The sequence below is a fragment of the Limnobacter litoralis genome (genome assembly GCF_030160455.1).
Lineage (GTDB): Bacteria > Pseudomonadota > Gammaproteobacteria > Burkholderiales > Burkholderiaceae_B > Limnobacter > Limnobacter litoralis.
This window is the reverse complement of record NZ_BSOJ01000001.1, coordinates 56,976-107,661: the sequence shown is the minus strand read 5'-3', so window position 1 is coordinate 107,661 and position 50,686 is coordinate 56,976. Positions and strand designations below refer to the sequence as shown.

General features: G+C 54.8%; 52 protein-coding genes (1 of these 52 running past the window's edge). 24 read left to right on the top strand and 28 right to left on the bottom strand.

Annotated elements, in window-relative coordinates; translation table 11 throughout:
• Window positions 1-180, top strand: a 180-nt coding sequence (locus QQJ87_RS00525; RefSeq protein ID WP_284279304.1) for a hypothetical protein, incomplete at its 5' end; no start/stop codon positions are given.
• Window positions 181-234: 54 nt separating this feature from the next.
• Here the strand turns inward: QQJ87_RS00525 and QQJ87_RS00520 are convergent.
• On the bottom strand, window positions 235-912 hold the full coding sequence (locus QQJ87_RS00520; RefSeq protein WP_284279303.1) for a response regulator transcription factor: 678 nt from the start codon (window positions 910-912) through the stop codon (window positions 235-237).
• A 175-nt stretch (window positions 913-1,087) separates the two neighbouring features.
• Between QQJ87_RS00520 and QQJ87_RS00515 the strand changes: the two genes are divergently transcribed.
• The 8 genes from QQJ87_RS00515 to QQJ87_RS00480 all read left to right on the top strand — a co-directional run bounded on the left by QQJ87_RS00515 (window position 1,088) and on the right by QQJ87_RS00480 (window position 10,574).
• On the top strand, window positions 1,088-1,759 hold the full coding sequence (locus tag QQJ87_RS00515) for a TetR/AcrR family transcriptional regulator (RefSeq protein WP_284279302.1): 672 nt from the start codon (window positions 1,088-1,090) through the stop codon (window positions 1,757-1,759).
• A complete protein-coding gene (locus tag QQJ87_RS00510; protein WP_284279301.1) occupies window positions 1,749-3,260 on the top strand; it encodes a TolC family protein in 1,512 nt (503 codons plus the stop codon). The genes QQJ87_RS00515 and QQJ87_RS00510 overlap by 11 nt, the downstream gene beginning before the upstream one ends.
• Window positions 3,257-4,342: an efflux RND transporter periplasmic adaptor subunit gene (locus QQJ87_RS00505; RefSeq protein WP_284279300.1), complete on the top strand. Its 1,086-nt coding sequence runs from the start codon at window positions 3,257-3,259 to the stop codon at window positions 4,340-4,342. The genes QQJ87_RS00510 and QQJ87_RS00505 overlap by 4 nt, the downstream gene beginning before the upstream one ends.
• Window positions 4,339-7,431 carry an efflux RND transporter permease subunit gene (locus QQJ87_RS00500; RefSeq protein WP_284279299.1) on the top strand — a complete coding sequence of 1,031 codons (3,093 nt, stop codon included), beginning with the start codon at window positions 4,339-4,341 and terminating at the stop codon, window positions 7,429-7,431. The genes QQJ87_RS00505 and QQJ87_RS00500 overlap by 4 nt, the downstream gene beginning before the upstream one ends.
• Window positions 7,432-7,463: 32 nt before the next feature.
• The gene (locus QQJ87_RS00495) at window positions 7,464-8,084 is read left to right on the top strand and encodes an LON peptidase substrate-binding domain-containing protein (protein WP_284279298.1); all 621 of its coding nucleotides are present in this window, start codon (window positions 7,464-7,466) and stop codon (window positions 8,082-8,084) included.
• Window positions 8,085-8,136: 52 nt separating this feature from the next.
• Window positions 8,137-8,775, top strand: coding sequence for a PAQR family membrane homeostasis protein TrhA (gene trhA / locus QQJ87_RS00490; RefSeq protein ID WP_284279296.1), 639 nt, complete (start codon window positions 8,137-8,139; stop codon window positions 8,773-8,775).
• A gap of 55 nt (window positions 8,776-8,830) precedes the next feature.
• A complete protein-coding gene (locus QQJ87_RS00485; protein WP_284279295.1) occupies window positions 8,831-9,259 on the top strand; it encodes a MarR family winged helix-turn-helix transcriptional regulator in 429 nt (142 codons plus the stop codon).
• 82 nt (window positions 9,260-9,341) lie between these two features.
• On the top strand, window positions 9,342-10,574 hold the full coding sequence (locus QQJ87_RS00480) for an SMP-30/gluconolactonase/LRE family protein (protein WP_284279293.1): 1,233 nt from the start codon (window positions 9,342-9,344) through the stop codon (window positions 10,572-10,574).
• A gap of 69 nt (window positions 10,575-10,643) precedes the next feature.
• Here the strand turns inward: QQJ87_RS00480 and QQJ87_RS00475 are convergent, their stop codons facing one another.
• A complete protein-coding gene (locus QQJ87_RS00475; RefSeq protein ID WP_284279292.1) occupies window positions 10,644-11,834 on the bottom strand; it encodes a hypothetical protein in 1,191 nt (396 codons plus the stop codon).
• Window positions 11,835-11,942: 108 nt separating this feature from the next.
• Here QQJ87_RS00475 and QQJ87_RS00470 point away from each other — a divergent pair, with 108 nt between their 5' ends.
• Window positions 11,943-12,305: a c-type cytochrome gene (locus QQJ87_RS00470; RefSeq protein WP_284279291.1), complete on the top strand. Its 363-nt coding sequence runs from the start codon at window positions 11,943-11,945 to the stop codon at window positions 12,303-12,305.
• A gap of 11 nt (window positions 12,306-12,316) precedes the next feature.
• On the top strand, window positions 12,317-12,961 hold the full coding sequence (locus QQJ87_RS00465) for an FMN-binding negative transcriptional regulator (protein ID WP_284279290.1): 645 nt from the start codon (window positions 12,317-12,319) through the stop codon (window positions 12,959-12,961).
• Window positions 12,962-12,964: 3 nt separating this feature from the next.
• Here QQJ87_RS00465 and QQJ87_RS00460 read toward each other — a convergent pair whose 3' ends face one another.
• From QQJ87_RS00460 to dctP, 3 genes are read right to left on the bottom strand one after another with little or no spacing between them, the layout of a single operon-like run.
• Window positions 12,965-14,323 (bottom strand): TRAP transporter large permease, encoded by a 1,359-nt coding sequence (locus QQJ87_RS00460; RefSeq protein WP_284279289.1) that lies wholly within the window; start codon window positions 14,321-14,323, stop codon window positions 12,965-12,967.
• Window positions 14,320-14,886: a TRAP transporter small permease gene (locus QQJ87_RS00455; RefSeq protein ID WP_284279288.1), complete on the bottom strand. Its 567-nt coding sequence runs from the start codon at window positions 14,884-14,886 to the stop codon at window positions 14,320-14,322. Before QQJ87_RS00455 ends, QQJ87_RS00460 begins: the two co-directional genes overlap by 4 nt.
• Window positions 14,883-15,908 (bottom strand): TRAP transporter substrate-binding protein DctP, encoded by a 1,026-nt coding sequence (dctP, locus tag QQJ87_RS00450; RefSeq protein ID WP_431310061.1) that lies wholly within the window; start codon window positions 15,906-15,908, stop codon window positions 14,883-14,885. The genes QQJ87_RS00455 and dctP overlap by 4 nt, the downstream gene beginning before the upstream one ends.
• A gap of 150 nt (window positions 15,909-16,058) precedes the next feature.
• Here dctP and QQJ87_RS00445 point away from each other — a divergent pair, with 150 nt between their 5' ends.
• The gene (locus QQJ87_RS00445) at window positions 16,059-16,727 is read left to right on the top strand and encodes a GntR family transcriptional regulator (RefSeq protein ID WP_284279287.1); all 669 of its coding nucleotides are present in this window, start codon (window positions 16,059-16,061) and stop codon (window positions 16,725-16,727) included.
• Here the strand turns inward: QQJ87_RS00445 and QQJ87_RS00440 are convergent.
• From QQJ87_RS00440 to urtA, 13 genes are read right to left on the bottom strand one after another with little or no spacing between them, the layout of a single operon-like run.
• Complete coding sequence (locus QQJ87_RS00440; RefSeq protein WP_284279285.1) at window positions 16,692-17,246, bottom strand: HupE/UreJ family protein; 555 nt, start codon at window positions 17,244-17,246, stop codon at window positions 16,692-16,694. The genes QQJ87_RS00445 and QQJ87_RS00440 overlap by 36 nt on opposite strands.
• 20 nt (window positions 17,247-17,266) lie before the next feature.
• Window positions 17,267-17,914 (bottom strand): urease accessory protein UreG, encoded by a 648-nt coding sequence (ureG, locus tag QQJ87_RS00435; RefSeq protein ID WP_284279284.1) that lies wholly within the window; start codon window positions 17,912-17,914, stop codon window positions 17,267-17,269.
• A gap of 28 nt (window positions 17,915-17,942) precedes the next feature.
• Complete coding sequence (locus tag QQJ87_RS00430; protein ID WP_284279283.1) at window positions 17,943-18,683, bottom strand: urease accessory protein UreF; 741 nt, start codon at window positions 18,681-18,683, stop codon at window positions 17,943-17,945.
• Window positions 18,680-19,162, bottom strand: coding sequence for an urease accessory protein UreE (gene ureE / locus QQJ87_RS00425; RefSeq protein ID WP_284279282.1), 483 nt, complete (start codon window positions 19,160-19,162; stop codon window positions 18,680-18,682). Before ureE ends, QQJ87_RS00430 begins: the two co-directional genes overlap by 4 nt.
• A gap of 10 nt (window positions 19,163-19,172) precedes the next feature.
• Window positions 19,173-20,882, bottom strand: a complete 1,710-nt coding sequence (ureC, locus tag QQJ87_RS00420) for an urease subunit alpha (RefSeq protein ID WP_284279281.1) — start codon at window positions 20,880-20,882, stop codon at window positions 19,173-19,175.
• The gene (locus QQJ87_RS00415; RefSeq protein ID WP_284279280.1) at window positions 20,879-21,211 is read right to left on the bottom strand and encodes an urease subunit beta; all 333 of its coding nucleotides are present in this window, start codon (window positions 21,209-21,211) and stop codon (window positions 20,879-20,881) included. Before QQJ87_RS00415 ends, ureC begins: the two co-directional genes overlap by 4 nt.
• Before the next feature lie 13 nt (window positions 21,212-21,224).
• Window positions 21,225-21,527 (bottom strand): urease subunit gamma, encoded by a 303-nt coding sequence (gene ureA / locus QQJ87_RS00410; protein WP_284279279.1) that lies wholly within the window; start codon window positions 21,525-21,527, stop codon window positions 21,225-21,227.
• Between the two features lie 31 nt (window positions 21,528-21,558).
• Window positions 21,559-22,449, bottom strand: a complete 891-nt coding sequence (locus tag QQJ87_RS00405; protein ID WP_284279278.1) for an urease accessory protein UreD — start codon at window positions 22,447-22,449, stop codon at window positions 21,559-21,561.
• A gap of 11 nt (window positions 22,450-22,460) precedes the next feature.
• Window positions 22,461-23,156 carry an urea ABC transporter ATP-binding subunit UrtE gene (gene urtE / locus QQJ87_RS00400; protein ID WP_284279277.1) on the bottom strand — a complete coding sequence of 232 codons (696 nt, stop codon included), beginning with the start codon at window positions 23,154-23,156 and terminating at the stop codon, window positions 22,461-22,463.
• The gene (gene urtD / locus QQJ87_RS00395) at window positions 23,153-23,953 is read right to left on the bottom strand and encodes an urea ABC transporter ATP-binding protein UrtD (RefSeq protein WP_284279276.1); all 801 of its coding nucleotides are present in this window, start codon (window positions 23,951-23,953) and stop codon (window positions 23,153-23,155) included. Before urtD ends, urtE begins: the two co-directional genes overlap by 4 nt.
• Complete coding sequence (gene urtC / locus QQJ87_RS00390; RefSeq protein ID WP_284279311.1) at window positions 23,950-25,032, bottom strand: urea ABC transporter permease subunit UrtC; 1,083 nt, start codon at window positions 25,030-25,032, stop codon at window positions 23,950-23,952. The genes urtD and urtC overlap by 4 nt, the downstream gene beginning before the upstream one ends.
• A gap of 50 nt (window positions 25,033-25,082) precedes the next feature.
• Window positions 25,083-26,693, bottom strand: coding sequence for an urea ABC transporter permease subunit UrtB (gene urtB / locus QQJ87_RS00385; protein ID WP_284279275.1), 1,611 nt, complete (start codon window positions 26,691-26,693; stop codon window positions 25,083-25,085).
• A gap of 11 nt (window positions 26,694-26,704) precedes the next feature.
• The gene (gene urtA, locus QQJ87_RS00380; protein ID WP_431310060.1) at window positions 26,705-27,991 is read right to left on the bottom strand and encodes an urea ABC transporter substrate-binding protein; all 1,287 of its coding nucleotides are present in this window, start codon (window positions 27,989-27,991) and stop codon (window positions 26,705-26,707) included.
• Window positions 27,992-28,188: 197 nt separating this feature from the next.
• On the opposite strand from urtA, the gene QQJ87_RS00375 reads away from it, so the two are divergent.
• Window positions 28,189-29,157, top strand: a complete 969-nt coding sequence (locus tag QQJ87_RS00375) for a hypothetical protein (protein WP_284279274.1) — start codon at window positions 28,189-28,191, stop codon at window positions 29,155-29,157.
• Window positions 29,158-29,177: 20 nt separating this feature from the next.
• Here the strand turns inward: QQJ87_RS00375 and QQJ87_RS00370 are convergent, their stop codons facing one another.
• The gene (locus tag QQJ87_RS00370) at window positions 29,178-30,098 is read right to left on the bottom strand and encodes a response regulator transcription factor (RefSeq protein ID WP_284279273.1); all 921 of its coding nucleotides are present in this window, start codon (window positions 30,096-30,098) and stop codon (window positions 29,178-29,180) included.
• A complete protein-coding gene (locus QQJ87_RS00365) occupies window positions 30,095-33,520 on the bottom strand; it encodes a hybrid sensor histidine kinase/response regulator (protein WP_284279272.1) in 3,426 nt (1,141 codons plus the stop codon). The genes QQJ87_RS00370 and QQJ87_RS00365 overlap by 4 nt, the downstream gene beginning before the upstream one ends.
• 352 nt (window positions 33,521-33,872) lie before the next feature.
• On the opposite strand from QQJ87_RS00365, the gene QQJ87_RS00360 reads away from it, so the two are divergent.
• The 4 genes from QQJ87_RS00360 to fnr all read left to right on the top strand — a co-directional run bounded on the left by QQJ87_RS00360 (window position 33,873) and on the right by fnr (window position 39,155).
• Window positions 33,873-34,610, top strand: coding sequence for a pseudouridine synthase (locus tag QQJ87_RS00360; protein ID WP_284279309.1), 738 nt, complete (start codon window positions 33,873-33,875; stop codon window positions 34,608-34,610).
• A gap of 94 nt (window positions 34,611-34,704) precedes the next feature.
• Window positions 34,705-36,003, top strand: a complete 1,299-nt coding sequence (locus QQJ87_RS00355; RefSeq protein WP_284279271.1) for an MFS transporter — start codon at window positions 34,705-34,707, stop codon at window positions 36,001-36,003.
• Window positions 36,000-38,381, top strand: coding sequence for a putative bifunctional diguanylate cyclase/phosphodiesterase (locus QQJ87_RS00350; protein WP_284279270.1), 2,382 nt, complete (start codon window positions 36,000-36,002; stop codon window positions 38,379-38,381). The genes QQJ87_RS00355 and QQJ87_RS00350 overlap by 4 nt, the downstream gene beginning before the upstream one ends.
• Before the next feature lie 24 nt (window positions 38,382-38,405).
• Window positions 38,406-39,155 carry a fumarate/nitrate reduction transcriptional regulator Fnr gene (gene fnr / locus QQJ87_RS00345; RefSeq protein WP_284279269.1) on the top strand — a complete coding sequence of 250 codons (750 nt, stop codon included), beginning with the start codon at window positions 38,406-38,408 and terminating at the stop codon, window positions 39,153-39,155.
• Window positions 39,156-39,167: 12 nt separating this feature from the next.
• Here the strand turns inward: fnr and QQJ87_RS00340 are convergent, their stop codons facing one another.
• Window positions 39,168-40,238 carry an NAD(P)-dependent alcohol dehydrogenase gene (locus QQJ87_RS00340; protein ID WP_284279268.1) on the bottom strand — a complete coding sequence of 357 codons (1,071 nt, stop codon included), beginning with the start codon at window positions 40,236-40,238 and terminating at the stop codon, window positions 39,168-39,170.
• Window positions 40,239-40,387: 149 nt separating this feature from the next.
• Between QQJ87_RS00340 and QQJ87_RS00335 the strand changes: the two genes are divergently transcribed.
• Window positions 40,388-40,741 (top strand): RidA family protein, encoded by a 354-nt coding sequence (locus QQJ87_RS00335; protein WP_284279267.1) that lies wholly within the window; start codon window positions 40,388-40,390, stop codon window positions 40,739-40,741.
• On the opposite strand, the gene QQJ87_RS00330 is transcribed toward QQJ87_RS00335, so the two are convergent.
• Together QQJ87_RS00330 and queE are read right to left on the bottom strand one after the other, a co-directional pair.
• Window positions 40,738-41,088 (bottom strand): 6-carboxytetrahydropterin synthase, encoded by a 351-nt coding sequence (locus QQJ87_RS00330; RefSeq protein WP_284279266.1) that lies wholly within the window; start codon window positions 41,086-41,088, stop codon window positions 40,738-40,740. The two genes, QQJ87_RS00335 and QQJ87_RS00330, sit on opposite strands and share 4 nt — an antisense overlap.
• On the bottom strand, window positions 41,085-41,729 hold the full coding sequence (gene queE, locus QQJ87_RS00325; RefSeq protein WP_284279308.1) for a 7-carboxy-7-deazaguanine synthase: 645 nt from the start codon (window positions 41,727-41,729) through the stop codon (window positions 41,085-41,087). Before queE ends, QQJ87_RS00330 begins: the two co-directional genes overlap by 4 nt.
• Before the next feature lie 389 nt (window positions 41,730-42,118).
• On the opposite strand from queE, the gene QQJ87_RS00320 reads away from it, so the two are divergent.
• Window positions 42,119-42,802, top strand: coding sequence for a hypothetical protein (locus tag QQJ87_RS00320; protein ID WP_284279264.1), 684 nt, complete (start codon window positions 42,119-42,121; stop codon window positions 42,800-42,802).
• A gap of 2 nt (window positions 42,803-42,804) precedes the next feature.
• Here the strand turns inward: QQJ87_RS00320 and QQJ87_RS00315 are convergent, their stop codons facing one another.
• From QQJ87_RS00315 to QQJ87_RS00305, 3 genes are all read right to left on the bottom strand, one after another.
• The gene (locus tag QQJ87_RS00315; RefSeq protein WP_284279262.1) at window positions 42,805-43,353 is read right to left on the bottom strand and encodes an HPP family protein; all 549 of its coding nucleotides are present in this window, start codon (window positions 43,351-43,353) and stop codon (window positions 42,805-42,807) included.
• Between the two features lie 127 nt (window positions 43,354-43,480).
• Window positions 43,481-44,257, bottom strand: coding sequence for a 4,5-DOPA-extradiol-dioxygenase (gene ygiD, locus QQJ87_RS00310; protein ID WP_284279261.1), 777 nt, complete (start codon window positions 44,255-44,257; stop codon window positions 43,481-43,483).
• Between the two features lie 12 nt (window positions 44,258-44,269).
• On the bottom strand, window positions 44,270-45,661 hold the full coding sequence (locus QQJ87_RS00305; protein WP_284279260.1) for a phosphomannomutase/phosphoglucomutase: 1,392 nt from the start codon (window positions 45,659-45,661) through the stop codon (window positions 44,270-44,272).
• A 77-nt stretch (window positions 45,662-45,738) separates the two neighbouring features.
• Between QQJ87_RS00305 and QQJ87_RS00300 the strand changes: the two genes are divergently transcribed.
• A complete protein-coding gene (locus QQJ87_RS00300) occupies window positions 45,739-46,554 on the top strand; it encodes a symmetrical bis(5'-nucleosyl)-tetraphosphatase (protein WP_284279258.1) in 816 nt (271 codons plus the stop codon).
• The gene (locus QQJ87_RS00295; RefSeq protein ID WP_284279256.1) at window positions 46,551-47,438 is read left to right on the top strand and encodes a class I SAM-dependent methyltransferase; all 888 of its coding nucleotides are present in this window, start codon (window positions 46,551-46,553) and stop codon (window positions 47,436-47,438) included. The genes QQJ87_RS00300 and QQJ87_RS00295 overlap by 4 nt, the downstream gene beginning before the upstream one ends.
• Window positions 47,439-47,452: 14 nt before the next feature.
• On the opposite strand, the gene QQJ87_RS00290 is transcribed toward QQJ87_RS00295, so the two are convergent.
• Window positions 47,453-47,974 (bottom strand): PAAR domain-containing protein, encoded by a 522-nt coding sequence (locus QQJ87_RS00290; RefSeq protein ID WP_284279254.1) that lies wholly within the window; start codon window positions 47,972-47,974, stop codon window positions 47,453-47,455.
• A gap of 140 nt (window positions 47,975-48,114) precedes the next feature.
• On the opposite strand from QQJ87_RS00290, the gene QQJ87_RS00285 reads away from it, so the two are divergent.
• From QQJ87_RS00285 to QQJ87_RS00275, 3 genes are all read left to right on the top strand, one after another.
• On the top strand, window positions 48,115-49,206 hold the full coding sequence (locus QQJ87_RS00285) for a DUF2515 family protein (protein WP_284279252.1): 1,092 nt from the start codon (window positions 48,115-48,117) through the stop codon (window positions 49,204-49,206).
• A gap of 110 nt (window positions 49,207-49,316) precedes the next feature.
• Window positions 49,317-49,913, top strand: coding sequence for a hypothetical protein (locus QQJ87_RS00280; protein WP_284279250.1), 597 nt, complete (start codon window positions 49,317-49,319; stop codon window positions 49,911-49,913).
• Window positions 49,910-50,623 (top strand): hypothetical protein, encoded by a 714-nt coding sequence (locus QQJ87_RS00275; RefSeq protein WP_284279248.1) that lies wholly within the window; start codon window positions 49,910-49,912, stop codon window positions 50,621-50,623. Before QQJ87_RS00280 ends, QQJ87_RS00275 begins: the two co-directional genes overlap by 4 nt.
• Before the next feature lie 41 nt (window positions 50,624-50,664).
• Here the strand turns inward: QQJ87_RS00275 and QQJ87_RS00270 are convergent, their stop codons facing one another.
• Window positions 50,665-50,686, bottom strand: partial view of a lysophospholipid acyltransferase family protein gene (locus QQJ87_RS00270; protein ID WP_284279247.1) — the 3' portion only. 746 nt of this gene lie beyond the right edge of the window; 22 of the gene's 768 nt are visible here — the last part of the coding sequence; the start codon falls outside the window, past its right edge; the stop codon is at window positions 50,665-50,667.

Genomic DNA, 50,686 nt, shown 5'->3' with positions numbered 1-50,686 from the left:
ATTCTCCTTGAACCAAAGTATAAAAACACTCCAGTTAACGAGTCCATCTTTCAGGGGCAAGGTCATACGCCTGCTGTTAAAAAAGAACAGTTTGAACTCGGGGGTGCTGAAAAGATGTCCCCATCTGCTGGGTATAAACCATCTGAAACCCTGTGGATAACTTATCCAAGTGGTTTATAAATAAACGTTTTTTAGGGGCTGATTAGAAATTGGGCAGCATCGCCTGCTTGCGGCTCAGTGCTCCGCGTGCTCATATTGCTGCATGCGCAACGCCTGTCGGTAAAAAACGGATGCTTCGATCCTGTTTTTCACACCCAATCGATCCAGAATGTCTCTGACATGGCCTTTGACTGTTTCAACACTGATCTGCAAACGGTCTGAAATTTCTTTGTTCGACAGGCCAAGCGCGATCTGTTCCAGCACTTCCACTTGCTTGTGGGTCAGGGGCTTGCTTTCACCACCCAGTCCAATCGTGGATTGACCGGAATGCTTTCGCACCACTGTGCCGGGCATGCGGGTGGGCGTTGCCGGTTCAATGCCTGCGCTAACAAGCCCTGCACGCAAATACTCCATCAGTTTTGGATAGGGGCTCAATTTCGAAAATGCGGTGAATCTGGGCTTGTTGTGATGCCTCAATTCAGCCATTACGCGGTCATCAAGTGCTGAAATCAGCACCGGAATACCCGGCATGAGGGTTTCCATCAAACCGATGAAATTCGATGAGTTGACGTCTTTCAGGTAAAAGTCTGTGATCAGCAGATCGGGCGATTCCGTGACTGCATAACCAGCCGCTTCACGCAGGGTGGCAAACTGCCTGACGTTTACCAAAGGCGCAATGTCCTTGATCATTTCAACCAATCCAAAGCTGATGATGGGGTGCGGATCAATCACAAAGACTAAGTGTCTGGACATGTCGAATCTTCCTGAACGGTTCAACGCCCCTGTGTAGGGGGTAACCTTTATCATAGAGCCCCCCCAAACAAGGTAACCTCTGAAAAAAGGCAAGAAAGCGCTTCAAATTGCAAATACCGTTTGATTCCACCAAATTCTATTGACACAATGTCAACGAAAAAACTATCATCCAGCCATGAACTATTTGGCTGAACGACGAGAAGAAGAAAAAGAGCGCCGGCGAGAAACCATTCTCGATGCGGCAGAGCATGTTTTCGCCTTGAAAGGCTTTGACGCAGCAACCATGGACCAGGTGGCCCGCAAGGCCAGGGTGTCGCGCGCATTGGTGTACGTGTACTTCAAGGACAAAACGGCGCTGCAGCTGGGTGTGTGCATTCGGGGCCTTAAAATTTTGCGGCAGGCCTTTGAATCTGCGCGGCAGGCCCACGCCACCGGGTATGAGCAGGTGAAGGCCATCGGCCGGGCCTACATGCAATTCTCGGAGGACCGACCCACGCACTTTGCAGCCATGTCACGATTCGAGGCCACGCCGGCTGACTTTGCCTGCGCCCAGGAAGATGGCATGACGCAAGACATGATGTTGGCTGGCCAGCAAGTGCATGAACAAACCGTATTGGCCATCCTGAAAGGCATGGCCGACAAAACACTGCGTGGTGACATCGACGACCCCATGCGGGTGTCCATCACACTGTGGGCGTTTTCTCACGGCACGATACAGTTGGCCCAGACCAAAGGGCCTTTCATCGAGGGCATGGGCATCAGCAAGGCCAACTTCATGGAAGAAGCGCTGAATCTGGCCATGCAGTCATTGATCAACCGCAACACAGGGGTTTCCCATGAATCCTGATGTCCAAGCCACTGGCAAGTGGCCTTTTTTTTACACTGTATTTGACAAGTGTCTAATCAGTAAATTTCTGTATAGCCGATCAGTTGTGCTTGCGCTGCTGGGGGGTTTGCACACGCTGACATTCGCAGCACCTGCAAACACGGTGCCCAGCTATGCGCCCATGCTGAGCCAGTATTTCGATGAGGCAGACGCCAACAACCCTGAACTGAAGCAAGCCAATTTCAACCTGGAGGCCGAGCAGGCCAAGCTTCAAAGCCTTCGCAGCCGCTACTATCCGAGCCTGGCCTTGTCGGCCCGCTATTCGGTCTCGGAGGGCGGCCGCACCATCGACTTTCCAGCCGGCGACTTGTTGAACCCGGTGTACCAAACCCTGAATGCGCAGGCTGCCGCCATGGGCCAGCCTGCGCGCTTTCCCACGGTGCAGAACCAGTCTATTCCGCTGTTGCGCCCCACCGAACAAGACACCCGCTTGACCCTGAAGGGACCGATTTATTCTGCGGAACTGAATGCCCAGGTGGATTCGCAGCAGGCCTTTGTGCAGGCGCAAGAAGCGGCCCGCCAAAATTACCGGGAAGAGCTGCACCGGGATCTCGAGACCGCATTTTGGCAAACTGCGCAAGCCAAGGCGCAGGTGGAGGTTTTACAGGTCAGCTTGAAAACGCTGCAAGAGAACGAACGCGTAAACCAGGTGCTGTACAAAACAGGTGCCGTCACACTGGATGCACCCAAGCGGGCGCAGGCTGAACGGCTGGATTTGCAAGTTCAATTGCAGCAGGCCCAAACACGCCTGGCACTGGCCAGAGAATATTTCAACCTGCTGCGCAACGCCCCTGCACAGGCACCCATTGAAACCCCCGACACGGCCCGCATGCGCAGCCTGCTGCCCGATATTGTTCAAGAATTGACCCCCAAGGGCACAGCCACAACACCCTCGCCTGCCTTGCAGCAAGTGCTGAGCAGCAAAGATGCCCTGGATGCACAAACCCGCGCTGCACAGGCCGCCTACACTCCAACCCTGGGTTATGCCATCGAGGGCGGCTATCAGGGCACCGACTACAGCACTGGCCCACACACGGGTTTTGCCACAGCGTCGGTGGTGCTGAACTGGCCTCTGTTTGATGGTGGAACCCGAGCCAGTGACGTGGCACAGGCCAAATCACGGGCACAGGCGGTGCAAGCCCAGGCCGAACTGCTGACGCGCCGCCTGCAACTGGCCAGAACCCAAGCCAGAGACCGCCTGCAAGTGGCACTGGACAGCATCAGCGCGCGGCAGGCCCAACAGGACGCCGCCGAAGAAAGCCTGAGGATCAACACCCGCAAACGCGACGCTGGCGCATCCACACAAATTGAATTTCTCAGCGCCGAACAAGCGACAACCCGCGCGCGACTCGGTCTGATTGATGCCCTTTATCAAGCCCACATTGAACATGCACAGTGGCAGTACGCCAACCGCGACCTGCCCGATTTGACGCCCCCCATGCCCAACGGAGATGCCCAATGACCAAGCACCCCCTGACTCTAAGACTCACGCTGTTGCTGCTGGCAACACTGATCCCTGTGCTGACGGCCTGCGGCCCATCCAAACCGGAAGCGGCCGAAAAGCAAGCGCTGCGCAAAGTGGAAGTCAGCCTTGTGTCAAAAGGGCCGGACAGACCCGCGCTGGAGGCCACTGGCGTGGGCGCTTACCGCGACGAGGCCAAGCTGGGGTTCAAGGTGCCCGGCGTGATCGAACAAATCGCCGTGCGCGAAGGCGAAACCGTGCGCAAGGGACAACGACTGGCCTGGCTCAACAAGGAAGATGTGGCCGCTGCCACTGCACAGGCCAGCGCTGGCCTGAACAAGGCCCGCCGCGACCTCAAACGGGGTGAAGCCCTGCGGGCGCAGGAAGTGATTTCGCAGGTGCAACTGGACGATCTGCACACTGCCGAGCGCGTGGCCATGGCAGCTTACAGCCAAGCCAGCTACGCCAGTCAGACGGCGGAGATCAAAGCCAGCGGCGACGCCATTGTCATGCGTCGCTTCGCCCAACCTGGCGAGGTGGTGGGCGCTGGCCAACCCGTGCTGATGCTGGGCAGCAAATCCAGCGGGTTTGTGGTCAAGGCCAGCCTGAGTGACAGGCAAGCGGTGCAGGTGCATCTCAACGACCGCGCCACCGTGGTGTTCGATGCGCAAGCCAATGTGAAGTGGACCGGCAAAGTGATCGAACTGAGTCAAAGCGCAGACCCGGTGACTGGCACTTACGGTGTACAGGTGCTCATCAATCCGTCTGAACACCCTGAAAGTCAGGTCCTTTCGGGCATGCAAGCCAAATTGACCATTCAAGCTGCTGAATCGCGAATCGAAGAGCGCAGTTACGTGCCGCTGTCAGCCGTGGTGGAAGGTGACAGCCACACCGCCTGGCTGTTTGTCATGAAGCCCGACCACAAGGTGGTCAAAACGCCGGTGCAGGTTGCTTTTGTGGATGGCAACCGCCTTGGACTGAACACACCGCTTGCAGCCGGCACCCCAGTGGTCAGCCTGGGTGCGGCCTATCTGACCGATGGCGAGGCTGTTGAAGTGTTGGACAAAGGGACCAAGCCATGAAACTGACTGACTTTTCCATCAAGAATTACCAGTTCACGATTGTGGTGTTTTTTATGCTGTCGGCCATCGGGCTGATGGCCTTCAAGAACATTCCGAGAACCGAAGACCCTTACTTTGACATCAGCGCATTCCGCGTCAACGTCATTTATCCGGGTGCAGACCCGTCTGAAATGGAACAGCAGGTGATCAAGCCCATTGAAGATGCGCTGTATGGGCTGGATGACCTGAAAGAGCTGTATTCGACCGCCCGGGACAGCGGTTCGGCCACCTTCATCCGCTTCAATGCGGAGGTGGATGTCGACAAAAAATACGATGAGGTCAATCGTGAAATCAGCCGGATACGCCCCACCCTGCCCAGTGGTGTGCTGTCAGTCGACATCAAGCGATTCAACCCTGGCTTTACGAACATCATCCAGTACGCGCTGGTTTCAGACACGGCGAGTTACGCTGAAATGGCCGACTACGCCAAAGACCTTGCCGATGACCTGAAAGACATCAAGGACGTGCGGGACAGTGAAACCTGGGCCTACCCCAAAAAAGAAGTGCGCGTGATCCCCGATTTCCAGAAGCTGGCGGATCTGGGTATTCGAACCAGCGACCTGGTGCGCGTCATCGGCGGGGAGTCTCGTAACATTCCGGGCGGTGCGGTGGAACAGGGCGATCGCCGTCTCACTGTACTGACTTCGGGCAACTACAAGAATCTGGAAGAAATTCGCAACACCCCCTTGATCGGAACCGGAGCCGGGGGCACGCTTGGAGGCCGGCTGATCCGCGTGGGTGATGTGGCAGAGGTGTCATGGAGCTATGCAGAGCAAGACGTCTTGGGTCGTTACGATGGCCACCGCGCAGTGTTCATCACAGCCAACCAGAAAGACAAACGCAACATCTTCAACACCCAGGCCCAAATTGACGAGGTGGTGGCCCGGTTTGAGAAAACACTGCCCTCCAACATCACACTGAAACGCGGCTTTCAGCAATACAAAAACGTGGAAAAGCGCTTGAACCGCCTCGGTTTTGACTTCTCGCTGGCGGTGTTTTTGGTGCTGCTCACGCTGCTTCCTTTGGGCTTCAGGGCGGCAGGCATTGTGATGATTTCTGTGCCACTGTCGCTGTTGACCGGGCTGGCCTGCCTGTATTTTGCGGGCTTTTCATTGAACCAGCTTTCGATCGCGGGTTTGGTGGTGGCCTTGGGCCTGCTGGTGGACGATTCCATTGTGGTGATCGAAAACATTGCCCGCTTTTTGCGCATGGGCCACAGCAGAACCGAAGCGGCACGCCTGGCCACAAAACAGATTTCACTGGCTGTACTGGGCTGCACGGCCACGCTGCTGTTTGCGTTTTTACCCTTGTTGATGTTGCCCGACAATGCAGGCAAATTCATTCGCTCATTGCCGGTGTCCGTGGTGTTCACGGTGCTGGCTTCCCTCTTTGTGGCGCTGACCATTATTCCGTTTCTGGCCAGCCGAATGCTCAAACGCGAAGAGGATGAAGAAGGCAACGTCTTTCTGAAAAAGCTCAGCCACGGCATCAACACCATTTACACGCCGCTGCTGCACAAGGCCTTGCAGCGCCCCAAAACCATGGTGGCAGGTTCCTTGTTGCTGTTTGTCCTAAGCCTTGGCTTGGTGCCCATCATGGGCATGTCGCTGTTTCCCAAAGCCAATACGCCGCAATTTCTGGTGCAGGTCAGTTTGCCCGCAGGCGCAAGCCTGACGCTCACCAACTCGGTGGTTCAACAAATCGAAAAGGATCTGAAAGCGTTTCCGGAAGTGACCAGCGTGATAAGCACGGTGGGTGAAGGAAACCCTCAGATTTACTACAACATTTTTCAAAACGACAAGCAAAGCAACTTTGGCGAATTGTTTGTTCAACTCAAGCAATACGACGCCCACACACCGGCGCTGCTGGATGCACTGCGCAAGAAAGTGGCGGACATCGCCGGTGCAAACATTGTCGTCAAGGAATTTGAAAACGGCCCACCCATTGACGCACCCATCGGTTTTCGCTTGATGGGGCCAGACCTGGACGGACTGCGCAAATACGCCGCCGGGTTCGAAAAAATCATCAGTGCCCACCCAGGCACACAGAACGTGGACAACCCGCAGCGCACCGGTCGAAGTGACTTTCGACTGGTGGTTGACCGCAGCAAGGCAGGTTTGCTCGGTGTCAACACCACTGAGCTGGACCAAGCCATCCGACTGGCCATTGCGGGCACCAAGGCAGGCGACTTTCGGGACCGAAAAGGCGACGCCTACGACATCACAGTGCGCGGGCCACTGGACAAACGCAGCACCTTGCAGGCGCTGGATGGCTTTCAGGTCATGAATCGGGACGGCAAAGCCATACCCCTGGCGCAATTGGCCACATTGACGCTGACCGACAACGTCAACAGCATTTACCACTATGACAAACAACGCGCCGTGCTGCTGACTGCCTACACACGCAGCGGCTACAACACCGAGAAGGTGACGCAGGACATTGACAGCGCCCTTCAAAAGGTGGACATGCCCCCGGGTTATCGTTACGTGGTGTCCGGTGAAGTGAAAAGCCGCAAAGAGAGCTTTGCTGGCTTCGGCACAGCCATTTTGGTCACTGTGTTCGGCATCTTGGCCATTCTGGTGCTTGAGTTCGGCAGTTTCAAAAGCACTCTAATTGTGTTGTTTGTGATCCCTCTGGGGGTCTCGGGCGGCATGATTGCCCTCTTCCTGGCGGGATATTCTCTCTCTTTCACCGCCACGGTGGGCTTTATTGCCCTGATCGGGATCGAGATCAAGAACTCCATTTTGCTGGTGGACTTCACCAACCAGCTGCGTGAACAAGGCAAGGGGCTGGATGAATCCATCGAAGAGGCAGGCCGAATCCGCTTTTTGCCCATTTTGCTGACCAGTGCGACAGCCATCGGTGGCTTGATGCCACTGGCGCTGCAAGGTGGCGGCCTTTATTCGCCCATGGCCTGGGTCATCATTGGTGGACTTGTTTCATCCACCCTGATTGGCCGATTGGTGACACCGGTGCTTTACAAGCTGCTGCCGCCGCAGTTGCAGGCTGAAAGCAGCAGCGTTAAAGTGCCAGTTCCCGGTGCACATTGATGCATCTTGTGTGACATTTTCAGGAGCAGCACTTGTCAGACACCCTTTCCATGCCCTTGTTTCCGCTGGGTACCGTGTTGTACCCTGGCGGCGCTTTGCCCTTGCAGATTTTCGAGGTCCGCTACCTGGACCTGATCAAACGATGCCTGCGCGAAGACACCGAATTTGGTGTAGTCAGCCTGTTCGAGGGGGGCGAAATTCGCCGCCCCGGCGAGCAACTCAGCCTTGCACAATATGGCACCTTGGCGCGCATTGAAAATTGCGAGGCACCCGCGCCTGCGCTCTTGCGCATTCAGACCGTTGGCACCCGGCGCTTCAAGCTGCACCAGGTGACCCAGCAAAAAGGCGGTCTGTGGGTGGGCGACATCGAACTGCTGGAGGTAGACCCCCCAGTGACCATTCCGGATGACTTGCTGCACTGCGCAGACAAGTTGAAAGAAATACTGGAGTCCCTGGAAGAACAGGACATCCCCGAGGACCAGTGGCCATTTCACCGCCCCTACCGCTTTGACGATTGCAGTTGGGTGGCCAATCGTTGGTGTGAATTGTTGCCCATCGAAAAACCCGTGAAGCTTCAATTGCTGTCTTTGAGCAACCCCTTGCTTCGACTCGAGTTGATCAATGACCAGTTGCAGGAAGAGGGACTACTCTAGGTGCATGTGCAATACTTGCAATCCTCAATTCCGGTTTAGGTGAAGGGTCAAGATGTCGTCTTCCAGCTATTCGGTGCCTGAAGAAATTGCAAACGCCGTCAGCCATGGCATTGGCACTGTGGCCGCCATCGTGGGCACAGTGCTGCTTCTGGTCAAGGCTGTACCGGTGTTGAACGGCCCGCAAATTGCGGGGGTTGCGGTGTACGGTGCCAGCCTGATCCTGCTGTTTTTGTGTTCAACCCTGTACCACGCCATTACCCACACTGAAACCAAGGCCGTGTTCAAACGTTTGGACCACTGTGCCATTTACCTGTTGATCGCGGGCAGCTACACACCCATGCTGATGCTGACCCTGCACAGCACCGCCGCCACCGTCATGCTGTGGCTAGTCTGGGTGCTGGCGATTGCGGGCATCGCTTTCAAGATTTACTTCATACACCGCTTCAAAAAACTGTCGTTGGTTACTTATTTGCTGATGGGTTGGCTGTCGCTGTTCGTCATTCACGACTTGTGGGCGGCACTGCCGCGTGCGGGCTTCTGGCTGCTGCTTGCAGGTGGTTTGTGCTTCACGGTGGGCGCCGCCTTTTACGCCCTCAAGAAGGTGCACTTCACGCATGCCATTTGGCATTTGTTTGTGGCTGCTGGCGCGGCCTGCCACTGCGTGGTGATCGGGCTGTATGTCATTCCATGAGGTCACCGGTCATTTTTGGGTTGACACCTGAGCATTTAAGTAGCAAGCTAACTATATGTCACATCCCACGCTTGAACTAAAACGTGCTTACCTTGCCCTGCGCCGTGCGCTAGAGCAGACCATTCGCCCGTTCAACTTCTCGGTGGGGCAATTCGATGTGCTTCAGTTCCTGCTTCACGAAGACGGCATGGAACACCGAGAATTGCAAAAGCGTTTGGCAGTGACCTCACCTACCCTGACCAACATCCTCAACGGGATGGAAAGGGACGGTCACCTCCTTCGCGAACTGGACGATCAAGACGCAAGGGTTCGCAGACTGCACCTGAGCGACGCGGCCCGCAAGTTGTGCGCATCGCCTGAATTTTGTGACGCAGGTGACGCGCTGGTTGAAAAGATGTTCAAGGGTTTTACGGACGAAGAGCGCCGGGCCTTTTTGGTCGCACTTCGAAAAGTGGAGTCCAATCTGGACACCGGGAACCACTAACAATCGGTGGTTTTTTTTGGATATTTAGGTAGCTTCCTATCTTTAAAAAGATAGCTTCCTAATAAATAAAATGAGGTTTTTAATGAATACGATTGCTCTGTGGATTGCCGGGCTACTTGGCATTGTCTTTGGTGTGCGTGCTGTCTCAAAATTGCTGAAAGCGAAACAAACACGGCGCTGGGGTCTGGGTCTTCTGGAGATGCTCGGCTCGATCGCCGCTTTTTTGAGCGTTACCCAGCCCTTCTTCGTGTTTTTCGTGGCGGTGCTGTTAAGCCTTCTGTCATTCGCCACCACGCTAACGCAGCGACTGCGCGCGCTCAGTGGCGGAACTGCCATGGCCGTGCTTACTCTGCTGGGCAGTCTTGCCCTGGGTGCACTGCAACCTTTCGGCCTGAAAGTGCTGCTGTTGCCCAAGGCCGAGGCACTGGCTGCTGACCCGGTCGTTTCAAGCCGCATAGTCAAAACTTTTGCGCCAGGTGAGTGGCTTGAGAGTGTTCAAATCGACCCGAATGGACATCTGTTTGTCAGCGTGAATGAGGGTGAAAACTACATGACAGGCGACAAGAGCAAGGTGCGTGCGCGCGTGCTGGAAATTGGCCCGGCAGGTCAAGAGCGCACGGTGTTAACGATGCCACCTGGTACCACCGTCGGCATGATCACATTCGATCAACAGGGCCATCTGTTTGTCAACAGCCAAGGTCGGGTGCGTGGCGTATGGCAAATTTCAGAAGACTCCAAAGGTCGTCTGCTCGCTGAACTTCCAAATGGGTCCTGGCCGAACGGGCTTACCACGGGGCCTGACGGCAAGCTGTACGTTGCCGATTCTTCACTGGGCACTGTGTGGAGAATCAACCCCGAGAACGGAAAAGTGTCTGCTGCCATTGAAGACAAGCAACTGAAAAGCCGCCCCTACATTGCCCTGGCACCCGGTGCCAATGGCTTGCAGTTCTACGGCAACACACTGTATGTGACCGTCAGCGACAGCGCCACTGTTCAGTCGTTTAACCTGCAGGGCGATGGCACTTTCAGCTCAGCCAAGGTGTTTGCGAAAGGCATTCCGGGTGACGACTTTGCAATTGACCATGCGGGTAGCCTGTATGTAACCACTCATCCCTTCAACACCATTGTCAGGATCAATCAACAAGGCCAGCGTCGAGTGATCGCCACTGCCAGGGAGCACATCATCGGCGCCACCTCGGCTGCATTTGGCAAGGGTGCGATGGCGGATGGCACACTGTATGTGGCCACTGACGGCGGTGCATTTTCGGGCGACCAGGCTGCACGTGGCACGCTGGTGGCCTTGCAACTGCGATAAGGTGCAAGTAGAAATGAAATGAAATGAAATGAAATGAAATGGCCGCACCGTCTCTACAATGTGCTGCGGTCAATCCATTTTGTCCAACGGAGTTCTCGAATGCCCCTGCTCAGAAATAATCACAGCACTGTCTGACACTTCAGGGGCGAGTGAAGACTCAGCCTCAGACTCTGTCCTCTCAAGGGTGTTCATCGAGGCGTCGTCAGGTTCAAAGGCGACCACGGTGTTCTCTGACACATCGTCCAAAAGTTCTGTTGGATGGGCAGCACCTTCATCGTGATGAACAAACGGAGGCAACTCGCAAAACAGGTTCAATTGTGTGGTTTGAAATCCGGAACCGGGAGACTCAATCGCAACCAAATCGTTGTTTCTTACAGACGACAACATGCCGCTGGCCAGAAACGAAGTGATGCTGTCGCAAGGTGTTGCCCCAAGTGCATAGCGAACCACTTCTTGCCCCACTATTCCGAGTTGGGGAAGCACCTCAATCTTGTTGTCCTCGCGAAGGAAATGTGTCCATGCGTCCACAATAACTGCATCAGCGGGAAGGCTATCCGCTGAGACCACGTCACCAGGAGAACAAGCGATCGGGGTCGAGGTCACAATGACGATGTGATGATCCGCATCCTTGATACCCGCTTGATACACATGAATATTTTCCCCCGCCGGTGAAGAGCGGATTTTTTCACCGATCAAGGCAGCGGCATTCAAACATTTGATGGAATGAAGGGGAATACCCTCTATCGATTGAACCATGGCGCGCCAAAAACCCGGCTGGTGCAAGGCAAACTGGGCAGAAATGCCTTGCTGGCGCAAGGCCGCCAGCCCTGCATGACTGGGTTTGTCGGTGAATCTCGTCGACTCCCGAAACAGGTATCGAGAGACAGGCACCGTCGCCTGCGGATCAAAATCGGGATTGGGCATGTCTGCCACTCGGTATGCGGTTTTCACAAAGTCAACGAGTACAGGCAAGATTGTCTGCATGACCTGAACTGCTTCCGCTGAAATGACAGTGGTTTGCTGGACAGAACGACTGCTTGTAACCAGCGATTCGGGGCTGGCAGTGTAAACCGCCGAAACAGCTGCCCTTGAGGCAGATTGCAAAGGCTGGTGATCAACTGCCTGAATCAAATCGTGAGCCGCATGACCAAGCAGGTCAGGCAAGCGCTGAGCTTCAGTGCCGACCGGGTTTGATCGCGCAGCCTGTCCGCGGTCTACCCCTTGATCCGATAAACCTTCTGTGGAATTGTTACCCTGCATGCTTGACAGCCGACTTGTACAAACGACTTCGATTGTAGTTTTTAAATAATCATTTGAAACTCGCTCAAAATAGGCAAAAATGAAAGTCATCCAATGAAGCACACCCTCATGAAACGACGTTTGATAGTCCTATTGCCCCTTCTTGCAGCGGTTGTGGTGGTCGTAACCTGGACCACCCGCTCAGGCAAAAGCACGATGATCAGCGCTGCCGACCCGGAAGGAAAGCTGTCGCTGGTGGATTACATTCACCAGCAAAAATTGCCCTGCCTGCAATGCCATCAACTCACAACGGGTTCATATGGCCCGGGCTTCAAGGTGGTTGCCCGAAATTACAAATCCAATCCACAAGCGTTGGCAACCCTGGCGACTCACATTGAGAAAGGCTACGGCTTCATGCCGGGCGGTTTGGCCAGCAAAGAGCAAGCCGAAGTTCTGGCCGACAAAATCATGAAACTGAATCTGAACCAGTAAGGCAGTCATCCATGTTGTACAACCCCAGTGCGTTCCAGGAACAGGATCCAGAAATCATCCATGCGTTCATCCAGGCGCAGGGCAAGGGTCTTTTCATCACCAGTGAAGCCAATGGCCTGCAAAGCACCTTTCTTCCCTTTGTGCTGTATCCACACGAGGGTAAAAATGGGGTCTTAAGGGCGCACTTTGCCCGTGGCAACGCACACTGGAAAGAACTGCGCGAAAACACACAATGCCTGGTGGTGTTTGCGGGTGAAAACGGTTACATCACCCCCAGCTGGTACGCCACCAAAGCGCAAAGCGGCAAAGTGGTGCCCACGTGGAACTATGAAATGGTGGAGGTGCGCGGCGTGGCCACCGCTGTGGAAGACACTGGCTGGTTGAGACGCCTGTTGACCGATTTGACCAAGCAGCACGAGAGAACTCGGCCCGAGCCCTGGCACCTGGATGACGCACCGCCTGATTTTCTGGCGGTGCAGCTAAAGGGTATCGTAGGCCTCGAGATTGTTATTCATGAAATCGAGGGCAAATGGAAGATGAGTCAAAACAAAACAGCTGAAGACCGATCGGGCGTTGTGGTTGGGCTCAGCGACGAGGCTGACCCACACCACAATCCCGAACTGGCCGCACTTGTGAACACACGAATGAAGCGTTAACCCTCATCCAGCATTAACGGCACCCATGACAGCATCCGGCAAAGCCGTCGCGATTTGCGGGAATATGCAAATCAAGACCACGGACAGCAACATGAGCACAACGAACGGCAGTACACCCCATATGATTTCGTTTAAAGGAATGTCCGGCGCAATATTTTTGATCACGAAAATATTCAAGCCGACCGGCGGATGAATCAAGCCAGTCTCCATCACGATCGTCATCAAAATTCCAAACCAAACCAGATCAAACCCTGCTGCTTTCAAGGGCGGCAGTACGATCGGCGACAGCATTAAAATAATGCTGACAGGCGGCAGGAAAAAGCCCAGCACAATGACGAGAAACAGAATGGTGGCCAGCAACACCCATTTCGACAAATGCATGCTGACAATCCATTCAGCGGCTGACTGGCTGATGTGAAGATAGCTCATCACGTACGAGAAAAGCAGCGACATGCCAATAATGAACATCAACATGGTCGATTCTTTCAAGGTGCTCTGCAGTATGGGGGTGACGTCCTTGATTCTCCATACACCATAAACCACCGCAATCAGTGCAAGTGCCAGCAATGCGCCCAATCCAGCCGTCTCGGATGGTGTTGCATAGCCTCCATATAATGCAACCATCACACCAATCAACAGAATTACAAAAGGCCCCACCCTCGGCATCATTTCAAATTTTTGACGGAGGGTGAAATGTTCTTCAATCAACATGGCGGAGTCTTGGCCAGTGCTCTGAAACACCGCTTTGGCCCTTGTGTATTCTCTGGAATACTGAAACACCGCAAAGCCTGCAAAAAGGCTGACCAGCAATACACCTGGCCCGATGCCAGCCAGAAACAATCGACCCAAAGACTGTTCAGCTGCAACGGCGTACAGAATCATCGTGATTGAAGGCGGCAGCAAAATACCCAAGGTACCGCCCGCTGCGATGATGCCTGCAGCAAAGCCGGGTGAATAGCCACGCTTGCGCATTTCAGGAATTCCTGCACTTCCAATGGCTGAACACGTTGCCGGGCTTGAACCAGCCATCGCAGCAAACAGTGCGCACGCAAACACATTGGCAATACCCAGACCGCCAGGAATTTTGGCCATCCACACATGCATGGCTGCGTAGAGGTCTTGACCTGCCCTGCTTTTGCCGATTGCGGCCCCTTTTAAAATAAAAAGGGGAATCGACAATAGCGTGATACTGGCCATTTCCTCATAGACATTTTGCGTCACTGTATCCAGTGCGCTTTCCGGCATGAAAAAATACATAAAAATTACGGCAACACCGCCCAACGCAAATGAAATGGGCGCTCCGGAGAACATGACAAAAAAAGTGACCGCTGTGAATAGCAGTCCTAGCGTAACCATGCTCATTGATCAGATCCTATGAAGAGCAGACGAAGGCGAGCCACCGCCTGAAGCGTCAATTGAATAGTCAGCAAAGTCATCCCCATGGCCATCAAACCATAAGGAATGGACAGAGGTGGTGCCCAGGTTGACGAGGTGGTCTGACCATCCACAAAAGCCTCATGGAAAAGGGTCCAGGACTTCCAGGTGAAAAAAGCACAGAATCCCAGCGAAAACACATCGACCAGCGCAAAGCGCAACTTGTTCAAGCTTTTGGGCAAGACGCCCGCCACGGCTTCAATGCCAATGTGTCCACGCAGGGACTGTACGAATGCACCACTCAAGAAAGTGGCACCGACCAAACAAAACACAGAGGCTTCGTCTTGCCAATCAGTCGACAGGTTAAACAGAAAACGCCCCACAACACCGTATGTCAGAATCAATGAGGCGGCCAGTAAACCGAGCATGCCCACAATCACCATGACCTTGTTAACCCACAACATCAAGCGGGCCAAGGGCATCAAAAATGCGGGCATGCCAGGTTCGATTTCGGCGGCTTGCGCCGGCTTCATCTCGAACCCGTGACTCATATCAGCTTCATCGCTGCGTTCATCAACGCTTTGCAGGACTCATTGCGATTGGCAAAATCTTTCCAGGCTGTTTCGCGCGCGATGTCCTGCCATTTCTTCAGAATGGCATCGTCCATGTCATACACTTTGGCACCCGCTTTGGCATACAAATTAGCACATGCAACGTCGTCAGCCTTTGCAGCGTCGGTGCCAAACTTTTCCATGGCCAACCCCACTTCCATGATGGCGTCTTGCTGCGCTTTGGGCAGACGACTAAACACGTCCTTGGAAATCATCAGAGGTTCCAGCATGAACCAGTAAGTGCGGTTGCGACCGGAGGTCAAATGTTTGGCAAGCTCCTCCAGTTTGAAAGACATAAAACTGGTCGATGAGGTCATGGCTGCGTCCATGGCACCGGTCTGCATGCCAGCGTAAATTTCATTGGATGGCAGAGAGATAACCGACGCACCCGCTGTCTTTAACACCATGTCCATTTCCCGGCTGCCGCCGCGTACTTTCAGCCCCTTTGCATCATCAGGAGAAACAAGAGGACGCTCGCGACTGGCCACACCACCGGCCTGCCATATCCAGCTAACAATCATCACGCCTTTGGCATCCAGAGTTTTGGCAAGCAACTTGCCAGCCTCTGACGTTTTCCAGGCAGTCCCAACTTCGTAGCTAGGTACCAAGGCCGGCATAAGACCAATATTGGTCTCAGGCACCTCTCCACCAGCGTAAGAAAGCGGCACCAATGACATGTCCAGCGCACCTTTGCGCATAGAGGAGAACTGCGCGTTGGTTTTCATCAGTGAAGAACCCGGATAAACCGCGCACTTCAGAGCACCAGCTGTCTTTTTTTCGACAGCCTGTGCGAACTGACGACACAAGCGATCGCGGAAATCACCTTCTGTTAGCGTCCCACCCGGAAACTGGTGCGAAATCTTCAAACTGGCTTGTTGTGCCCAAGCCCAAGACGGTAAGCCACCAATGCCCGCGCTTAAAGCGGCCCCGGTGCCGATTTTCATAAAATCTCGACGATCCATGCTTATTTCACACTCCTCTCTTTTGGTTGGAAATTTGCTTGTTATTCAAGCAATTTAATTTTGTATAATTAGAAGCGTTTTATGTATACAAAAAACACTCTCGTTTACCCTAAGCAGTTACACTCTGCCTAACAAACAATTCATCACGCCATGAGCAAGCTGTCAGACAGATTAAGAGACGAAATAGAACAGGACATTGCAACTGGTACCCTAAGCCCAGGGACGCACCTCGACGAAACAGAATTGGCTGAACGATTTCAGGTGTCACGTACGCCAATTCGCGAGGCAATCTCCATGTTGGCGGGAGAAGGATTGGTGGAATACCGTCCAAGACGAGGCGCTGTTGTTGTTCAAATCACGCCTGAGCGACTGACTGAAATGTTTGAGGTCATGGCTGAACTTGAGGCTATGTGCGCCAGGCTCGCAGCGCGACGCATCGGTCCTCAAGAACTTAAACTGCTTGGGCAGGCCCACGAAAAATGCAGACAGGCAGCCGACGTCTCCGACAGCGATGCCTATTTCTATGCCAATGAACATTTCCATCACCTGATTTACACTTTCAGCCGCAATGCATTTTTAACCGAGCAGGCCAGTGGTCTGCAACGTAAACTTCGCACCTACAGACGCTTGCAATTAAGAGTCAAATACCGGCTGCGCAAATCGTTTGATGAACATCAGCAAGTGTTGGATGCCATAGCCGCGCACCAGGAACAGCGGGCGGCCTCGTTATTAAAAGCCCATGTGGTGGTTCAGGGTGAACGCTTCACAGACCTGGTGAACACGCTAGCCAAGATAGAATCGCTCGACGGAATAGGCTAGCGCAACGCACTTGGCCAAAGTAAAGCCAACAATCTGCAAGGCAACACTACCCAAGAGCATGCCCGCCAGGAAAAGTTCACTGGTGGCTGCGGTCGGCATTTCCATGCCATGAGCCACGCCATGAAACAGCCCAAACCCACCCACAACGAATGCCAGCAGCCGACCATTCAGTTGGTGGCCGACCGCCAGCGCAACAGCCACAACCAGCAATGACACTGCAATTCCGCCTTCCACAAACGGCATACCAAACCCCATCAGACCCAGCAAACCACCCAGTACAAGCAGGCTGTTGAATACCAACGGCGCAATGCGGGCACTGCGCTGACGCACTGCCAGTGCGCCAACGCCCAACATGGCGAGAAGATGATCAAGCCCGGTGAACGGATGCACAAAACCGGCAACTGCGCTTTGCAGCCAGCCCATTTGTGCAAGGTGTTCAACATGGCCAGGGTGTGCGCCAGCAGTCACTGGGCCAAGCAGAATGAGGGCCGCCAAGGCGATTAATTTTGATCTTTTCATGGTTCATTGCTCCTTCTGGTTCAAACCACAGCCACGGCGGGTGGCAACACTTTTTCTGGCAACATGCCCTCTTTGACGATGAATGCAATGATGTCGTCCAGGCCCTGGGCTTTTTTCAGATTGGAAAACACGAAAGGCCTGCTGCCCCGCATCCGCCGCGCATCGGTGTCCATCACCTCAAGAGAAGCGCCCACGATGGGTGCCAGGTCTGTTTTGTTGATGATCAGCAAATCCGACTTGGTAATGCCTGGCCCACCTTTGCGTGGAATTTTTTCACCCGCGGACACGTCAATGACATACAAGGTGAGATCGCTCAATTCAGGGCTGAACGTGGCGCTCAGATTGTCACCCCCGCTTTCCACGAACACCAAATCGAGCGGTCCATGGCGGGCAATCAGCTCGTCCACAGCAGCCAGGTTCATGGACGCGTCTTCCCGGATGGCGGTGTGGGGGCAGCCCCCAGTCTCAACCCCGATGATCCGATCGGCTGGCAAAGCTTTGTGTGTGGTCAGAAAATTCGCATCTTCCTTGGTGTAAATGTCGTTGGTGACCACGGCCAGGTTGTAATGGTCTCGCATGGCAAAACACAGTGACTTCAACAGCGATGTTTTTCCGGACCCCACCGGGCCGCCTACGCCTACGCGCAGGGTTTGTGCAGGTTTGTTCATGGTGTGTTCTCCTTCTTGACAAAACAGTTCAGGACCGGAATAGCCGGGTGTATTGGGTTTCGTGGCGGGCACTGGCCGCAGCCAATGCCGGCAGGCTTGCGCCTATGTCGTCTTCACCCAGCGTGGCGGCCAAGGCCACCGCCTGGGGTACGGAATACTGGCAACTGGCCAGCAAGGCCTGCGCCTGCGTTTGCCCCAAGGGCAGCAGCTTGGTGGCGGCAGTCACCTGGTTTTCCAGCCAGCTCCAGGCGTAACCGCAGGCTGCATGGTGGGGTTCGATGGCCCAGGCCTGGCTGGCCCACGCAAACAACACCGGAAAGCTCCAGTCAAACCCGGGCTGAGCGGGCAAACAAGGCAGACCCAACGCGGGTAAGAGCTTGGCCAGGGCATTGCCCATGGCGGCATCCGTCATTCGAAGTTCGCGACTCTCGCGACAGGCCAGCGCCAAATCATTCCAGGGTTGAAGCAGGTGCAGAGGACCGGCCTGGTTCATGAGATTGCGGGCTTTGTCGGTTTGCACATTCGGTGAGTTGTCCAGCACGCGCATCACATTCAGCAGAACGGGCAAGTCCACTCGGGCAAGTCCGTGAAGCAATTGCACGGTGATCCACTGCTCAATCTGGTCAGCGTTGTTCAGCCAACGGGCGTCCAGCGCGAACTCGAGTCCATGGGAGAACGAATACCCGCCCACGGGTAGCCCCACGCTGGACAGATGCATCAAACGCATCAATGTGAGGCCATCGCTAGGGCCTTTTGTCCCTTTCATCATGCGTGGCTGTGCGAATGGGATTCGCCATGGCTGTGATGGTGTCCGCCGCCCAGCCCTGCGTAGGCGCCACTTTCGGGCACAAAAACCGCATGCCCCTGCTGCAAGGAGAGGCCCAGCAAGACGAGCATGTCTTCAAGCACGTGATCAGGCTGCATGCGCAACCAAAGGTGACCAATCTGGACTTTCACATGGCGATTGCCGAGGTGGTAACAGGCTTTGGAAAAGGATTCCCAATCGGGCGCGATGGCCGTCACCACCGGTTCAATGGCCCCTTGAACCAACACTGTTTTTCCACAAGTGCTTCGCAGGTATTCGCCCACCAGCAGGGGCTTGCCCCGCTCCAGAAAAAGGCGCACTTCATCGCCGCTTTGACCGGTTAAACGCAATCGCCCGCGTTCACGTTGCTCATGGGTCAAACACACCACGTCGTCAATGTCGCTCTGGCAATCGGTGCCCAGCCTTTGTGTAATTTCAAGCATGCTCAGGTCCTCAAAACAGGTTGTACAGTTGCGCCAGCGGCAATACGGTGGCGGGCTCACAGGTCAGCAGTTCGCCGTCGGCACGCACTTCATAGGTTTGCGGGTCCACGGTGATGTTGGGCAAGCAATGGTTGTGCACCATGTCGGCTTTGCCAATCGTGCGCGTGTTTTTACAGGGCACCAGCCTGCGCTTTAAACCCAGCTTTGCTGCAACACCCCCGTCGATGGCGGCCTGACAGGCAAAGGTGACACTGATGGCGGCAGGTGCCTGACCAAATGAACCAAACATGGACCTGTAATGCACGGGCTGAGGGGTCGGAATAGAGGCATTGGGATCGCCCATGGGGGCGGCAGCGATCATCCCGCCCTTGATGATCATGGCCGGCTTTGCCCCGAAAAAGGCTGGCTTCCACAGCACCAGATCGGCCAGCTTGCCGGGTTCAATGGAACCCACTTCATGGGCGATACCGTGGGCAATGGCCGGGTTGATGGTGTATTTGGCAATAAACCGCTTGGCTCTGAAGTTGTCTGCGCCGAGGGCCTCGTCTTCAGGCAACAACCCGAACTGCACCTTCATCTTGTGCGCGGTTTGCCAGGTTCTGGTGATGACCTCGCCCACCCTGCCCATGGCCTGGCTGTCCGAGGAAATCATGGAAAACGCGCCACGGTCGTGGAGAATGTCCTCGGCGGCAATCGTCTCTTTGCGAATTCTTGAATCGGCAAATGCCACATCTTCCGGAATGCTGGTGTCCAGGTGATGGCACACCATCAGCATGTCCAGGTGCTCATCCACCGTGTTGACGGTGTAAGGGCGGGTCGGGTTGGTCGACGAGGGCAGCACATTGGGGTAAGCGCAAGCCTTGATGATGTCTGGCGCATGACCGCCGCCTGCACCCTCGGTGTGATAGGTGTGAATCACCCGGCCTTTGAAGGCCGCGATGGTGTCATCGACGAAGCCCGATTCATTCAGCGTGTCAGTGTGTATGGCAATCTGTACGTCGTACCTTTCCGCCACACTCAGGCAATTGTCGATGGAAGCTGGCGTTGTGCCCCAGTCCTCATGCAGCTTCAAGCCACAGGCACCTGCCTCCAGTTGTTCTTCCAGTGCCTTGGGCAGACTCGCGTTGCCCTTGCCGAGGAATCCGAAATTCATGGGCAACCCGTCGGTGGCCTGAAGCATTTTGCCGATGTACCATGGCCCTGGCGAGCAGGTGGTGGCGTTGGTGCCGGTGGCAGGCCCGGTTCCACCGCCTACCATGGTGGTGATGCCGCTCATCAGGGCCTCATCAATTTGCTGGGGGCAAATGAAATGAATGTGGGCGTCAATGCCACCGGCCGTCAACACATGGCCTTCACCTGCGATCACCTCGGTGCCGGGGCCGATGATGAGCCCCACACCGTCTTGCACGTCCGGGTTGCCCGCTTTGCCAACACCAACAATACGCCCGTCCTTGACGCCCACATCGCCTTTGACGATGCCCCAGTGATCCAGTACCAGTGCATTGGTGATCACCAGATCAAGTGACTCTGAACAAGACACCTGGCTTTGGCCCATGCCGTCTCGAATGACCTTGCCCCCTCCGAATTTGACTTCATCGCCATACACGGTGAAGTCTTTTTCGACCTGTATGACCAGCTCGGTGTCGCCCAGTCGGACTCGGTCTCCGGTGGTGGGGCCGAACATCTGGGCATAACTGGTGCGGTCTACTTTCAGGCTCATGGCTTGGCTCCCTTGGCTGGCGCTGTCAGCGGGCCCATTACCTCACCGCGAAAGCCATACACCTCGCGCTTGCCGGCGTACTCAACCAGTTCCACCTGTCTTCCCTGGCCTGGCTCAAACCGCACGGCCGTGCCGGAAATGATGTTCAAATGGCAGCCATAGGCCAGTGCACGGTCGAATTGCAAAGCCGGGTTCACCTCGTAAAAGTGATAATGCGAACCCACCTGCACTGGCCGGTCCCCCGTGTTTTCAACGCGCACGCTGACGCAACGTCGTCCTTCATTCATGGTCAGGTCGCCTTCAGCGACCAAGATTTCACCTGGCTTCATGCAAGGGCTCCTTCTACCAAATGGGGTTGTGAATAGTCACCAGCTTGGTGCCGTCCGGAAAAGTGGCCTCAACCTGCACCTCGGCAATCAAATCCGCCACACCGTCCATCACCTGATCGGCACTCAACAGGGTTCGACCGTAATTCATCAACTCAGCCACGGTTTTGCCATCGCGCGCGCCCTCCATGATCTCCATGCTGAGGTAAGCCACAGCCTCGGGATAATTCAGGCGCAAACCGCGGCCAAGGCGGCGCTCGGCCAGCAAGGCGGCAGTAAACAGCAACAATTTGTCTTTCTCACGGGGCAACAGGTCCATGGTTTGATCCCTTCATCGTCTGCAATGTGTTTCAAGTGCGCCAAATGCGCGGAGGACAGGCCGCCCTACCCAACAAACCTGGGCGTAACAGAGTCCACAACCGGGCAAACAGGTTTCGCGCCTGTTCACTGCAGGGGCCCAGGTATCGGGCAAGCACAAAGCCTTCAATTTCAGTGACCGTGGCCAAATGACTGGAAGGCAAAGCCTCGCAATGCGCGCGCAAGGTGTCCATCGCCTGTTCGCTCAGCGGCTCAGGCCATGGGCCGCCCAGAAAAAGTCCCACCACCGGCTGGCTCTGCCAGGCAACCGTTGCCTCCATCAGCTCACGGCTGTTGTTGTCGATCAAAATTCGCTCTTTCAGACGCAAGCGACCCTCGCAATGCACGCTGAAAGTTTGATCCACCTCTCCCTCGTCGAATTGCGCATGGCTGGCGGGCAAGCCAAGACAGCACACTTCCCAGGCGAACAGGCTTGCACCCGCTTCCAGTTCAAACGCGGTTCGGCCATGAACGCGTGCCTTTGGATAGACAATCGTCTCCAGAGGCAGCCATTCCAGGCTTGCCCCTTTGGCCACGCGCAAGTGATTGCGCTGGGTTTGCACCAACCCGTCAGGTCGCATGCGATACATTCGACCCGCCCCCGGCGTGGTCAACAGCGCGCCTGCGTCCTGCGCCAGCGTCATCTCCAGCTCCAGGGTGTCGCCAGAGACCATGCCGCCAGGCGGATGCAGCAACAGCACATGCGCCAGGTCGGCTCCCTCCGGGTAGAACGGCTTTTGAACGTACAAGGGCCCCTGCCGCCTGTTTCGGCTTAACACCGTGCCCCGCGCTGTGCGCTGAAAATCCAGTTCCAGCCGAGCATTCCAAGTACTCATGGCTGGGTGATCAAGGGTGTGTCGCCAAGGTTCTGCCGGGCTGTTCATGGGTATCGCCCTTACACCGCCAGATGTTGCTTGATGAGCTGATCGCTGAGTTTGTCCATGGTGTCGCTGGCCACCACGCGCCCTTTCTCCATCAGGCGAAACTCCTTGCCAACCCGCCGCGCAAAACCCAGCTTCTGCTCGACCAGAATCACAGTCAGACCCTCGGTCTCATTCAGTTTCAGAATGACGTCGCCAATTTGCCGAACAATATTGGGCTGAATGCCTTCATTCGGCTCGTCCAATATCAGCACGGTGGGTTCCATCACCAGGGCGCGACCAATGGCCAATTGCTGCTGCTGGCCACCCGACAGGTCGCCGCCACGGCGTTTCAGCATGTCGCCCAACACTGGGAACAATTCAAAAATCTTGTCAGGAATTTGACGCGCCTTGTCCTGCCGCACGGGCAGCCCCAGCCTCAGGTTTTCTTCAACCGTCAACATGGGGAAGATCTCCCGACCCTGGGGCACATAGCCAATGCCCAGATAAGGCCGTTGCTCGGCAGACACTTTGTTCAGCACGGTGTCACCCAAACAAATTTCACCCGCCGCCACAGGCAGCAAACCCATCAGACATTTCAATAGCGTGGTTTTGCCCACACCGTTTCTGCCCATGATGCAGGTGCACGAGCCCTTGCGGATCTCCAGGTCCAGATTCCACAAAATCTGGGTGCCGCCATACAGCTGATTAACCTGCTGGAAGGTGATCATGCCTCTTCTCCCAGATACACTTCGATCACATAGCGATTGCTTTGCACCTGATCCATCGTGCCCTGTGCAAGCACACTGCCCTGATGCAACACAGTCACGGTTCGCGCAATGCTGCGCACAAATTCCATGTCGTGTTCCACAACGATCACGGTGCGCTCGCCCGCAAGCCCGGTTAGCAATTCGGCGGTGCGCTCTGTTTCCTGTCCAGTCATGCCGGCCACCGGCTCGTCAATGAGCAACAACAGCGGGTCAGACACCAGCAGCATCCCGATTTCAAGCCATTGCTTTTGACCATGCGACAAGGCACCCGCCAGCATGTGGCGTTGTTGCTGCAAGCCGATGATCGACAGTACCTCGTCAATTTTGTCGCGCTGCACGGCACTCAGTTTGGCAAACAGGTTGTACCAAATGCCCTTGTTTGCCTTCAGCGACATCTCGAGGTTGTCCAGCACAGAATGGGCCTCGAACACCGTGGGCTTTTGGAACTTTCGACCAATGCCCAGTTGCGCAATGTCTGCTTCACTGCGCGCCAGCAGGTTGATGTTCTGGCCGAAAAACACATTGCCCCCATCTGGCTGCGTCTTTCCGGTAATCACGTCCATCAGGGTGGTTTTACCGGCACCATTGGCACCAATCAGGCAACGCAACTCGCCCGCCTTCACGTACAGATTCAAATCGTTCAAGGCCTTGAAGCCATCAAAGCTGACACTCACCCCCTCCACATACAAAATGTACTCATGTGAAAGATCGAGTTCGTCGGCAGAGGCCACCTCAGTGGGCCAGCGCATTGCGTTCATGCCTGCACCTCATTCAAAGGGGTTTTACCCGGTCTGCGGTTCACCCGTTCCTGCAGCAAACCGGCCAACCCCTTGGGCAAAAACAGGGTCACGAGCACAAACAGGGCGCCCAGTGCAAACAGCCAGCCGTCGGGCAAGATCGCGGTAAACCGTGTTTTGGCGTAATTCACGAGCAATGCGCCCACCACGGCGCCATACAGCGTGCCGCGGCCACCCACAGCCACCCAGATCACAATTTCAATCGAGTTAACTGGTGAAAACTCGCCTGGGTTGATAATGCCCACCTGCGGCACGTACATGGCCCCCGCCACAGCCGCCAGCAATGCTGAATACACGAACAACCACACCTTGTACAAATCGGTGCGATAGCCCAAAAACCGCACTCGGGGCTCGCCGTCGCGAATGGCCACGATCACTTTGCCAAAGCGCGACTTCATGATGAAATGGCTGCACAGGTATGCCAGTGCAAGCAACAGGGCGGTCACCACCATCAATGACACCCGCATGCCGTCGGTTTGCAGATCGAACCCCAGCAAGTCCTTAAAGTCAGTCAAGCCATTGTTGCCACCAAACCCCATCTCGTTGCGGAAGAAGGCCAGCATCATGGCGTAGGTCAGCGCCTGGGTCATGATCGACAAGTACACCCCGGTTACCCTGGATCGAAAGGCCAGCCAGCCAAATACAAACGCCAGCAAGCCGGGCACCAGCAGCGCCATCAGCATGGCAAACGGAAAGTGATTCATGCCCAGCCAATACCAGGGCAACTCTTTCCAGTCCAGAAACACCATGAAGTCAGGCAACACCGGATTGCCGTAAACCCCCCGCGTGCCAATCTGGCGCATCAGGTACATGCCCATGCCATAGCCGCCAAGCGCAAAAAAGGCGCCGTGGCCCAGGCTCAATATGCCGCAATAGCCCCACACCACGTCCACCGCCAAAGCCAACAGGGCGTAACTCAGATATTTGCCCAGCAAGGTGATGGTGTAGGTGCTGACGTGGAAAACCGACCCTGCGGGCACCAGCAAATTACACAGGGCAAAGAACGTGGTGGCCAATGTAAGCACCACAACAAACGGCATCACGGTCGAGTCGGGCTGCCTTGGCTTCGTAAAAAAGTTCAGCACGGAATTCATTCGGCGGCCCTGCCTTTTTGTGGAAACAACCCTTTGGGGCGCTTCTGGATAAACAAGATGATGAACACCAGCACCAGAATGCTGGCCAGCACCGCACCGGTGACCGGCTCAAGAAACTTGTTGGCCACACCCAAGGTGAATGCAGCCACCAGGGTGCCCAGCAAATTACCCACACCGCCAAACACCACCACCATGAACGAATCGATGATGTAGCTTTGGCCCAGATTTGGCCCCACATTGGTCAACTGGCTCAACGCCACGCCGGCAATGCCCGCAATGCCGGAGCCCAGGCCAAATGTCATGGCGTCGACACGGTCAGTCTTGATGCCCATGGACTTGGCCATGTTGCGGTTCTGGCTGACCGCGCGCACATTCAAACCCAACGATGTCTTTTTCAACACCAGTTGCAACAGAAAAAACACGATGAGCGCAAAGGCAAGAATGCAAAGCCGGTTCAGGGTGATCGACAGATCGGGATTGATTTCCACCGAGCCGCTCATCCAGCTTGGTGCCTGCACTTGCCTGTTCAGCGGCGAGAACACCGTACGCACCGCCTGCTGCAGCCCCAGGCTGATGCCGAAGGTTGCCAGCAAAGTTTCAAGGGGTCTGCCGTGCAAGAACCGGATCACGCACCGTTCGATCAACACACCGGTTGCGCCAGCCACTACGAAGGCCGCCGGAATGGCCACCCACAGAGACTCATCAATGTGATTGGGCATGGCCAACTGAACCACGTAGGTGGTGTAAGCGCCCAACATCATCATCTCGCCATGCGCCATGTTGATCACGCCCATCACACCGAAGGTGATGGCCAAACCAATGGCCGCTAACAACAGCACCGAGCCCAGGCTTAGTCCAAAAAACAGTGTGTCGACCATGCCATACAGATCACTTTTGAACTTGATTTTCTTCAAGGCCTCCACAGCAGCGGCCTGAACCTGCGGCTGTGAGGGGTCTGCCTTCAGGCGATTCAAGAGATTTCGAACCTCACCACGCTGGCTGCCTGCCAGCTTCTCAATGGCATTCACACGTTCTACGGGTTTGGCAGAATGAACCGCCGTGTTCATGGCAAGCGCCAGGTCCATGGCGTCTTTGACACCGCTGCTTTTTTCATGGATGCGGGCCTCCTCCAGGGTCTGAATCAGGGTCGGATTCAAGTCAGCCAACAGTGAAAACACAGCCTCTTGGCGCACCTTGGGGTTGGGCGAATGAATTTGAATTTTCGAGATCAGCAGCGAAAGCTGGCCTCTTAACAGGTTGTTGACCGGTACAGCCGACACATCATCGCTTGTCACGTCTTGGACAGGCTTGCCAGTCAGTGCGTCAACAAAAAGGGATTGATTGCCCTGATCCTGCTCAATCACGAGGTCGTGGGTGGTGTCCACAGAATACAGGCTGCCATCGCGCATGGCCTGAAACAGAGGCAACATGGCGTCACCCCCTTTTTCATCCAATTGCGCCACCAGCGCGGGGGAATCACCCAGACTGGCCGTGGCCAGCTGGTGCATCAGTTCTGCCAGCGGGGGCTGAGGCGCGGCACTTTGTCCATGGGCTGCGCCACACACCAGCCACAAGCTGAACAGGGTTGTCAGGGCGAATCGTTTCACTGGGTTCCTCGTCAGAACTTCTGGCCAATGCACTTCTTGGTTTTGACGTTGTAATTGCCGCACATGATGGGTGGAGTCCAGTCGGCAATCAGGTCTTTGGAACCAGGCAGGTAATCAGACCAGGCGTCACCGGGCACGGTGCCTTTGGTTTCAGACACCACCTGAAACTGACCATTGCCCTGAATTTCGCCGATCAGCACTGGCTTGCTCAGGTGGTGGTTCTTGTTCATTTCAGCCATGCCACCAGTCAGGTTTTTCACCTTCTGACCAATCATGGCCTGCTCAACCTTGTCCACATCGGTGGTGCCGGCTTTCTGAACGGCTTGCACCCACATCTTGAAACCGATGTAAGTGGCTTCCATGGGGTCATTGGTCGTGCGCTTGGGGTTCTTGGTGAAGGCGTGCCATTCCTTGATGAAGGCCTTGTTCTCGGGCGTCTTCACGCTCTCGAAGTAATTCCATGCGGCCAGGTGGCCCACCAGCGGTTTGGTGTCGATGCCAGACAGCTCTTCTTCACCCACCGAGAACGCCATCACAGGAATGTCCTGAGATGAAATACCCTGGTTGCCCAACTCCTTGTAAAACGGCACGTTGGCGTCGCCATTGATGGTTGAAACCACGGCCGTCTTTTTGCCAGCGCTGCCAAACTTCTTGATGTCAGAAACAATCGACTGCCAGTCTGAATACCCAAACGGCGTGTAATTGATCATGATGTCGCTGTCCTTCACGCCTTTGGATTTCAAATAGGCTTCCAGAATCTTGTTGGTCGTGCGCGGGTACACATAGTCGGTTCCGGCCAGTACCCAGCGCTTCACGCCCAGATCCTTCATCAGATAATCCACCGCCGGAATGGCCTGTTGATTGGGTGCTGCACCGGTGTAAAACACGTTTTTGGAAGACTCTTCACCCTCGTATTGCACGGGGTAGAACAAAAGACCGTTCAATTCTTGCAACACGGGCAAAACGGATTTGCGCGACACTGATGTCCAGCATCCGAAGATCACAGACACGTGGTCTTTGCTGATCAGCTCGCGGGTTTTTTCAGCAAACAAGGGCCAGTTTGAAGCCGGGTCTACCACCACAGGCTCCAGCTTCTTGCCCAGCAAGCCCCCCTTTTTGTTCTGCTCATCAATCATCATCAGCACCGTGTCTTTCAAGGTGCTTTCAGAAATTGCCATCGTGCCAGACAAGGAATGGAGTACGCCCACCTTGATGGTGTCTGCCGCATGGGCCGCCAATGACGCCGTGGCAGCGCCTGCCGCAATCGCCAGGCTCAACGCCAGTTTTTTCATGTTCATCGTATTCGCCTCAAATCAGGTTGATCAAAACTTCGACCCCCCATTGTTGGTCAGCGCCCCTGATTTGAACCATGCGCGAATTGACGCAAGGCACTACGTCAAATGACGTACCTCATTTAAAAAATGCTTTGGATTCAATGGAATTTTCAGAATTGGATTGCCACTCAGAAGCATTCCGAACGAAACGGGACTCTGCCGTGGCCACCCCTGAATTCAAAAACGCCCTACTTGGGCTGCGCAAGCTGTTCAACAGCAAATCCACTCACAACAAACCAGCCTCTGCGGTCGATGCACCGGCACCGGCACGGGCACAAATACCGGGGTTGGTGCAACAGGCCCTTCTGTCACTGGGACCAAAACGCACTGAAAACATGCAGCGTGAACTGCTTGTGATGCATGCCTGTCTGGCAACGGTTTTGAACGAACACCCCCTGGCGCTTCAAGAAACCTTGACCACTGGAAATATCTCACTGGCAGTGCTGGAGCAACTTTTCAGTCACCCCGAGTTCGGCTTCGAGCAACACGAATTCCTCAGGGTGTTTCGGCTGAGCCAACACTTCAGGCTTGTGTCGGGCAATCATCCCGCTGACAATCTGCCAACCTATGAACTTGCCCAGCACTGGCTCTCTCATCAGGCGCCCTGGGCTGTTCAGAAACTGTTGAATAGCCTGCCCGACAAGGGCGATGACACGGCGGCCGAACATGCCTACATGCGTGCCCTCATTGCCTGCTCACCGCTTCCTGCCAATTTTCAGGTGCCTCTCAAATTGTCCATCGAAATTGCCCTGCTCGCCAGTGAAATTGACAATCAGGGTCAGCCCCTGCATGACCTTGAAAATTTGCTTCGCGCACGCCTGTATGGCGTCACACCCGTCAAAACACCACGCGACCCGGCCTCACTGATGCTGACCGAATACCGAAACAGGCGACTGGCTCTCCTGAACCATGGATTGGTGAGTCACCAGGGGGCACTTGAAGTGTTTCAACAAATTCAAGCGGGCGAAATTGATCCGCTGCTTGGCTGCAACGTGCTCAGCAGCTTCATTCGCATGGGGCTGTCTTACTGTGATGATCTGCTGTACCAAATGGCCGAGCAGTTAAACCATCACCGACGGCAGCTCCACCCAAACCGGATTCGCAAAACAGCGAATTTGCCTACACACTGACATTCCCGGAAATCCACCCCTCAAGCAATCGCCTTCGCAAGGGTTGCCAAGGCGATGCCTGCCGCAGCTGTCCGATTTTCAACACCCAGTTTTGAAAATACCTGCTCCAGGTGCTTGTTCACCGTGCGGGGGCTCATCCCCAGAATTTCCGCCACCTCCCGGTTGGTTTTTCCGTTGGCCACCCAATTCAAAACTTCAGACTCGCGTTCGGTCAAACCGAGTCGCTGTTTTAGCAAGCCTGCTTCGTCGGGGCGATTGCCCTCACAAAGCCTGAACAACGCCTGTCCACTTTCTGACAAGCCTTGAAAACGCATCAACAACCCCTTGACAGGCCCATCGATTCGCAGTTCGCTGTGGAGGGCGGGCCCCGGCGCAAGCCAAGCGCGCAACTTGGGGGCCAATGTCTGCATTTGCCACGCACTGGAGGCGCCAGCCTCTTCCAGCAGGGCATAAGCCAGGGGCGTGGCCCATTGCAAATGCCCCAGCGCGTTAAACATGGAGAGATGTTGCCCTGCGTGGTCCAGTGCAGACTGGGCACTGTGAGTCAACCTTGCATTGCTCAAGTGCACCTTCATTCTTGCCAACAGCTCTCCGGGGCGCACGGGCTTCACCAGATAATCCACACCACCAGACTCAAGCCCCTTGACCACATCGCCGATCTCATTCAGACCGGTCATGAAAATGACTGGCACAGCGGCCAACTTGCTGTCCGCCTTGATGGCTTTGCAGGTCTCAAAGCCATCCATATTGGGCATGACCGCATCCATCAACACAAGATCCGGACGAATTCGACGCATGATGGTCAGTGCTTGCCTGCCCTCAAGGGCAACCAGCACATCCATGCCTGCCGCTTCCAGAGTGTCGTTGATCAAACTCAGGGCGTCCGGTGAATCATCCACCACCAGCACCACATCGCGTCGCTGCTCAATCGTATTGTTCATGTCGTCAAGGTTTCCAGGCATTCAGCCAACACTTTGAACTGCAAGTTTCGGCACAACTCATCCAGATGTCTCAAAGTACCCTGATCCACGGCTTCATCCGCGGCCAGTCTGTCCAAGGCACTCCTGACCCCGCGCAGATAGCCAATCTCACAGCTGCTTTTCAAATCATCAAGGGCGTCGCAGGGGGCAATTCGGGACAGGGCTGGCTTTTGCGCCAGACACGCGGGCTGAGTGGCAGACGCGCAGTCGTCCTGATGGATCCAGTTCAGATTCAGGGCCGCGCCCATTTTCTCAAGCAACTTGGCCACACTGACCGGCTTGATGAGGTAGTCGTTGTAGGCCTGCTTTGCGGCCGGGTCCCGGTGCTGTTCCTGCACATCGGCAGACAACATCAGTATGGGTGCCACAACACCACGCTCACGCAGGGCCCTGGCCAAGGTCAAACCATCCATCACGGGCATGGCCACATCCAGCAGATATAGATCTGGTGTCGAGAATTCCAGCATCGCGAGCGCGGCAGCGCCATCAGGGGCTTCCAGCACTTGAAACCCCAAGGGCACCAGCAGATCACTCAAAAAGCCACGAAGCATGGGGTCATCGTCAACCAGCAGTACCGTTTTTCGATCACCGGCGTATCCAATTACCGCAGTGCCAGTGTCCACCTGTGGGGCCGGATTATTCACCCAAGGCAACATCATGCTGACGGCAAAGCGGCTTCCTTTGCCAGGCTCGCTGCTCACCTTCAGGTCTGCGCCCATGATGTCGCACAGCAATCGGACAATCGTCAGGCCCAGGCCCGTGCCCGGCAAATTGGCGGTTGCAACGCTGCGAACCCGTTCAAAGGGTTGAAAAATACGATCCATGTCTGCAGCATCAATGCCGGGGCCCGTGTCATCAATCAGAAACTCAGCCACCTGATTTCTGTACTTCACGACAAACCACACCTTTCCGAGTTGAGTGTACTTCACCGCGTTGGAAAGCAGATTGATCAAAATCTGCCGCAGTCGCTTTTCATCCGTGGTAACAACCGACGGCAAAGGGTCTTGCACCCAGCATTCAAATTCAATGCCCTTTTCAGCCGCCTGCACCCGAAACATGTCGCTCATCTGCTCAATCAGCTCAGGCAAACGGACCCGATTCCTGTTCAGAGCGAGTCGCCCTGCCTCAATTTTGGAAATGTCCAGCAAACCCTCAATCAGGTCTGCCAGATAGAGACCGCTTCTCTGAATAATGGCCAACGCGTCAGCCCGACGCCCACCCGGCAAGGTCGTGGCCACCCCCTGCTGCAGCAATTCTGCGTAACCAATGATGGATTGCAAGGGTGTTCTTAATTCGTGACTAATGCCACTGAGATAACGACTTTTGGCCTCGTTCGCACGTTCAGCCAACTCCTTGGCCTCTTGCAGTGCTGCGTCAGTGGCCTGATGCGCCTCGATTTCACGAACCAGCTTGCGGGTTTGTCGATTCGATTCAGTCTGAGCCACCAGCCTGCTTTCGTGGGCCAGGATGAACAGCCAAGCCACCACACCCGACACAATCAACAAAATAAAATAGACCATGTAAATGGCTTGGGTCAGCAAACTGTGTTCACTCGGGTTGACCGGATGCAACTGTCGAAAAACCAGCGACAACACAGCCGCATTCAACAGTCCAAGCAGTGCCCACAAAGCCGCAAAACGCCCCAATCGTGAATTCACCCGCTTGACCCACCGGGGACTCAAAAAAAGATGAAGGAAGGCAATCACCTGATCCGACAAGCGCGCCTTGGGCTTGCAGTTGTCCAGGCACCTCACATCAAGCGAACAACACAGGGAGCAAATCGGACTTTCATAGGCAGGGCAGTACGCCATGTCCTCGCGCTCAAATGCATTGTCACAAATCACGCAGGTCAGGCTGACCGTCGGCTTGTAACGCACATATTGGTCACCCGCTTGACGCCTTTCTTCAACGATCGGAATCAACTCCAGGGACTGACGGGCCAGATAAAAGCGGCTTCGCGTCAAGCAGGCAATCGCAGGCACACTCACAAAACACACGCCAAGACTGACAAAGTGAGACAAAGTGGCCAGCACCGGACCGAAAACACCCAAATAGCACAACAAGCCAGCGGCCGTAGCCAACAACATCGAACCCACACCCACGGGGTTGATGTCGTACAAATGAGCCCGTTTGAACTCGACAAAAGACGGGCTCAGCCCCAGGGGTTTGTTGATCAATAAATCAGCCGACAAAGAGCCCAACCAACTGACTGCCACAATGGCAAATATGCCCAAAATGGCCTCCAGAGCGCGATAGATGCCCAGTTCCATCAAGATCAGCGAGATGGTCACATTGAACACCAGCCAAACGACTCGCCCCGGGTGACTGTGGGTTACACGCGAAAAGAAATTGGACCATGCAATCGAACCGGCGTAGGCATTGGTGACGTTGATTTTCATTTGCGACACAATCACCATCAGCCCCGCCAAAACCAGCGACAGCGCAGGCGAGTGGGTGAGGTAGGCGAACACGCGCTGGTACATGTAAGTGGGGTCACCCGCAACCGCTGCAGAGGCACCCTCAGTGAGGGCCAGATAGGCCAGAAACGACCCGAGCCCCATTTTAATGAGACCCACGAAAACCCACCCCGGCCCGGTTAATACCAGCCAAAACCACCACTTGCGGTGATTTTCACGGGTTCGTTCTGGCAGAAAGCGCAAATAATCCACTTGCTCGCCAATTTGCGCCACCATGGCAAACAGGACGGAGGCCGCTGAGCCAAACAACAACACATTAAAATGCGCCGCCTGCGGCTCAGGGGCGTACGCCATCCAGTCTGGAACTCTGGCCCACTCATGCCACCCCACCACGAAGAGCGCCGCACACTGCAGCAGCACCCACAGCCCCTGCGTGCCAGACTGAAACTTGCTGATTGCCCCAATGCCGTGAGTCACAATCGGTATGACCGCCACAGCACACAGGAAGTACGCCACAGGCAGGGGAATTCCAAACAGAGCCTTCAACGCCGAGGCCAGAATGGCGGCCTCAATGGCAAAAAAAATAAAGGTAAACGACGCATAAATCAGCGAGGTAATGGTCGACCCCAAATAACCAAAACCGGCACCACGGGTCAGCAAATCAATGTCCAGCCCATAACGGGCCGAGTAGTAGGCAATCGGAAAGCCGGTCACAAAGAACACCAGACACACCGTCAACATGGCCACAATTGTGTTGACAAAGCCATCGTTCATGGTGACCGCAGCAGCAATTCCCTCGAGAGCCAGAAATGCAGTGGCACCCAAGGCCGTTTTACCCACCATCTCGATGGACATGTGTCGCCCCTTGCGCGCGGTAAATCGCAAGGCGTAGTCTTCCATGGTCTGATCGGCAACCCAACGGTTGTAATGCCGACGTACCTTGAAGATCTTCTGGGAAGCTGTCATGACATTCGCAACGCACCAACACGGTGCACTAAGACAAGTGCCTTTGTGCAAGCAGACTTTGTGCCAAACGCTTGAATCACATACAATGCGGCAAAGCACTTGCACTTGTACCCCTCTTTCAAAGAACACCCCCATGAACAAACCCGCAGGCGGCCGCGGCCCAGGCCCTAGACCCAGCAACCGCACCGCCAGAAGTCCAGCCCCGGCTGCGAAGCCCGCCTCCACACGCGCCAAAGCAGGCACCAAACCGGTCGGCAAACCCGCCCTGAAACGCATCACAGACCGACCCGCCGCCCCCACAGGCGTAAGGCCCCGCCGCAGCCGCGTCAGTGGCACCAGCACCATCGACATGATGGACCCCACGGAGCCACAACGGCTCAGCAAAATCATGGCGGCCATCGGTCTGTGTTCACGCCGTGAAGCGGATTTTCTGATCGAAAAGGGCTGGGTGCGCGTGGATGGCAAGGTGGTGTCTGAACTGGGCACCAAAGTATTGCCCACGGCAAAAATCGAGCTGGATGCCAAAGCCAAAAACACGCTTGGCAAACAGGTCACCATTCTGTATCACAAGCCGATTGGCGTGGTGTCAGGTCAACCCGAGGGGCGCTACAAAGCCGCCATGGAATGCCTGTCACTTGAAAACCAGTTCGACCGCCGAACCAGCACTCCCTTTCAACCCGCCATGCTCAAGGGGCTCGCGCCCGCCGGGCGGCTTGACATCGATTCAACCGGCCTGCTGGTGCTGACTCAAGACGGTCGAATTGCCAAACAACTGATCGACACCCACTCCACCGTCGAAAAGGAATATCTGGTTCGTGTCGAAGGTGAACTGGGCGATCGCGGGCTTGAACTGCTTCGCCACGGCCTGAGCATGGACGGCGAGGCCTTGAAACCGGCCAAAGTCAGCTGGCAAAACGAAGATCAGCTGCGCTTCGTGCTGACTGAGGGCAAAAAGCGCCAGATCCGCAGAATGTGCGAAATGGTGGGTCTACGGGTTATCGGGTTGAAACGGGTTCGCATTGGCCGAATCATGCTGGGGGATCTACCCGTGGGTGAATGGCGTCTTCTCCAGCCAGAAGAGCGGTTCTAACGTTAAAAAACGTTTCTTTTCGGGCGATTAGCGGCCCATCCGGGCGAGTAATCTGTGGGTTGTAGTGAACAAATACACCCAAAGAGAACGCCGCATGCATGCCAACCGTGCCCTAGAAAGAACATCCCTGCAGGCCATCCGCCGCAATGCAGACAAGCTGTGCGCCGCAGTGGCGGGTCTGACGCTCGCAGCAGGCCTGGCACTGGCCTTTCCAAACCCGCATTATTTGGCCATTTTGGGCATCGCGGTGGCGCTCGCTGCCGTCTCGCTGGGCTGGACAGCACTGCGTGGCGGCACCAACTCAAGCATGGTGATTCAAGCCCTGGTGTTTGCCGGCGCAAGCGTGCTGAACATGCAAACCAGTCACTACGCCCCCTTCTCACTGGAAACACCGCTGGTGTTGCTGGGCGTATTGCTGATGTACCGAAACCCTCTGCCCATCGTCCTCATGGGTGCAAGCACCCTGCTTTTCCAGTTCGTTTTCATCGCACTGACAGAACACACCCTGCTCTCGCCCGTCTTGTCCAGTGCAATCATGCTGGGGCTGGCCACAGCCCTGATGATTCCACTGGCGCGTCGCCTGGCGGTGCATGCTGCGTTGGCCGATGAAAGCGTGCTGATTCTCAGCCGCCTGCACAACAAAGGCAAGGTCAACTTTGCGACACCCATCGCAGCCAACAGCAAAGGCGAAATTTCAGACCTGGCCAAAACCTTCAACGAATACGCCGAAAACATGACCTTCGTTGTGGCTGGTTTTCAAATGTTGAAATCCGACATTCAGGAAATGGCCCAACTGACCGAACCTCTCGGTCACGATCACGTGCGTCAGCAAGATGAAAACAATGCAGCAGCCAACACCCTGCGCGAATTTGTGAGCCATTTGGGCAAGCAGACCCGACTGGGCCAAAACACGGCCGAATTGTCCAAAAAAATGACCGACGACTGCTTTGACCTGATCAATGAGCTGAATCAGTCCGTTGAGCAACTCAACAAAATCAACAAACAGGCCTTCGACTGCAACCGCCTTGTTGAAGACCTCGCCCACGATGAGCACGAAGGTGAAGTGCAAACCCGCACCCTGCAAAGTCTGAACTCAGCCTTGGGCCACCTGGCCGAGCGCACACAGCAGTTCATGACACGCATGGATTCATTCAAGACCGGCCTTAGCGCCATTGAAAACCAGTCGGTGTCTGTCGACCGTGCCACCCACCAGTGGGTAGAAAGCGGCCACGCCAACCAGCGCAAAGGCTGGGAAGTACTGGGCATCCTGGAGCGTATGCAAGCCCGCACAGACCAGGTGTTCTCGGTCATGAGCAATGGAATCAACACGGTTACCCGATCCCGCGATGTCATCAAAGAGCTGGATCGACGGTTGGAGCGGTTTGAAGTATGAGCCTGAACCGAACCCTGAGCGACCCCATCGTTGCCGAACTGCTTGAAAGTAAAAACCAGCGTTATGCACTGATTGGTCTGGTGGGCGGTCGACTTTCATTGCTGGCCGCCAGCAAGAAATTTCGCCAGGAAATCGGTTTTGCCAACACCGAACAGTTGTTGATTCGCCGTTATGGAAAGGACGTCTGCGACGAACTGGCCATCGCCCTGCGTCATCATCAGGGCTGGCTGGTGGACCTGTGCATCAACGGCCAGTGGCATCAGCTGAAAATGTGGATTCAAAACGGCTTCGGCGTGCTGTATGAATACGGCATACAGGCGCCTCCCGAGGCCGCCGTGCTGGAAGTGCCCGACCCGGACAACCCCGAAGACCCACTGCCGCGCAGTGTGCTGTTACAAGTGGACACCAACGGTCGAATCATCAAGGTCAGCCGCTCATTGGCACGCTTTCTTGGACAAGAGCAGGAAGACCTCGCCGGTGTAGACGCCATCAACATCGTGTTTCGCACCGACATCGGTCAGTTCAAACGACTGCTCAACCAGATCCGCTTTCACACCGACACCGTCGAGGGTTCGTTCAGGCTTCGCAACACACAAAACCGGATTGTCTACTTTGACTGGACCGTGGCCAGCAATGGCAACGAACTGCTGCTGATCGGCAAAGCCAGCAAACTGCACATCGAAGAAGCCCTCATCAAAAGCGAAGAACGGATCAACAGCATCCTGGAATCGATGGACGACGCCTTCTTTGCCATCGATTTCAATGGCTACATCAGCTACATCAACGAAAAAGGTGCTGAGCTGCTGGGCAAAAACAGCACTTTGCTGCTGGGCCGCCAATTGTGGGACCGGGCGCCGCACCTCAAAAAAACACCGTTGTTCAAACACCTCAACGAGTCCAAAGGCAACGGCGAACACGCCTCGTTCCAGTGGCAAGACCCGCAAGACGAAACCTGGTATCAGGTCAAAACCTATCCCAGTCAGGATCTGGTGTCCGTCTTCTTCACCGACATCAACAGCATCAAGCAAAACGAAAGCAAGATGCACCACCAAGCCACGCACGACTCGCTCACCGGTCTTCCCAACCGATTGGCCCTGTCGCAAACACTGGCTGAACTGATGGCCGAAGATCAGGTTCTGGACTTCCGGATGGGGCTGCTGTTCATCGACCTCGACGGATTCAAAACCGTCAACGACACACTGGGTCACGACTGCGGCGATGACCTGCTGGTCGCCGTGGCCAACCGACTCACGTCAGTCGTTCGCAAATCCGACATCGTGGCCCGTCTGTCTGGCGACGAATTCGTCATCACCCTGCCCTTCATCGCCGATCGCGACATCGCCTTCAATGTGGGCAAGAAAGTGGTGGATGCCATCAGTCAACAGCCTTTCATCCTCGGTGAGAACCGCGTTTATGTGGGCGCCTCAGTGGGTGTGTCGCTCTTTCCGGACGACAGCAAAGACGTTGAAAGCCTGCTCAAGCACGCAGACATTGCAATGTACCAGGCCAAGCAATCCGGCAAGAACACGGTCCGAACCTTCCGGCAGGACATGAGCGACCACCTGCAAATCAAGGTCAAACTGGAAAATGACCTGCACGACGCCTTGAATGAGGACCGCATCGAATTGCACTACCAACCGCGATTCAACGCCAAGGGCCGAGTCATGGCTGTCGAAGCACTGGCGCGAATGCGCGGGCGCGACGGCAACCTGGTGCCACCGGTGCAGTTCATTCCCCTGGCCGAAGAAACCGGTCTGATTGTGCCACTGGGTGAACAGGTACTGCGAAAAGCCTGTGAATGGCTTGCTGCGCTGAATGCCCAGCTTGAAGAGCCCATAGCCGTGTCGGTCAACGTGTCAGGCATTCAATTGATGAGTGGCCGGCTTTCGGACACCATTCGGTCTATCCTGAAAGAGACCCGAATTGCCGCTCACCTGCTGGAACTGGAACTGACAGAGACGGTGCTGATGCAGCATGAAGAATCCATTCATGAAGACCTGAACAGACTTCACACACTCGGCGTTGAATTGTCCATTGACGACTTTGGAACCGGCTATTCATCGCTGTCTTTGCTTCAAAAAATGCCGGTGCAAACCATCAAACTCGACCGCTCTTTTGTGGCCGACCTGCCAGACAACCAAGACAACGTCATCATCTCGAGAACCGTACTGGCCATGGCCAATGCCATGGGGCTGGGTGTGGTGGCAGAAGGCGTAGAAACCGACGCACAGCGCGATTTTCTGATTGACGAAGGAATTTTGCAACTTCAAGGATTTGGCCTTGCCCGGCCCATGCCTGCAGAAGACGCCGCTAAATTTATTCTTTCGCAACAGATCAATCATCCAATTGCGCATAAGATAGTCCCCGAGACACTTTGATATCTCATCCACCGGCCAGAGAACATGCTTCAGAAATCAGAAGATCCGCTTCTGCTGCAGCAGCTTCGCCAGAGTTGCTCGAACTGCAACCTCAAAGAACTCTGCATGCCGGTCGGTTTGACAGACCACGAACTAGAGCAGCTTGACACCCTGGTCAGCGCCCGCACCCGGGTTGCCAAAGGTGAGTCGCTGTTTCACTCGGGTGATGCATTCAAATCGCTGTATGCGGTCAGGTCTGGCACGTTCAAAACCCGAATCAACACCGAAGAAGGCACGGATCAAGTCACCGAATTCCAGATGACTGGCGAAATTCTGGGGCTCGATGGCATTGGCAACAACCTGCACATGTGCGACGCCGTGGCACTGGAAGACTCGGAAGTGTGCGTCATTCCCTATGAACAGCTGGACACCCTCTCGCAACAGTTCAGACCCTTGCAAACCCATTTTCACAGGGTCATGAGTCGCGAGATCATCAAGGATCAGAATGTCATGCTGTTGTTGGGCAGCATGCGCGCCGAACAGCGACTTGCCGCCTTTTTCAGCAACCTCAGTGAACGGCAAAAGGCGCGTGGATTTTCATCCAGCCAAATGAACCTGCGCATGACCCGTGAGGAAATCGGCAGTTACCTGGGTTTGAAACTGGAAACAGTCAGCAGGACACTGAAAAAACTGCAAAACGACGCCCTGATCGAAATCAACCAGCGGCATCTCGTCGTGACAAACCCCGCCGGCTTAAAACGCCTGGCCGCCGGCAAACCAGCGACCGAAGCGTAAAGCAGATCAGCCTCAGGCTGATTTGCGGTCTTTCTCCAGGCTGCCCATGTCAATCACAAAACGGTACTTCACGTCGCTTTTCAGCATGCGCTCATACGCTTGGTTGATGTGCTGAATGTCCAGCATTTCAATGTCAGACACGATGTTGTGCTTGCCACAGAAATCGAGCATTTCCTGAGTTTCGGCAATACCGCCAATCACAGAGCCCGCCACTGAGCGACGCCCCATAATCAGGGGCACCGAATTGACCACTGGGTCGACTGGCCCCAGATAACCCACCAGCACCAAAGTGCCGTTCAAGGCCAATGTGGGCAAGTAGGGGTTCAGGTCGTGGGCGTAGGGCACCGTGTCGATGATCAAATCAATTTTGCCGCGCACAGCCTTCATTTGCGCAGGGTCGGTGGACAACACCACTTTGTCCGCGCCCAGACGCTTTGCATCAGCCTCTTTGCCGGGTGATCGGGTAAACAGGGTCACCTCGGCGCCAAGGCCTTTGGCCAGTTTGATGGCCATGTGACCCAAACCCCCCAGGCCAGTCACCGCCACTCGGGTGCCTTGCCCCACCTTCCAGTGGCGCAGCGGCGACCACACGGTAATGCCTGCACACAACAAGGGTGCCGCGCCTTTGGGGTCCAAACCGTCTGGAATACGAAGTACAAATTTTTCAGACACCACAATTTTTTCAGAATAGCCGCCATACGTGGGCATCTGGTCGTGTTGATCCACGTCGTTGTAGGTCATGGTGTGCTTGTTTTCACAGTATTGCTCAAGGCTTTTGGCGCAGGCTGAGCAGTGCTGGCACGAGTCCACCATACAGCCCACTCCCACCATGTCACCGGCTTTGAAGCGCGTCACGGCTGAACCCACCGACGCAACCCGCCCCACGATTTCATGCCCAGGCACCATCGGGTATTTGCTGTTGCCCCAGTCATTGCGGGCCTGATGCAGGTCAGAGTGACACACGCCACAGTACAGAATATCAATCACCACGTCGCTGTCGCGCTGATCACGACGCTTTACGTAAAAGGGCCCAAGATCATCGGAGGCCGATTGGGTTGCATAACTGAGTACATCGAGTGTCATGGCGCTCTCCTTGCTAAATACCACTGAAACAATGACTGTACTCAAGAATGGCGGCCGACAGACGAACACCTTGTCAAACCCGTATCAAGGATTACCCGTAACACCGCTTGGCAACGCTATACTGGCCTTTTGAACCCAACCAACAAGTCATGAGCAGCCCCATTGAACGAACAGGCACCACTCAGCGTTGGTCCGACACGGTGACCCACAATCAAACTGTTTACCTTTGTGAAGTGCCTGAAGACCCCAAGGCAGACATTGCCGGGCAAACCCTCAACGTACTCGGTTTGCTGGAAGCACGCCTGAAAGAAGCCGGCAGCAGTAAATCGCGAATACTGAGTTGCACCATCTTCATCACCGACCGGGCGCACATCGCGAAATTCAATGAACTGTGGGACGCCTGGGTGCCTGAAGGCTGTGCACCTGTTCGGGCCTGCGTGGTTGCAGACCTCCTAAACCCGGACTGGAAAGTGGAAATTCAAATGACCGCAGCCGTGGCTTAGGCCAGACCCTCGCGTTGCGCGTCTTCCAGATCGTACTCAACACCAAACCCGATGGACCCCCGAAAGACCCGCACCTTCACCAGGTTGCCTTTCGGGCGCAAGGTGGTCCAAATCCAGCGTGCAATGTTTTCCGAGGTGGGCAACTCAATGAACTCGTTGAGAAAGGAATGGTCAAGACGCTTGCGCACGGCCTCCACCTCGACTGACAGCACACTTTCAGGCACCACATAACCATCCGTGGCAGGCCCCTCGAACCACACCTCGCCGGTGTAACTGTGGCCATGCAGCCCGGGCCAATCCGGCAACTGGTGCGCCACATCAAAGGTAAATTGTTTAAAGACTTTCATGGCATTCCAATGGCTTTGTGGGTTTGCACGCTTAACCGCCATTGGGGCTGTTCAAGGCAAACGTCAATGGCCGTTTTCAGATAGAGGGCACGCAAAGCCGGGTCTGCGGTGTCCATGGGTTGTACAAAATAGTGATCAAAGGTCAAGCTCGCCAGGGCTTTCAGGTTTTGCCCCAGCTGCGGAACAACCACCTTCAGTTCATTGCCCGTGCGCTGAACCAACTCGCTTCCAAACTTGGGGCTGACGCAGATCCAGTCAACACCGGGCGGTACAGGCAAAGTGCCATTGGTTTCAATGGCAATTTCAAACCCACGTGCATGCAAGGCGTCAATCAGCGGCGCATCCACCTGCAGGGTCGGCTCACCACCAGTCAACACCACATAGGGCTTTCCACCCTTGCCTTGGTACCGTGTGGCAATGACGTCTGCCAACGCTGTTGCACTGCCAAATTTTCCACCGCCCTTACCGTCGGTGCCGACAAAATCCGTGTCGCAGAATTTGCACACCGCACTGGCGCGGTCGGCTTCACGGCCAGACCACAAATTGCAACCTGCAAACCGGCAAAACACGGCCGCACGCCCTGCCTGGGCACCTTCGCCCTGCAGGGTGTAAAACATTTCTTTGATGGAATAGGTCGACATGCCGGCATCGTAACCGAAACACACCCGGTTTGCACGGGCAAAAAAAATGCCCGACATGGTTAGTCGGGCAAACCTCAGAAGCAAAAGAGGAGGGATGTGAGCCCTCATAGTGCAACGGGTTCATTTTGCTTTCAAGCCCATTTTTCGAGGCTTTCCTCGAAACTCACGAGTTACATCCAACTACACGAAATAGAGTAAAACCTCAACAATGCTGCAACGCACACCACGCCTGGGTTTTCGCACGACCGTTCGATTATTGCCAGCCAATTAGAGTAAAAAACTTAGAACCAATTTGTTGTGTTGCACAAAGGTGACAGAGAAATTTCGTCAAGCCCTGAACGTTTGACGAGTAAAGGGTACATAGACGTTTCGACGCTCACATTCCCAAGATGCTCAACTCAGTCAACAGCCCTCAATCGCCCGCAAGCACTCCTCAAACCGGCTCTCCCAGCACCCGCTTTGAAAGCCCGGTTCTGACTCAATCGCCGGATACACCACGCATTGCCAACCGCCTGTCAGGTCTGTTGGGTGGCCTCAATCTGAGCAAGCTGTTCAAGGGGCTTCACGCCCTTTTCGGACAGGGCAGAATCGTACTGGCGGGCAGTGCGGCAAAGGCCTTGCACGCAGCCCAAATGGACGATACCCAAAAACCTTTCCGCCAACCCAATGACATTGATCTGGTCATCAGCGCAGCACATCTGGAGCTTGCCCCACTGCACAACCCCGCTATTCTGGAAAAATATGGTCTGTCCATGCCCGATCAAAACCGGCCCCATGTGCTGCAATATCAGGATGGTGAACAGTCAATCAAAATTGATCTGGTGTCTTCTCAGGACTCGTTGTTTCGCAGAGCGTTTGAGGAATCTACGGTGATGGAAGGCCTGTCTGTTACAACGCTGGACACGCTGTACAACATGGACAGATCCCGATTGCTCAATGGGGAGGGCAATCGAAAACAATTGAACGACGACCTGCAGTACTTCAAGGCGCATGTTGCCCCCAAACCCACCAGTTCAAGCACTGCGGGTCGGCACTGCCGGGCATCGGGTGCACTGCGTAAAATTCAGTTTTAACACTACAGCCAGTAAACGGGGTAATGGCGCAAAGGGTTGGACGACAAATTGTTCACCACCAGCGCCACCAGCAACATGATCAGCGCGCCCAACATGGCTGGGGTGATTGCGTACCAAAAGCCCATGGCGTGAATGGAATCGCCGCCGATGATTGCAATCAGGGCGGTGGCACCACCAGGTGGATGCAAAGTGCGGGTCAAATGCATGGCCACAATCGCCAGTGACACGGCCATTGGACCAGCCAGCATGTTCTCACTGCCCAGCCACATGTATACAGCCACACCCACCAATGCAGAGAACACATGGCCCCCAACCAGATTTCGCGGCTGAGAAAATTCCGCTGTGGGCGCACCATAAACGAGCACAGCCGACGCGCCAAACGAACCAATCAAAAAGACGCCATGCACAGAGAGTATGCCAGGATGCTGGCCCAGCCACATCACCATGGAAATGCCCAAAAATGCGCCCACCCAGGACCAAAATATCTTGCTCAGGGGCTTGCGGGGAGGACATTCCCCCTTCGGTTTCATGCGGGAAAAATAGAATTTCATGGATGCTGCTCAAACAGAAAGCACTAAAATGGTGCGCTGATTTTAATGTCTTTTAAAATCCAAACCAATGCTTTCCGAAAATCATTCGGTTTGCATCATGCGCAGTGCATCTGGAATACAACAACCCCTAACTTGCCAAAAACGAGGTCATTGAAATTGAACTCAAAGTCTTGGGGTTAAACAATCGAATCTGGTCTTCGGGCTCAACAAGTCCGAGGGCCGACACAAAGGGCAGATAATGCTCGGCGCTCGGAATGGCCAATGTGGCCTGCTGACCAAGGCTCTGATAATCCACCAAGGCATCAAAATCGCGGCTGAGCAAGGCAGACTGCACCTTGGCGTCAAACTCAGCGGCCCAAGGGGTGGCCTCGGTGGCGTTAAAATCAAAGGTTCGAAGGTTGTGCACAATGTTGCCACTGGCTACCACCAGCACGCCCTGCCTTCGAAGCGTTGCCAGTCGTTGCCCCAGCTCGAAGTGGTAACGGGCCGACTTGCCCCGCCACAGGCTGAGCTGCACCACTGGAATGTCGGCTTCGGGAAACATGGGCGCAAGCACGCCCCAAACGCCGTGATCGAGCCCACGCTGTTCGTCCTCTGTCACTTGCGTCGGTTTCAGCAAGTCGACAATTTCACGCGCCAGTGCAGGGTCGCCCGGCGCACGGTACTGCACATCAAACAGGGCTTTCGGAAAGCCATAGAAGTCATGAATGGTTTCCGGCTGTGCCGAGGACGTGACCCTCAACCCCTCGGTTTCCCAATGGGCTGACAGGCACACGATCGCTTTTGGCTTCGGCAGTGTTCGACCCAACTCAGCCCATTGCGCACTGAAGGCATTGTGTTCGATGGCATTCATGGGGTTGCCATGGCCGACGAACATCACCGGCATGCGATCAGGCTGGGTCATATTACCTTCCCCTTAAAAAGGCAGGTTAACAGTGGGTGCCAGCTTCAGGATGGCCGATTTGAACTCACCCTGAATACGCGCCAGCGCCTCCGGGTTGTCTGCTTCGAAACGCATCACCACCACCGGCGTGGTGTTGGAAGGCCTGGCCAACCCAAAACCATCTGCGTATTCAGCACGCACGCCGTCGATGGTCACCACCTGTTCAGACGTGGGGAACTGCCCCTCTGCCTGCAGGCGTTTGATCAATTCGAAATTCTCACCTTCGGCCGTCTTCAACTGCAGTTCAGGCGTGCTGGAAGAATTCGGCAGGCCATTCAACACTTGCGATGGATTGTCCGACTTCGACAAAATTTCAAGCAGTCGCACACCAGCGTACAAGCCGTCGTCAAAACCGAACCACCGCTCTTTGAAGAAGATGTGACCACTCATTTCGCCCGCCAGTGGTGCACCTGTCTCGCGCAGTTTGGCTTTCACCAGTGAATGGCCGGTTTTCCACATCATCGGCACGCCCCCTGCGGCCTGCACCGCCTTGGCCACGTGGCGTGTGCACTTCACGTCATAAATAATGGTTTCACCGGGGTTTCGCGACAGTACATCACGCGCGAACAGAATCAGCTGCCGGTCCGGGTAAATAATCTGGCCATCTTTGGTGACCACACCCAGGCGGTCGCCGTCGCCGTCAAACGCCAAACCAATTTCAGCGTCAGTGGTCTTCAGGCATTGAATCAGATCCTGCAGGTTTTCAGGGTGGGCAGGGTCCGGGTGATGATTCGGAAAATTGCCGTCCACCTCACAAAAAAGCTCAATCACTTCACAACCCAAGGCTTCGTACAAGGTCTTGGCGAAAGCACCGGCCACGCCGTTGCCACAGTCCACGGCAATTTTCATGGGTCGGGCCAACTTGACGTCGTCGGTGATTTCTTTCAGGTATTCAGTCCACACATCCAGTTGTCTGTAACTGCCACGCGCCACCTGGCATTCGTCGTCGGGCTGCGGGTTTTTGTCTGCAATCCACTTGTACAGGCCTTGAATGGTGTCGCCATACAACGTTTCACCGGCCACCATCATTTTCAGACCATTGTATTCAGGCGGGTTGTGGCTGCCGGTCACTTGTACGCCCGTGCCGTTTCCAAGCAGGTATGTGGCAAAGTACACCAGCGGCGTGGCCACCATGCCAATGTCCACCACATCCAGACCGGCATCCATGAAACCATCGGCCAGCGCCTTGCACAAACGCGGCCCCGACAATCGCCCGTCGCGCCCCACCACGGCCTCTTTGACACCCCGGGTTTTGGCCAAGCCACCTAGCGCGCGCCCAACCTGGTAACAGGCTTGTTCAGTCAGGGTTGAATCGACAATGCCGCGAATGTCGTAGGCTTTGAAAATGGAAGGGGAAATAGTCATGGGAAGGCGCTCTTGAAAACCGCAAGTAGTCTGTTTAAAAGGGCATAATACCTCAATCGTTCTTACAGTATTCAGTCATGACCCACTACGCAATCGGAGACGTACAAGGTTGCTTGGACCCCTTGCTTGCCCTTCTGGACAAAATCCACTTCAACCCCACAAACGACACCCTTTGGTTTGCGGGCGATCTGGTCAATCGGGGCCCCAAATCGTTGGAAACCCTGCGATTCATCCATTCGCTTGGCGACCAGGCGCGGGTGGTGTTGGGCAATCACGACTTGCATTTGTTGGCGCTGTGGTGCGGCAGTGGCAAAAGCCACAAAAGTGACACCATCGAAGAAATTGTGCAGGCACCCGACGCCGACGTGTTGATTGACTGGCTACGCGCCCAACCCCTCGCCCTTGAATTACCCGCCGTTTTGCCCACCGGGCAGCGCGGCCTGATGGTGCACGCGGGCATATTGCCGCAGTGGTCGTTCGACAACGCCTTGGCTTTTTCCGATGAAGTGCAGGCGGTGTTGGCTGGCCCCGACTGGAAATCCTTCATGGCTGAACTGTACGGCAACAAGCCGGAATACTGGGACTTCAGCCTGACCGGATTTGATCGTCTGCGCGTCATCGTGAATGTTTGCACTCGGCTTCGCATGCTGTACGCCGACGGAAAAATCGATTTCAAGTACAAAGAAGACCCGGCAGTGGCTCCGGAGGGCTTGCATCCCTGGTTTGAATATCCGGGTGAACGGGGTGAAGACCTGATCCTGTTCGGGCACTGGTCTACGCTGAATAAAGTGCAAAACTCCGCTGGCTATTGCTTGGACACTGGCTGCGTGTGGGGTGGTCATTTGACTGCCTTGCAGCTCGATACGCTTGAACTGACCCAGGTGCCCGCATGAGCAAGGCCACCAAAAAGGCAGCGCCCGCTGCACATCCAGAAATCAAGCCTGGCCAATCGATTGAACTGTTGAAGGCCCTGCATATTCTGACGCGCGACGGGGCCCTGAACCAGGACAGCCGACGCAAGCTGAAACAGGTTTACCACCTCACCCAGTTCATTGAGCCACTGATTGAGCAAGCCCGTGCAGCCAACAACGGCGGTTTGTATCTGGTAGACCATGGCGCGGGCAAATCGTATCTGGGTTTCATTCTTTACGACCTCTACATCAAACAAAACCCGCAGGGTGCCGTGGTGGCCGGGGTTGAAACCCGGCAAGACCTCACCGACAAATCACAGACGCTGGCCGAACACTTGGGCTTTGCAGCGGGCATGCAATTCATCAACCTGCCCGTGGCACAAGCCACCGAACACCCCGATTTGCCTGAAACGGTTGACATCGTAACGGCACTGCACGCCTGCAACACAGCCACCGACGACGCCATCGCATTCGGCTTGAAAAAGCAAGCCAGGTACATGGCCCTGGTGCCCTGCTGCCAGGCCGAGGTTGCCAGCAAACTGCGCGAAACCAAAAGCCTGATGTTGGGCAAAACCCCGCTGGTCGAGTTGTGGCGACACCCCATTCACACCCGCGAATTTGGCAGTCAATTGACCAATGTGCTGCGTTGCCTGCAACTTGAAGCACACGGCTATCGGGTCACTGTAACCGAGCTGGTGGGTTGGGAACATTCCATGAAAAATGAGCTGATCATCGCGAAAAAGCACCAGCGCGGCAACCGCAAGGCCGCGCGCCAATTGCACGACATGTTGGACACCTTGGGTCTGAGCCTTTTGAAAGACCGGTTTTTCGTGCCCAATTTTGAGAACACCAGCGAGTCAGAGTAAACGCAAAGCAAGCACTAAACCGACGCCTTGCCTGGCAATTCAAGCTCGGCGTCGCGCGCCCGTTCGGCTGGGTATTTGGCAGTCAAGCCTTTGCTGTCGGTGGTGCCATGCTCCACCCGCCCGTCGCCAAACCTGATTTTGTAAGGCACGTTCGCCAAGGGCTCTTTGGTGACGTGGTGCCTCACCACAAATTGAACTTCCCGACTTTCCGGATGCTGCTTCAGCGGGTAATGCGGGTATTGCGATTCCGCCATTTTGGCCATGGAACCCGTTGGCGACGTGTGGGTCATGAAGCCTTGACTGGACAACAATGTTGCACCACAGGCCGTGACCATGCCGTGGTAAGCCAAAGGGGTATTGTTGTAGGTGTGCGCCGGGTTGCCCTGCGCGATGGGAAAAGTACCCTTGCATTGCGGGCAAGCCACCATGTGACCCAAACCTGCCGCAGCCCGACCATCAATCAAATACGCGGAAAAACCCTCAAGCACAGTGCCACCGTGGCTGGTGCTGTCGCCTTGTCGAATCATGTTGGGCATGAAAATTCACCTTGAAATGAAGAATTAAACCCACGGACGCTAACACAAGCCCAGAATTGCCCCTGCGAACGGGCAATCTGAAGTAGTGACCCCAACAAGAATTTGTCACCCTGGTTTGAACTTTTGTATGGTCAAAGCATTTGTCTGCAAAAGCCCCTACCTTGAAAAAGATATTCACCCCGCATTCCACCGACCCCATGGGTTTACACCAACCCACCCGCCCCATTGAGGACTGCCAGTGCATACGCAAAGAGACCAGCCCCGGGCACTGGCAAACCGTGGTCGAAGCCCCTGTTTTAACCTGCGACTGCCTTTGGCGAATCTATCAACAAATGGCCGAAGACATCGTCGCGCCCGGGGGTGTTTTAATTTCAGACCCGAAAGAGCGCAACCGTCAGATCAACATGGCGTACGCCAAATTGTGGCTGGAGGACCACCGCTTTCAATGGGCGGGGCTGGCGGCATTTGCTTCCAAGCAGGTGGGTTGTGGCCTGTTGCACGCCAATCAGCTGATTGATGAATCCAAAAGAGACATCGAAGTGAGGAACACCCTCCCCAACTGGCTTATAAACAGAGAGATGACCGCCTCCCAAATTGGATTTGATGCGGCGGTGATGAGCTCGTCGGCCTACATGTACAACATGCTGGCGCTGGGCAACACCACCCTGTTTCTGGACATCTACCCACTGCACCTGTTTTACAAGAAGCGGGGGCTGGATCAGATGAAACAGTGCCTTAAGAGACGACCAGGGATTTACGGCAATCCGAAGTTCCCGGTGATGTGGCCGATTAGCCAAGAGATACTGCGCTTCGGAGAAGCGAAATCGGAGGTGATTGATGGATTTACTGCGATTGACTCAGGCGAAATACAAAAAGGTGTACTTTTTCTGGCAACGCATGAACAAATTAACATCCTACAAAAAGTTATTTATAACAATTTCACCATGCAATCTCTGTTACGGGCAAATCAAGCTACTTTTGTAACTGGCTTTTTCAAACACTACACAGAAGCCATCCAATTAACATTTAGCAATCAATGCCAACCTCTGGACGATGATCGTACTGAACGTTTCAGCAACAAGGTTGCGGCAGACCTTAGCGACCCAACACAGAGAATGGAATTTGTTAACAGAGCTGCCGTAAGATTCAACCAAATCCTGCACAGCAAAATGGCAGAAATGCTCGGAAAATCTATTTTTGAGATTTCCCAAGGCGGGGGAAATATACAGTGAGATCACTTTTCCAAGGTCGATCAAAAAAGCTCAAGAATAGACCGATATTGACCATATTAATTCTGTGTACATTGATTTTTATTTATAGGAAAGCACTTCAACCGACACCTGTGATCGAACTTTACATCGGAGAGCCGTGGGATGAAATGCAAGAAAATTCTACAGCATTTATTAAAAATCCTGCCGATATGTTAGTCGGTTACGAATCTCCAGAATATCCTTCACAATTATTTTTTGACGATAAAAAGTTCCATTTTCACACACCGAAAGCCAAGTTCTTTGTTGTTCTCTTTAATGAAAAAAAGAAAGTTCACAGTATCCGAATTTCACCTCAAATGGATTTACTGCCAATCGATGACATACTGAAAATCATTGTCGATATTGAAAATCAACTTAAGGAAAATGGGTGGTTTCTTGTATTACCGAAAGAAAACCCAGCTTTTGAAGACAATCAATATTGGCGCGACAAGATCCTACATGCCCGAAATGGGGCAAGTACTTACTGGCAGGCTGCAGACAAATATCAGGTCGCAATTTCTGTCGGGGGATATGACGACAACAACTGGAAGCATGAAAAGCGATACCTGATCTCGATGAGTGTTGGAAAGCCTTGGATTATGTCTGACGAGGAATTCGATCAGATTGAACGAAAAAACGAAGAAAAAGCCAAGCGTGAAGGCAAACCCTACGTTCGACTGGTCAGATGAGCACCTTAATTGAGCAAACAGTTATTTTTGCAAGAAAACATTCAAAAACCATCGGATTATTCATCTTTGGCCTCGGCATAGTAGCCTTCAAAATCAACATGGCACTTCAGCCCACACCCGTAATCAAACTTTACATTGGTGAATCTTGGGAGGAAATGAGAAAAAACTCTACCGCAACGATTGTTCCCGCAATCTATGACAGCGTATACGACACAACACCAAAACAATACTCTGCTTTGGTATTTGACGATGGACGCTATACTTTTAGAACGCCCAAGTCCAAGTTCTTCATGATCATGTATGACGACAAAAAGGTCGACAATATCCAAATATCACCAACCATGCACACCACGACACTGGATGAATCGCTGGATCTGATTGACAACCTTCAGACCCAGTGGAAAAGCAATGGCTGGTTTCTAACTAATCCCAAGGAATTTCCAGCGTTGGACCGGTCCAACGACTTGATGGAGCGATACAAAGCTTGCCTCCCGGTTTCTACTTACTGGCAGGCTGAACACAAATACCAAATCATCGTTGCCTTCTCCTGTTTCGGATCTAAAGATCTGTTTGGTCGTCAACAATACATGGTCACCCTCGGCATCGCCACACCTTGGGTTCAAACCCCTGCAGAGTTGGATCAGCAAGAACGTGAACGGGAAGCGAAAGCCAAAAGAGAAGGCAAAGTCTATGTTCCATTACCGAGGTAGGGCTCACTGTGAGTACTGAATATGCAGCCCCGCCGGAACGATCAGGCAGCAGCCTTTCTAGCG

Bases quoted from the DNA above. Each gene is read 5' to 3' on its own strand.
- QQJ87_RS00365 (WP_284279272.1), bottom strand. From the start codon at position 33,520: ATGACAGCTTCCCAGAAGATCTTCAAGGTACGTCGGCATTACAACCGT.
- QQJ87_RS00360 (WP_284279309.1), top strand. From the start codon at position 33,873: ATGGACCCCACGGAGCCACAACGGCTCAGCAAAATCATGGCGGCCATC.
- QQJ87_RS00480 (WP_284279293.1), top strand. From the start codon at position 9,342: ATGAATACGATTGCTCTGTGGATTGCCGGGCTACTTGGCATTGTCTTT.
- QQJ87_RS00415 (WP_284279280.1), bottom strand. From the start codon at position 21,211: ATGAAGCCAGGTGAAATCTTGGTCGCTGAAGGCGACCTGACCATGAAT.
- fnr (WP_284279269.1), top strand. From the start codon at position 38,406: ATGCTTCAGAAATCAGAAGATCCGCTTCTGCTGCAGCAGCTTCGCCAG.
- QQJ87_RS00520 (WP_284279303.1), bottom strand. From the start codon at position 912: ATGTCCAGACACTTAGTCTTTGTGATTGATCCGCACCCCATCATCAGC.
- QQJ87_RS00475 (WP_284279292.1), bottom strand. From the start codon at position 11,834: ATGCAGGGTAACAATTCCACAGAAGGTTTATCGGATCAAGGGGTAGAC.
- QQJ87_RS00510 (WP_284279301.1), top strand. From the start codon at position 1,749: ATGAATCCTGATGTCCAAGCCACTGGCAAGTGGCCTTTTTTTTACACT.
- QQJ87_RS00405 (WP_284279278.1), bottom strand. From the start codon at position 22,449: ATGAACAGCCCGGCAGAACCTTGGCGACACACCCTTGATCACCCAGCC.
- QQJ87_RS00470 (WP_284279291.1), top strand. From the start codon at position 11,943: ATGAAACGACGTTTGATAGTCCTATTGCCCCTTCTTGCAGCGGTTGTG.
- urtE (WP_284279277.1), bottom strand. From the start codon at position 23,156: ATGATCACCTTCCAGCAGGTTAATCAGCTGTATGGCGGCACCCAGATT.
- QQJ87_RS00290 (WP_284279254.1), bottom strand. From the start codon at position 47,974: ATGCCCAACATGATTCGACAAGGCGACAGCACCAGCCACGGTGGCACT.
- QQJ87_RS00340 (WP_284279268.1), bottom strand. From the start codon at position 40,238: ATGACACTCGATGTACTCAGTTATGCAACCCAATCGGCCTCCGATGAT.
- QQJ87_RS00445 (WP_284279287.1), top strand. From the start codon at position 16,059: ATGAGCAAGCTGTCAGACAGATTAAGAGACGAAATAGAACAGGACATT.
- QQJ87_RS00355 (WP_284279271.1), top strand. From the start codon at position 34,705: ATGCATGCCAACCGTGCCCTAGAAAGAACATCCCTGCAGGCCATCCGC.
- urtA (WP_431310060.1), bottom strand. From the start codon at position 27,991: ATGAACATGAAAAAACTGGCGTTGAGCCTGGCGATTGCGGCAGGCGCT.
- QQJ87_RS00515 (WP_284279302.1), top strand. From the start codon at position 1,088: ATGAACTATTTGGCTGAACGACGAGAAGAAGAAAAAGAGCGCCGGCGA.
- QQJ87_RS00300 (WP_284279258.1), top strand. From the start codon at position 45,739: ATGACCCACTACGCAATCGGAGACGTACAAGGTTGCTTGGACCCCTTG.
- QQJ87_RS00460 (WP_284279289.1), bottom strand. From the start codon at position 14,323: ATGAGCATGGTTACGCTAGGACTGCTATTCACAGCGGTCACTTTTTTT.
- trhA (WP_284279296.1), top strand. From the start codon at position 8,137: ATGTCGTCTTCCAGCTATTCGGTGCCTGAAGAAATTGCAAACGCCGTC.
- QQJ87_RS00505 (WP_284279300.1), top strand. From the start codon at position 3,257: ATGACCAAGCACCCCCTGACTCTAAGACTCACGCTGTTGCTGCTGGCA.
- QQJ87_RS00315 (WP_284279262.1), bottom strand. From the start codon at position 43,353: ATGAAATTCTATTTTTCCCGCATGAAACCGAAGGGGGAATGTCCTCCC.
- queE (WP_284279308.1), bottom strand. From the start codon at position 41,729: ATGTCGACCTATTCCATCAAAGAAATGTTTTACACCCTGCAGGGCGAA.
- urtC (WP_284279311.1), bottom strand. From the start codon at position 25,032: ATGCCGTTTGTTGTGGTGCTTACATTGGCCACCACGTTCTTTGCCCTG.
- ygiD (WP_284279261.1), bottom strand. From the start codon at position 44,257: ATGACCCAGCCTGATCGCATGCCGGTGATGTTCGTCGGCCATGGCAAC.
- QQJ87_RS00465 (WP_284279290.1), top strand. From the start codon at position 12,317: ATGTTGTACAACCCCAGTGCGTTCCAGGAACAGGATCCAGAAATCATC.
- QQJ87_RS00485 (WP_284279295.1), top strand. From the start codon at position 8,831: ATGTCACATCCCACGCTTGAACTAAAACGTGCTTACCTTGCCCTGCGC.
- QQJ87_RS00335 (WP_284279267.1), top strand. From the start codon at position 40,388: ATGAGCAGCCCCATTGAACGAACAGGCACCACTCAGCGTTGGTCCGAC.
- QQJ87_RS00430 (WP_284279283.1), bottom strand. From the start codon at position 18,683: ATGATGAAAGGGACAAAAGGCCCTAGCGATGGCCTCACATTGATGCGT.
- QQJ87_RS00275 (WP_284279248.1), top strand. From the start codon at position 49,910: ATGAGCACCTTAATTGAGCAAACAGTTATTTTTGCAAGAAAACATTCA.
- QQJ87_RS00320 (WP_284279264.1), top strand. From the start codon at position 42,119: ATGCTCAACTCAGTCAACAGCCCTCAATCGCCCGCAAGCACTCCTCAA.
- QQJ87_RS00440 (WP_284279285.1), bottom strand. From the start codon at position 17,246: ATGAAAAGATCAAAATTAATCGCCTTGGCGGCCCTCATTCTGCTTGGC.
- QQJ87_RS00305 (WP_284279260.1), bottom strand. From the start codon at position 45,661: ATGACTATTTCCCCTTCCATTTTCAAAGCCTACGACATTCGCGGCATT.
- QQJ87_RS00330 (WP_284279266.1), bottom strand. From the start codon at position 41,088: ATGAAAGTCTTTAAACAATTTACCTTTGATGTGGCGCACCAGTTGCCG.
- ureG (WP_284279284.1), bottom strand. From the start codon at position 17,914: ATGAACAAACCTGCACAAACCCTGCGCGTAGGCGTAGGCGGCCCGGTG.
- ureE (WP_284279282.1), bottom strand. From the start codon at position 19,162: ATGCTTGAAATTACACAAAGGCTGGGCACCGATTGCCAGAGCGACATT.
- QQJ87_RS00370 (WP_284279273.1), bottom strand. From the start codon at position 30,098: ATGAACAATACGATTGAGCAGCGACGCGATGTGGTGCTGGTGGTGGAT.
- QQJ87_RS00350 (WP_284279270.1), top strand. From the start codon at position 36,000: ATGAGCCTGAACCGAACCCTGAGCGACCCCATCGTTGCCGAACTGCTT.
- QQJ87_RS00500 (WP_284279299.1), top strand. From the start codon at position 4,339: ATGAAACTGACTGACTTTTCCATCAAGAATTACCAGTTCACGATTGTG.
- QQJ87_RS00455 (WP_284279288.1), bottom strand. From the start codon at position 14,886: ATGAGTCACGGGTTCGAGATGAAGCCGGCGCAAGCCGCCGAAATCGAA.
- dctP (WP_431310061.1), bottom strand. From the start codon at position 15,908: ATGGATCGTCGAGATTTTATGAAAATCGGCACCGGGGCCGCTTTAAGC.
- QQJ87_RS00295 (WP_284279256.1), top strand. From the start codon at position 46,551: ATGAGCAAGGCCACCAAAAAGGCAGCGCCCGCTGCACATCCAGAAATC.
- ureA (WP_284279279.1), bottom strand. From the start codon at position 21,527: ATGGACCTGTTGCCCCGTGAGAAAGACAAATTGTTGCTGTTTACTGCC.
- urtD (WP_284279276.1), bottom strand. From the start codon at position 23,953: ATGAACGCAATGCGCTGGCCCACTGAGGTGGCCTCTGCCGACGAACTC.
- ureC (WP_284279281.1), bottom strand. From the start codon at position 20,882: ATGAGCCTGAAAGTAGACCGCACCAGTTATGCCCAGATGTTCGGCCCC.